Source organism: Rhizobium sp. WSM4643 (assembly GCF_025152745.1).
GTDB lineage: Bacteria > Pseudomonadota > Alphaproteobacteria > Rhizobiales > Rhizobiaceae > Rhizobium > Rhizobium leguminosarum_I.
Window position 1 is genome coordinate 3706128 of the sequence record NZ_CP104040.1, and the last position, 55259, is coordinate 3761386.

At 61.9% G+C, this 55259-nt stretch carries 58 protein-coding genes and 2 pseudogenes (2 of these 60 cut by a window edge); 36 read left to right on the forward strand and 24 right to left on the reverse strand.

Going from position 1 to position 55259, the window contains the following annotated elements; genetic code table 11:
* The 4 genes from N1937_RS18440 to N1937_RS18455 form a co-directional block, all read left to right on the forward strand.
* Window positions 1-701: the 3' portion of a Bug family tripartite tricarboxylate transporter substrate binding protein gene (locus N1937_RS18440; protein WP_222280432.1), read on the forward strand. The gene continues 292 nt to the left of window position 1, outside the view; 701 of the gene's 993 nt are visible here — the last part of the coding sequence; its start codon lies off the left edge, out of view; its stop codon occupies window positions 699-701.
* Between the two features lie 174 nt (window positions 702-875).
* Complete coding sequence (locus N1937_RS18445) at window positions 876-1064, forward strand: YegP family protein (RefSeq protein ID WP_017968150.1); 189 nt, start codon at window positions 876-878, stop codon at window positions 1062-1064.
* 275 nt (window positions 1065-1339) lie between these two features.
* Window positions 1340-1678, forward strand: coding sequence for a YciI family protein (locus tag N1937_RS18450; protein WP_017968151.1), 339 nt, complete (start codon window positions 1340-1342; stop codon window positions 1676-1678).
* A gap of 7 nt (window positions 1679-1685) precedes the next feature.
* Window positions 1686-2924 (forward strand): RNA polymerase sigma factor, encoded by a 1239-nt coding sequence (locus N1937_RS18455; RefSeq protein WP_260056700.1) that lies wholly within the window; start codon window positions 1686-1688, stop codon window positions 2922-2924.
* Window positions 2925-3034: 110 nt separating this feature from the next.
* On the opposite strand, the gene N1937_RS18460 is transcribed toward N1937_RS18455, so the two are convergent.
* The 3 genes from N1937_RS18460 to N1937_RS18470 all read right to left on the reverse strand — a co-directional run bounded on the left by N1937_RS18460 (window position 3035) and on the right by N1937_RS18470 (window position 6085).
* Window positions 3035-4066 (reverse strand): peptidoglycan -binding protein, encoded by a 1032-nt coding sequence (locus N1937_RS18460; protein ID WP_017968153.1) that lies wholly within the window; start codon window positions 4064-4066, stop codon window positions 3035-3037.
* Window positions 4067-4069: 3 nt separating this feature from the next.
* Window positions 4070-5173, reverse strand: a complete 1104-nt coding sequence (locus N1937_RS18465; RefSeq protein WP_260056701.1) for a flagellar motor protein MotA — start codon at window positions 5171-5173, stop codon at window positions 4070-4072.
* Window positions 5174-5284: 111 nt separating this feature from the next.
* A complete protein-coding gene (locus N1937_RS18470) occupies window positions 5285-6085 on the reverse strand; it encodes an inositol monophosphatase family protein (protein WP_017968155.1) in 801 nt (266 codons plus the stop codon).
* A 214-nt stretch (window positions 6086-6299) separates the two neighbouring features.
* Here N1937_RS18470 and N1937_RS18475 point away from each other — a divergent pair, with 214 nt between their 5' ends.
* Together N1937_RS18475 and N1937_RS18480 are read left to right on the forward strand one after the other, a co-directional pair.
* Entirely contained in the window at window positions 6300-6878 is a 579-nt protein-coding gene (locus tag N1937_RS18475) for a TetR/AcrR family transcriptional regulator (protein WP_260056702.1), read from the forward strand.
* Window positions 6879-6952: 74 nt separating this feature from the next.
* Window positions 6953-7693 carry a 3-oxoacyl-ACP reductase family protein gene (locus N1937_RS18480; RefSeq protein ID WP_260056703.1) on the forward strand — a complete coding sequence of 247 codons (741 nt, stop codon included), beginning with the start codon at window positions 6953-6955 and terminating at the stop codon, window positions 7691-7693.
* A gap of 60 nt (window positions 7694-7753) precedes the next feature.
* On the opposite strand, the gene N1937_RS18485 is transcribed toward N1937_RS18480, so the two are convergent.
* The 9 genes from N1937_RS18485 to N1937_RS18525 form a co-directional block, all read right to left on the reverse strand.
* A complete protein-coding gene (locus N1937_RS18485) occupies window positions 7754-8737 on the reverse strand; it encodes a calcium-binding protein (protein ID WP_260056704.1) in 984 nt (327 codons plus the stop codon).
* Between the two features lie 399 nt (window positions 8738-9136).
* Entirely contained in the window at window positions 9137-10234 is a 1098-nt protein-coding gene (locus N1937_RS18490; protein WP_064249498.1) for a protein-glutamate methylesterase/protein-glutamine glutaminase, read from the reverse strand.
* A gap of 61 nt (window positions 10235-10295) precedes the next feature.
* Window positions 10296-11150 carry a CheR family methyltransferase gene (locus tag N1937_RS18495; RefSeq protein ID WP_260056705.1) on the reverse strand — a complete coding sequence of 285 codons (855 nt, stop codon included), beginning with the start codon at window positions 11148-11150 and terminating at the stop codon, window positions 10296-10298.
* A 29-nt stretch (window positions 11151-11179) separates the two neighbouring features.
* Complete coding sequence (locus N1937_RS18500; RefSeq protein WP_260056706.1) at window positions 11180-11662, reverse strand: chemotaxis protein CheW; 483 nt, start codon at window positions 11660-11662, stop codon at window positions 11180-11182.
* Entirely contained in the window at window positions 11659-13350 is a 1692-nt protein-coding gene (locus N1937_RS18505; RefSeq protein ID WP_260056707.1) for a methyl-accepting chemotaxis protein, read from the reverse strand. Before N1937_RS18505 ends, N1937_RS18500 begins: the two co-directional genes overlap by 4 nt.
* 31 nt (window positions 13351-13381) lie before the next feature.
* A complete protein-coding gene (locus N1937_RS18510) occupies window positions 13382-13891 on the reverse strand; it encodes a chemotaxis protein CheW (RefSeq protein WP_170259786.1) in 510 nt (169 codons plus the stop codon).
* On the reverse strand, window positions 13888-15930 hold the full coding sequence (locus N1937_RS18515; protein WP_260056708.1) for a chemotaxis protein CheA: 2043 nt from the start codon (window positions 15928-15930) through the stop codon (window positions 13888-13890). Before N1937_RS18515 ends, N1937_RS18510 begins: the two co-directional genes overlap by 4 nt.
* Complete coding sequence (locus N1937_RS18520; RefSeq protein ID WP_162117005.1) at window positions 15927-16295, reverse strand: response regulator; 369 nt, start codon at window positions 16293-16295, stop codon at window positions 15927-15929. The genes N1937_RS18515 and N1937_RS18520 overlap by 4 nt, the downstream gene beginning before the upstream one ends.
* A complete protein-coding gene (locus tag N1937_RS18525; RefSeq protein WP_260056709.1) occupies window positions 16292-16621 on the reverse strand; it encodes an STAS domain-containing protein in 330 nt (109 codons plus the stop codon). The genes N1937_RS18520 and N1937_RS18525 overlap by 4 nt, the downstream gene beginning before the upstream one ends.
* A 340-nt stretch (window positions 16622-16961) precedes the next feature.
* On the opposite strand from N1937_RS18525, the gene N1937_RS18530 reads away from it, so the two are divergent.
* On the forward strand, window positions 16962-18704 hold the full coding sequence (locus tag N1937_RS18530) for a chemotaxis protein (protein ID WP_260056710.1): 1743 nt from the start codon (window positions 16962-16964) through the stop codon (window positions 18702-18704).
* A gap of 60 nt (window positions 18705-18764) precedes the next feature.
* On the opposite strand, the gene N1937_RS18535 is transcribed toward N1937_RS18530, so the two are convergent.
* Window positions 18765-19847 carry a tetratricopeptide repeat protein gene (locus N1937_RS18535; protein ID WP_162117002.1) on the reverse strand — a complete coding sequence of 361 codons (1083 nt, stop codon included), beginning with the start codon at window positions 19845-19847 and terminating at the stop codon, window positions 18765-18767.
* Window positions 19848-19857: 10 nt separating this feature from the next.
* Window positions 19858-20511, reverse strand: a complete 654-nt coding sequence (locus N1937_RS18540; RefSeq protein WP_162117001.1) for a thiamine phosphate synthase — start codon at window positions 20509-20511, stop codon at window positions 19858-19860.
* Between the two features lie 107 nt (window positions 20512-20618).
* On the opposite strand from N1937_RS18540, the gene N1937_RS18545 reads away from it, so the two are divergent.
* Entirely contained in the window at window positions 20619-21383 is a 765-nt protein-coding gene (locus N1937_RS18545) for a sulfite exporter TauE/SafE family protein (RefSeq protein ID WP_170257709.1), read from the forward strand.
* 94 nt (window positions 21384-21477) lie between these two features.
* On the forward strand, window positions 21478-21738 hold the full coding sequence (locus tag N1937_RS18550) for an ArsR/SmtB family transcription factor (protein ID WP_003542830.1): 261 nt from the start codon (window positions 21478-21480) through the stop codon (window positions 21736-21738).
* A 205-nt stretch (window positions 21739-21943) separates the two neighbouring features.
* Here the strand turns inward: N1937_RS18550 and N1937_RS18555 are convergent, their stop codons facing one another.
* A complete protein-coding gene (locus N1937_RS18555; RefSeq protein WP_003542831.1) occupies window positions 21944-22117 on the reverse strand; it encodes a YdcH family protein in 174 nt (57 codons plus the stop codon).
* A 227-nt stretch (window positions 22118-22344) separates the two neighbouring features.
* Between N1937_RS18555 and N1937_RS18560 the strand changes: the two genes are divergently transcribed.
* The 6 genes from N1937_RS18560 to N1937_RS18585 all read left to right on the forward strand — a co-directional run bounded on the left by N1937_RS18560 (window position 22345) and on the right by N1937_RS18585 (window position 26362).
* Window positions 22345-22548, forward strand: a complete 204-nt coding sequence (locus N1937_RS18560; RefSeq protein ID WP_003542832.1) for a YdcH family protein — start codon at window positions 22345-22347, stop codon at window positions 22546-22548.
* A 17-nt stretch (window positions 22549-22565) separates the two neighbouring features.
* The gene (gene purE / locus N1937_RS18565; protein WP_017968169.1) at window positions 22566-23060 is read left to right on the forward strand and encodes a 5-(carboxyamino)imidazole ribonucleotide mutase; all 495 of its coding nucleotides are present in this window, start codon (window positions 22566-22568) and stop codon (window positions 23058-23060) included.
* On the forward strand, window positions 23057-24133 hold the full coding sequence (locus N1937_RS18570) for a 5-(carboxyamino)imidazole ribonucleotide synthase (protein ID WP_260056711.1): 1077 nt from the start codon (window positions 23057-23059) through the stop codon (window positions 24131-24133). The genes purE and N1937_RS18570 overlap by 4 nt, the downstream gene beginning before the upstream one ends.
* Window positions 24134-24297: 164 nt before the next feature.
* Window positions 24298-24423, forward strand: coding sequence for a type B 50S ribosomal protein L36 (gene ykgO / locus N1937_RS18575; protein ID WP_003566454.1), 126 nt, complete (start codon window positions 24298-24300; stop codon window positions 24421-24423).
* A gap of 112 nt (window positions 24424-24535) precedes the next feature.
* Window positions 24536-25171: a tetratricopeptide repeat protein gene (locus N1937_RS18580; protein WP_222294110.1), complete on the forward strand. Its 636-nt coding sequence runs from the start codon at window positions 24536-24538 to the stop codon at window positions 25169-25171.
* Between the two features lie 114 nt (window positions 25172-25285).
* Window positions 25286-26362, forward strand: a complete 1077-nt coding sequence (locus N1937_RS18585) for an alpha/beta fold hydrolase (RefSeq protein WP_026154570.1) — start codon at window positions 25286-25288, stop codon at window positions 26360-26362.
* A gap of 50 nt (window positions 26363-26412) precedes the next feature.
* Here N1937_RS18585 and N1937_RS18590 read toward each other — a convergent pair whose 3' ends face one another.
* On the reverse strand, window positions 26413-27129 hold the full coding sequence (locus tag N1937_RS18590) for an SDR family oxidoreductase (RefSeq protein ID WP_170277116.1): 717 nt from the start codon (window positions 27127-27129) through the stop codon (window positions 26413-26415).
* A gap of 116 nt (window positions 27130-27245) precedes the next feature.
* Between N1937_RS18590 and N1937_RS18595 the strand changes: the two genes are divergently transcribed.
* From N1937_RS18595 to N1937_RS18605, 3 genes are all read left to right on the forward strand, one after another.
* Window positions 27246-28100, forward strand: a complete 855-nt coding sequence (locus tag N1937_RS18595) for a helix-turn-helix transcriptional regulator (RefSeq protein WP_170277115.1) — start codon at window positions 27246-27248, stop codon at window positions 28098-28100.
* A 75-nt stretch (window positions 28101-28175) separates the two neighbouring features.
* On the forward strand, window positions 28176-29912 hold the full coding sequence (gene ggt, locus N1937_RS18600; RefSeq protein ID WP_260056712.1) for a gamma-glutamyltransferase: 1737 nt from the start codon (window positions 28176-28178) through the stop codon (window positions 29910-29912).
* Window positions 29913-30067: 155 nt separating this feature from the next.
* Complete coding sequence (locus N1937_RS18605) at window positions 30068-31042, forward strand: threonine ammonia-lyase (protein WP_260056713.1); 975 nt, start codon at window positions 30068-30070, stop codon at window positions 31040-31042.
* Window positions 31043-31105: 63 nt separating this feature from the next.
* On the opposite strand, the gene N1937_RS18610 is transcribed toward N1937_RS18605, so the two are convergent.
* Both N1937_RS18610 and N1937_RS18615 read right to left on the reverse strand, forming a co-directional pair.
* Entirely contained in the window at window positions 31106-31918 is an 813-nt protein-coding gene (locus N1937_RS18610; RefSeq protein ID WP_260056714.1) for a phytanoyl-CoA dioxygenase family protein, read from the reverse strand.
* Between the two features lie 232 nt (window positions 31919-32150).
* Window positions 32151-33047, reverse strand: a complete 897-nt coding sequence (locus N1937_RS18615; protein ID WP_260056715.1) for a LysR substrate-binding domain-containing protein — start codon at window positions 33045-33047, stop codon at window positions 32151-32153.
* A 117-nt stretch (window positions 33048-33164) separates the two neighbouring features.
* Here N1937_RS18615 and N1937_RS18620 point away from each other — a divergent pair, with 117 nt between their 5' ends.
* The 3 genes and pseudogenes from N1937_RS18620 to N1937_RS18630 all read left to right on the forward strand — a co-directional run bounded on the left by N1937_RS18620 (window position 33165) and on the right by N1937_RS18630 (window position 34528).
* Complete coding sequence (locus tag N1937_RS18620; protein WP_017968179.1) at window positions 33165-33584, forward strand: tautomerase family protein; 420 nt, start codon at window positions 33165-33167, stop codon at window positions 33582-33584.
* The gene (locus tag N1937_RS18625; protein WP_260056716.1) at window positions 33581-33985 is read left to right on the forward strand and encodes a cupin domain-containing protein; all 405 of its coding nucleotides are present in this window, start codon (window positions 33581-33583) and stop codon (window positions 33983-33985) included. Before N1937_RS18620 ends, N1937_RS18625 begins: the two co-directional genes overlap by 4 nt.
* Window positions 33982-34528 (forward strand): annotated as a pseudogene (locus tag N1937_RS18630) (DUF4865 family protein). Before N1937_RS18625 ends, N1937_RS18630 begins: the two are co-directional and overlap by 4 nt.
* Before the next feature lie 2 nt (window positions 34529-34530).
* Here the strand turns inward: N1937_RS18630 and N1937_RS18635 are convergent.
* The 3 genes from N1937_RS18635 to N1937_RS18645 form a co-directional block, all read right to left on the reverse strand.
* On the reverse strand, window positions 34531-35166 hold the full coding sequence (locus N1937_RS18635; protein ID WP_026154534.1) for a LysE family translocator: 636 nt from the start codon (window positions 35164-35166) through the stop codon (window positions 34531-34533).
* 123 nt (window positions 35167-35289) lie between these two features.
* Window positions 35290-36729 (reverse strand): pyruvate kinase, encoded by a 1440-nt coding sequence (gene pyk, locus N1937_RS18640; protein WP_017967840.1) that lies wholly within the window; start codon window positions 36727-36729, stop codon window positions 35290-35292.
* Window positions 36729-37214: a DUF1036 domain-containing protein gene (locus N1937_RS18645; RefSeq protein WP_260056717.1), complete on the reverse strand. Its 486-nt coding sequence runs from the start codon at window positions 37212-37214 to the stop codon at window positions 36729-36731. Before N1937_RS18645 ends, pyk begins: the two co-directional genes overlap by 1 nt.
* Window positions 37215-37415: 201 nt before the next feature.
* Here N1937_RS18645 and N1937_RS18650 point away from each other — a divergent pair, with 201 nt between their 5' ends.
* From N1937_RS18650 to N1937_RS18660, 3 genes are all read left to right on the forward strand, one after another.
* Entirely contained in the window at window positions 37416-38204 is a 789-nt protein-coding gene (locus N1937_RS18650; protein WP_162116988.1) for an N-formylglutamate amidohydrolase, read from the forward strand.
* Between the two features lie 33 nt (window positions 38205-38237).
* Window positions 38238-38543, forward strand: coding sequence for a DUF1244 domain-containing protein (locus N1937_RS18655; RefSeq protein ID WP_003582233.1), 306 nt, complete (start codon window positions 38238-38240; stop codon window positions 38541-38543).
* 91 nt (window positions 38544-38634) lie between these two features.
* The gene (locus N1937_RS18660; protein WP_007631616.1) at window positions 38635-38898 is read left to right on the forward strand and encodes a DUF2312 domain-containing protein; all 264 of its coding nucleotides are present in this window, start codon (window positions 38635-38637) and stop codon (window positions 38896-38898) included.
* Between the two features lie 161 nt (window positions 38899-39059).
* Here the strand turns inward: N1937_RS18660 and N1937_RS18665 are convergent, their stop codons facing one another.
* Together N1937_RS18665 and N1937_RS18670 are read right to left on the reverse strand one after the other, a co-directional pair.
* A complete protein-coding gene (locus N1937_RS18665; RefSeq protein WP_260056718.1) occupies window positions 39060-40901 on the reverse strand; it encodes a DUF882 domain-containing protein in 1842 nt (613 codons plus the stop codon).
* 178 nt (window positions 40902-41079) lie between these two features.
* Window positions 41080-42624, reverse strand: coding sequence for a sigma-54-dependent transcriptional regulator (locus tag N1937_RS18670; RefSeq protein WP_130701470.1), 1545 nt, complete (start codon window positions 42622-42624; stop codon window positions 41080-41082).
* A gap of 311 nt (window positions 42625-42935) precedes the next feature.
* Here N1937_RS18670 and N1937_RS18675 point away from each other — a divergent pair, with 311 nt between their 5' ends.
* From N1937_RS18675 to N1937_RS18730, 12 genes and pseudogenes are all read left to right on the forward strand, one after another.
* Window positions 42936-44789 (forward strand): M3 family oligoendopeptidase, encoded by a 1854-nt coding sequence (locus N1937_RS18675; protein ID WP_260056719.1) that lies wholly within the window; start codon window positions 42936-42938, stop codon window positions 44787-44789.
* A 98-nt stretch (window positions 44790-44887) separates the two neighbouring features.
* Window positions 44888-46075: an aminodeoxychorismate synthase component I gene (locus tag N1937_RS18680; protein ID WP_407751110.1), complete on the forward strand. Its 1188-nt coding sequence runs from the start codon at window positions 44888-44890 to the stop codon at window positions 46073-46075.
* A complete protein-coding gene (locus tag N1937_RS18685) occupies window positions 46072-46701 on the forward strand; it encodes an aminotransferase class IV family protein (protein ID WP_260056721.1) in 630 nt (209 codons plus the stop codon). The genes N1937_RS18680 and N1937_RS18685 overlap by 4 nt, the downstream gene beginning before the upstream one ends.
* A gap of 2 nt (window positions 46702-46703) precedes the next feature.
* Complete coding sequence (locus N1937_RS18690; protein ID WP_222384568.1) at window positions 46704-46988, forward strand: YciI family protein; 285 nt, start codon at window positions 46704-46706, stop codon at window positions 46986-46988.
* Window positions 46989-47005: 17 nt separating this feature from the next.
* Window positions 47006-47149, forward strand: coding sequence for a hypothetical protein (locus N1937_RS18695; RefSeq protein WP_170259806.1), 144 nt, complete (start codon window positions 47006-47008; stop codon window positions 47147-47149).
* Window positions 47150-47233: 84 nt separating this feature from the next.
* Window positions 47234-48685, forward strand: a complete 1452-nt coding sequence (locus N1937_RS18700) for a homospermidine synthase (RefSeq protein WP_170259807.1) — start codon at window positions 47234-47236, stop codon at window positions 48683-48685.
* A gap of 171 nt (window positions 48686-48856) precedes the next feature.
* A complete protein-coding gene (gene omp10, locus N1937_RS18705) occupies window positions 48857-49225 on the forward strand; it encodes an outer membrane lipoprotein Omp10 (protein ID WP_017967851.1) in 369 nt (122 codons plus the stop codon).
* 27 nt (window positions 49226-49252) lie between these two features.
* A pseudogene (locus tag N1937_RS18710) lies at window positions 49253-49482 on the forward strand (hypothetical protein); the annotation flags it as partial.
* A gap of 186 nt (window positions 49483-49668) precedes the next feature.
* Window positions 49669-51651: a bifunctional metallophosphatase/5'-nucleotidase gene (locus tag N1937_RS18715; RefSeq protein WP_222294135.1), complete on the forward strand. Its 1983-nt coding sequence runs from the start codon at window positions 49669-49671 to the stop codon at window positions 51649-51651.
* Window positions 51652-51775: 124 nt separating this feature from the next.
* Window positions 51776-52810 (forward strand): ferrochelatase, encoded by a 1035-nt coding sequence (gene hemH / locus N1937_RS18720; RefSeq protein ID WP_222294137.1) that lies wholly within the window; start codon window positions 51776-51778, stop codon window positions 52808-52810.
* A 285-nt stretch (window positions 52811-53095) separates the two neighbouring features.
* Window positions 53096-54136 (forward strand): SPFH domain-containing protein, encoded by a 1041-nt coding sequence (locus tag N1937_RS18725; RefSeq protein WP_011653489.1) that lies wholly within the window; start codon window positions 53096-53098, stop codon window positions 54134-54136.
* A 3-nt stretch (window positions 54137-54139) separates the two neighbouring features.
* A complete protein-coding gene (locus N1937_RS18730) occupies window positions 54140-54595 on the forward strand; it encodes an NfeD family protein (RefSeq protein ID WP_017967853.1) in 456 nt (151 codons plus the stop codon).
* A 14-nt stretch (window positions 54596-54609) separates the two neighbouring features.
* On the opposite strand, the gene N1937_RS18735 is transcribed toward N1937_RS18730, so the two are convergent.
* Window positions 54610-55259 carry the 3' portion of a KpsF/GutQ family sugar-phosphate isomerase gene (locus N1937_RS18735; protein ID WP_162116981.1) on the reverse strand. The gene runs 346 nt beyond the window's last position, so the window shows 650 of its 996 coding nt (coding positions 347-996); its start codon lies off the right edge, out of view; it ends in the stop codon at window positions 54610-54612.

A 55259-nucleotide genomic window follows, 5' to 3' on the forward strand; every position in this document is an offset into this window, starting at 1 on the left:
TGGGCACGGTCGCGACCCACGCCCTCAATCCGCTCATCCTGAAATCGACGCCCTATGACGCCGAAAAGGATTTTGCGCCGGTCTCGCTGCTCGTCGTCGTGCCGAACGTGCTGGTCGTCAATCCGGAACTGCCGGCAAAGACCGTGCAGGAGCTGATCGCCCTGCTGAAGGCCGAGCCCGACAAATACAGCTACGCCTCATCGGGCAACGGCACGCCGTTGCATCTTTCCGGAGAACTCTTCAAATCCATGGCCGGCGTCAGCATGCAGCACATACCCTATAAGGGCGCCGGTCCGGCATTGAACGACGTCATCGGCAACCAGGTGCCAATCATGTTCGACAACTTGCCCTCCTCGTCGAGCCACATCAAGGCTGGCACCCTGCGGGCGCTGGCGGTGACCACGGCCGAGCGTGCACCCTCCTTCCCCGACGTGCCGACTGTCGCCGAGTCGGGCATTCCAGGTTACGAGACCTATACTTGGAATGCGCTTTTCGCCCCGGCCAAGACACCGAATGAGGTGGTAACGCGTCTCAACGCCTCGGCTAAGAAGGCGCTTGCCGACCCTGCCGTCGCTGAACGCATGAAAGAATTCAGTGCCACCATCGTCGGCTCGACGCCGGACGAACTGGCTGCCCATGTAAAGGCCGAACTCGCCAAATGGGGGCCGGTCGTCAAAGGCGCGAATATCCAGATGGAGTAATGTGAAAGAGCATGTACCGGCATCCCTCCTTCACTTGCGTGCAATGGAAACGGTGGCAATTGGACGCTTGGCAACCCAATTCTTATTAAGGCAGTGGAAAAGCTCGCCATTTTGATCTAGCCTCCGCTAAGCTGATGGTTGCAATTCAGCGATTTGGGATTTCGGGAGACATCTATGTATAAATTCGAAGTCTATAAGGATAAGGCCGGCGAGTTCCGGTTCCGCTTCAAGGCATCGAACGGGGAGGCCATGTTCTCGTCCGAGGGCTACAAGGCGAAGGCGTCCGCCATGAGTGCCATCGAATCCATCAAGAAGAACACGCCAAGCGCCGAGGTCGTCGACCAGACGAAGGCCGAGTCCTGAGCAGACCGGCAGCGGCGGCCTGAACGCCGCCCTGCCCTTTCGCGCCCTTGAGCAGCGCCGGCGCCCTTGAGCCCGGACGCTTGCTTCCGACTTTCTGCGCCATTTCTCTTTTTGCATATTTTTTATGAGGCCATGTCGAAACGACGGGTGGCCGCGCCTCATTGTCACGGAACGGATATCCCGAAAGCGGGGCCGCTCCGCCGGGCAGGAGGTTTCGGATGTAGAATCCGGCCGGCATGCCTGGATCAACGCAGCAACGAGATCAGGAGTTCTCCATGCAATATGCTCTCATCATTCGCGAAGCCGCCGAAGATTTCGCCCGCCGCGGCGATCCCGTCTATCGCGACGGCTGGGTCGCCTACAGCAAGGCGCTTGCTCAGGCGGGGATCATGACCGGTGGCGCCGGGCTGACCGGCCCGGAGACCGGCACGATCGTGCGCCGCAAAGGCGAGGAACACGATGTTCAGGACGGGCCTTATCCGGAAGGCAAGGAACAGCTCGGCGGTTTCTATCTGATCGATGTTCCCGATATCGATACCGCGCTCGAATGGGCGACCCGCGTCCCGATCTCTGACAAGGGTTCGGTCGAGGTGCGCCCGCGCCTGCAGATGTGAGGCGGCAATGCCGCCCGATGCCGGACGCGTTGCCGAAAAGGTGGCGCGTCAGTCCTACGGCAAGCTGATCGCCTTCCTCGCCGCCCGCTCGCGCGACGTGCCGGCGGCAGAGGATGCGTTGTCGGAAGCGCTGGCTTCGGCGCTTCGCGTCTGGCCGGAGCGCGGCGTTCCCGGCAATCCGGAAGCCTGGCTGCTGGTGGCCGCCCGCCGCAACCTCATGCAGGCGGCCCGCCACCGCACCGTCGAGGCCAATGCGCAAACGACGATATCGGTCGCCTTCGAGGAAGCGGAGGAACGCATGAACGAAGCCGGCAACGCCGTCTTTCCCGATGAGCGGCTGAAGCTGCTCTTCGCCTGCACCCATCCCGCCATCGACAGCTCCGTGCATACGGCGTTGATGTTGCAGACCGTTCTCGGCATCGAGGCAAAGACCATCGCGCGGTCCTTCGTCGTCGCACCAGAGGCAATGAGCCAGCGGCTGGTGCGCGCAAAGGCAAAGATCCGCGATGCCGGCATTCCCTTCGCCGTCCCCCCTCGCCCCGACTTGCCCGGGCGGCTCGCCGCCGTGCTTTCGGCGATCTACGCCGCCTACGGTCTCGGATGGGACGGGCTCGACGGGGAGAACGAACGCCATTCGCTGGCCGGCGAGGCGATCTGGCTCGGCCGTGCGCTCCTGGCGGTGCTGCCGGACGAACCGGAGGCGATAGGCCTCCTCTCGCTGATGCTTCACTGCCAAGCCCGCCGCAGCACCCGGCGCGACAGCAACGGCCAATATGTGCCGCTGGACGAGCAGGATACGGCCGCGTGGAACGCGATCATGATTGCCGAGGCGGATGCGCTGCTGCGCAAAGCCGGAAACTTCGACCGTTTCGGCCCCTTCCAGTGCCAGGCTGCAATCCAGTCCGTGCATGCGGCGCGCCGGTTGTCAGGAACGACTGACTGGCAGGCGTTGACGAGGCTCTACGCGGCGCTGGTGATGATGAAGCCGACGCTGGGTGCACGCGTCAGCCAGGCTGCTGTAATCGGCAGGGCCTCGAGCGCCGCTGCCGGGCTGGAGCAGCTCGACAAGCTCGATCGGCGCGACGTCGCAGCCTATCAGCCTTACTGGGCCGTGCGTGCCTATCTTCAGGCGCAAGCCGGCGACAAGGCCGCCGCGGCCGACGCCTATATGACGGCGATCGGCCTCAGCGACAGCCCCGCCGTACGCAACTTTCTCGCCGGCCGGTTAAAGGCCGTCCAGCGGTAATGGCAGCCCACTGCATAATTCCTTAAATCGGAATCGATTTGAGGAATTATGCAGTCTTTCAAAGTGTTACAGCGTCGTTTGCGCGTCTTCAAAGACGCACGGCGCTGCAATCACTTCTCGGTCAGCTTCAGCTCGATGCGGCGATTGGTAGAGCGCGCATCCGGCGTATCGCCCGGCGCGATTGGCTGGAACTCGCCGAAGCCGGCGGCAACCAGCCGGTCGGCCGGCACGCCCTGTGCGATCAGGAACTTGACGACCGAAATCGCGCGCGCCGAGGAGAGCTCCCAGTTGTCGCGATAGCGGCCCGTTCCGGCAAGCGGCACATTGTCGGTATGCCCGTCGACGCGCAACACCCAGTTGATCTCCGGCGGGATTTCCTTGGCGAGATCGAGAAGGGCGGCGGCAAGCTTGGCCATCTCGGTCTGCCCCTGCGGGTTGAGATCGGCACCACCCGAGGGAAACAGCACTTCCGACTGGAAGACGAACCGGTCGCCGACGATGCGGATATTCTCGCGATCCGAGAGGATCTCGCGCAGACGGCCGAAGAAGTCGGAACGGTAGCGGTTCAACTCCTGCACCCGTGCGGCGAGCGCTACGTTGAGGCGGCTGCCAAGATCGGCGATCTTGGTCTGCGAGACCCGGTCTTTCTCCTCCGACGCCTGAAGGGCTGCTTCGACGGCGGCAATCTGGCTGCGAAGCGCTGAGATCTGCTGGTTCAGCAGTTCGACCTGACTGAGCGCCCGTTCGCTCACCTGCTTCTGCTCGTCAAGCTCCTGCGTCATCGAGCCGATCCGCTTCTGCGCCGCATCCTGGCCGCCCGAACCGGCATTCAGCAGCGCCTGCAGCCGCGAACGGTCGCCTTCGGCACTGGCAAGCGACGCCTGCAGGTTGGCGACCGAATCCTGGAGATCCTGGTTGCTGCCCTTTTCGAGCGCGAGAAGCTGCGTCAGCTCGTTGATCTGGCTGTTGAGGCGATTGAGCACCTCATCGCGTCCGGTGATCTCGCGGCTGAGGATGAACTGCCCGACGACGAAGACCGTCAGCAGGAACATAATCGAGATGAGCAGCGTCGACAGCGCGTCGACGAAGCCCGGCCAGTAATCCACCGTGCGTTCGCGGCGCCGGTTGCGGGCGAGAGCCATGGCCTACTTGCCCTCGCTCTTTTCCGTATGGCTGGCGCGGTCGCGCATGCGCTCCCCCCTCTCGCCTCCGCGCTCCTGGACGCCGATGCGTTCGGCAAGCCGATCGAGCGTGCGACGCATCGCCTTCGCCTCGTCCTGTTGTGCCTCGATCCAGTCGCGCAGCATCTGCTGCTCGTTGCGCATGTTCTTGACCAGGCCCTGAATACCTTCGGCAAGGCTCGCCATGGCGGCGACGGAACGCTGGCTGCCGGCGCCACCCTCTTCGGCGACCTTGCGCAAATAATCGGAGAGAGCTCGCATGTCGTCCGAGGAAGCACCGGAAACGGCGTCGAGAGCCGGGGCAAGATCGGAGCCGACATCCGTGACCGAGGACAGCCAGTTTTCCAGCTCCATGTAGAAGCGGTTTTGCGCGCGGCCTGCCTGCAGGTCGAGGAAGCCGAGAATGAGCGAACCTGAAAGGCCGAGCAGCGAGGAGGAGAAGGCCTGGCCCATGCCCGAAAGCGGCGTGGAAAGCCCTTCTTTCAGCGCCGAGAGCACGTCCCCTGTGCCGTTCGAGCCGGCATCGAGCGACTGGATGACGACGCTGATCGAACCGATCGTGCCAATGAGGCCCCAGAAGGTGCCGAGCAGGCCGAGAAAGACCAAGAGGCCGATCAGGTAGCGTGAAACATCGCGCGATTCGTCGAGGCGGGTGGCAATGGAATCGAGGATCGAGCGCAGCGCCGTCGTCGACAGCGCCAATGAGGACTTGCGGCTGCCAAGCAGTGCCCGCATTGGCGCAAGCAGCCGCGGATTGCGGTTGACCTTGTCGGCACTGCCCGCGGCGCGGAACGAATTGAACCAGCGCACCTCGGGGCGAAGTGCCAGTACATGATTGAAAACAAGGATGATTCCGACCGCGAGAACGCCGACGATCAACCCGTTGAGGCCCGGATTGTGCATGAAGGCGGTCTGCGTTTGCCGGAAGAGGATGGCGGCGATAAACCCGACGATGACGAGGAAAAGCAGCATCGTCCAGAGGAAGGGCATTGGGCTCGAAAGCCTGTAGGCATAAGTGCCCGCCGTCTTTTCGGTGGAGCCGATCTCCGCCACATTCAAATTTTCCATAGGGTCGCTGCCTCCGGAGTCACTGCTGGCGGAGACTAGAGCAACATTGTGCCGAATTGAAGTATGCCGGGGCGAAAACCGTGACTTTACAACAGCCAGATTTTCGTTCGGTCACTTGGCGGGAACCGGCCGCTTGACGACTTCGATCAGCGCCTTGTGGATGATCTCGTTGCCGGCGACGATCGTGCCACTCTCCAGCATCGTTGCGCCACCGTCCCAGTCGGTGGCGAAACCGCCGGCTTCGCGGATGAGCAGGATGCCGGCTGCCATGTCCCACGGCGCAAGCTCCGCTTCCCAGAAGCCGTCGAACCGCCCGGCAGCAACATAGGCAAGATCGAGCGTCGGCGAACCCAGGCGGCGGATGCCCGCCACTTCGCCCATCACGTGGCGAAGCTCGACCAGGAACTTGCCGTGATTGCGCTTGCCGAGCGCCGGCACGCCGCAGCCGATGACGCAATCCGACAGCGCCCGGCGCGCGGCAACGCGAAGGCGCCGATCGTTGAGGAAGGCGCCGCCGCCGCGCTCGGCGGTATAGAGCTCGTCGGTCGCCGGATTGAAGATGACGGCGGCAACGATCTCGCCGTTGCGTTCGAGCGCGATCGAGACAGCGAAGGCCGGGATGCCATGCAAGAAGTTCGTCGTGCCGTCGAGCGGGTCGACGATCCAGCGATGCGCGCCGTCCGTGCCCTTGATCTCTTCGCTTTCCTCGCCGAGGAAGCCATAGGTCGGACGCGCCTTGAGCAACTCTTCCCTGACGATCTTTTCGGCCTTGCGGTCGGCGGTGGAAACGAAGTCGCCCGGTCCCTTCACGGAAACCTGCAGGTTCTGCACTTCGCCGAAATCACGCCCCAGCGACTTTCCTGCCTTGAGGGCAGCCTGAACCATGACATTGAGAAGAGCTGAACGAGCCATCGGGCATTTTCCTTGGGACTGATACGAGGTGCGCGCTGCCAGGGGCGGGAAGTGTCCCTGAACATGCATGACATGCAGCGCTGCATTGATTGGCGGCCTCAAGACCACAAAATCGCGGAAATTTCAAGGGGAGCCACGCATGGCTGCCCTGCGGCGCCGGAAACCATTAATTTTATTCTGGACAGATCAGTCCAATAAGAGTAGAAGCCTCGTCATGGCACGACACAAGGAATTCGATCGCGACACCGCCCTTCATGCCGCCATCGGCGTATTTTCCGAGCACGGCTATGAAGGCACCTCGACCGAGGAATTGCTGACGGCGATGAAGATCAGCCGGCAAAGCATGTACGACACCTTCGGCGACAAGCGCGGCCTCTATCTGGAAGCGCTGAAGCGCTACAATGTGGAGAGCATCGACAAGATCATCGCCGATCTTCGCCGCGAAGGCCGGCCGATCGAGGCGTTGGAAGGTGCTCTCGTCGCTTTCGCGTCGCGTCCCGCTGCCGAGGCGCGGCGCGGCTGCCTCGGTGTCAGCGCCGTCTGCGAATTCGGCCGCACCGATGCCGAGGTCGCAGCTCTTACCGACAGCGCCGGCCATGCGCTTCACGCGGCGATCGGGAGCCTTCTCGGGGAGGCCCGCAGGATCGGAGATCTCGCAGCAGATATCGATATCGCCGACGCCATTCCATTTCTCGGCGCTGCCCTGTCGGGCATGAAAGTCAGCGCCCGAAATGGCGCCCCACCCGCGACACTACGCAGTATCGCACGCATGGCAATCAGAAGCCTCCGCTGACGAAGGGGCAACTCCGAGCTGACTTTTTCATGGACAATTCTAGACTGATCAATCCAAAAACAAAGGAAACCAGCATGTCTCAACCCCTTTCCACCAAGATCGCCCTCGTCACCGGCGGCTCGCGCGGCATCGGTGCCGCCATCGTCCGAAGGCTCGCCGCTGACGGCGCCGCCGTCGCCTTCACCTATTCCAGCTCAGAGCACAAGGCGAAGGCAATCGTCGCCGAGTTGGAGGCTGTCGGCAGCAGGGCGCTGGCGATCCGGGCCGACAGTGCCGATGCGAAAGCTCTACAGGATGCCGTCGCGCTGACAGCCGGGACCTTTGGCGGTCTCGACATTCTCGTCAGCAACGCCGGGATTCTCATCCTCAACCCGCTCGATAACTATTCGCTCGAAGATTTCGACCGGATGTTCGCCGTTAATGTCCGCGCTGCCTTCGTCGGCATCCAGGCAGCGGCAAGACATATGAAGGAAGGCGGCCGCATCATCACCATCGGCAGCGTCACCGCCGATCGCAGCGGCTTTCCGACCTCCGCGGTCTACAGCATGACGAAGGGCGCAATCGCCTCGATGACTCGCGGCCTCGCCCGCGATCTCGGCCCACGCGGCATCACCGTCAACAACATCCAGCCCGGCCCGACGGCGACCGACATGAACCCCAATGAGGACGATCATGAGCGCCTCAAGCCGCTGATGGCGCTTGGCCGCCTGGGTGAGGACCGCGAGATCGCCGGCCTCGCCGCCTATCTCGCCAGTGCCGAGGCCGCCTTCGTCACCGGCGCCAGCCTGACGATCGACGGCGGTTATCTTGCCTGAGGAGGCAAAACAGAAACGGTGGCACCGAAACGCCGCTGTTTTCGCAAGAGATGGCGAACCTTATGGCTGGATCGAATATCGCTCGTCTTCGATACCCAGATCCGCCCAGAAGACATCACCGTGGCCGGCTGTGTTCACGATGGCTGAAAGCATCGGCCTGCCCCAGCTCTTGGAGGTCGCCGAGAGATCGAGCGTGGTCTTGTCGTCGAAAGCAAGCTGAACCTTCATGCTCTTCGACATGTCGAGTGTGAGCGAATCTTCCGATCCCTTGAACGAGATCACCATCGTATTGCCCCGATCGTCGATGACGACGTCGTCCTTGCTGTAGCCGCCGACGTTGATGGTGAAATTGTTGCGGGACAGGATCGTGTCCTGACCGTCACCCTTGCTGAAGTTGACCGTCGAGCCCTTGCCCGTCAGTCGTAGCGTGTCATCTCCCGCACCGCCCGAAACGGTGGCATAGGCGCCGGTCTGAATGAAGTCGTTGCCGTCACCCCCATCAGCCACGTCGTAGCCATAAGCCGCACCGTCAACGCTCGCGCGGGCCGAGAGAACGATCACGTCATCGCCGGCGCCAGCCGAAACTGTCGAATGCCCAAGCGCGATGATCTCGTCATTGCCGTCGCCCCCATCGATGGTTGCGTAGTCGTAGGCGTGAACCCAGTCGTTGCCGGCCCCGGCATCCAAGGTGGTGTGATCATAGCCATAGAACCAGTCGTCACCCGCACCGGCATGGACGTTGGAATACGAGTAGGTGTTGATCGTGTCGTTGCCGTCATCGCCGTAGATCGTCGCGTAGCTATGGGTGCCGATGACGTCGTCGCCGTCGCCGCCAGAAACGGTCGCATGGTAATAGGCACCGAGATTGTCGTTGCCACTCCCACCCCGGACGTTTCCGTAATTGCGTACGCCGATGGAATCATTGCCGTCGCCACCGTCGACTTCGGCATAGTCGCCGGCCTCGATGATATCGTCGCCCGCCCCGACGCTGATCTTGGCATGTGCAAGAGCGAGGATGATATCGCTGGCGTCGGTGCCGTTCATCTGCGCGCTGTCCATCAGCGCGACCATGATGTTGGAATAGGCGCTGATATTACCGCTATTGATGTTGGAAAGCAGATCCTCGAGGATCTTCCGGCGGCAGATGTAGGGGCCTGGCCGGAGGTTGATGTCGCACCGTGCCGGGACACGGGGCCATGCGTATTGCTTGCAGGCGGGACGAATACCATGCTGAACTCCCCATCTCCTCTCCGACCTTATGCGGACAAAGATGTGAACGACCGGAGCTTCATGCGCCGTCGCGATCTTTCGAACACAACTCTGAGCAGTACCGGTAAATTTCGCCTTAACGCTAAGCGCCAAAGATTACACAACTGGAAATTTTAAAATAAGAAACGGCGGCGTCCTCCAACGCCGCCTTTTTCGATCCAATTGAAACCGGCTTCAGAACTTCTGCTGCGTCATCAGCACTTCGCGAGCGATCTGATCGAGCGGCAGGATTCGGTCGACACCGCCTTTGGCGATCGCCTCCTTCGGCATGCCGAAAACAACGGAACTCGCCTCGTCCTGCGCCACTGTGTAGGCGCCGGCCTGATGCATTTCCAGCATGCCGCGCGCGCCGTCGTCGCCCATGCCGGTCATGATGATCCCCATTGCGTTCGAGCCGGCCGAGCGCGCCGCCGAGCGGAAGAGCACGTCGACCGAAGGCCGGTGGCGCGACACCAGCGGCCCGGTCTTCACACTCACATAGTAGCGTGCACCCTGGCGCTCGAGCAGCATATGTTTGTCACCGGGCGCGATCAGCACATGACCGCGCAGCACCGGATCGCCATCGACGGCTTCCTTGACCTCTACCTCACAGAGTCCGTTCAGCCGCTTGGCGAAGGCGGCGGTGAATTTCTCCGGCATATGCTGGACGATCACCATGCCAGGCGCATTGGCCGGCAGTTCCTCCAGGAACTCGCGCAGTGCTTCGGTGCCGCCGGTGGAGGCGCCGACGCAGACGACCATCTCCGTCGTCTTCGCCATGGCCCGCCCCGTCGGTGGCGGCAGCATCACATCCGCCGTCAGCTTTTTGGCCGGCCCCTCCGCCGAAGCGGAGCGGATAGTTCCGGCGGCGCGGCGGACGTTGGAAAGCCGTGCATGCGAGGCGCTCTTGACGACTTCGCGAATGCGCATCGCGTCGTCGGAAAGGCTGTCGGCGGCGCCGATCTTCGATTTCAGGATGACGTCGACGGCGCCGGCCTCCAGTGCCTGGAGCAGCGTTTCCGATCCCGCCTCCGTCAGTGACGAGCACATCACGACGGGGATCGGCCGCTGCGCCATCAGCTTGCGCAGGAAGGTGATGCCATCCATGCGCGGCATCTCCACATCGAGCGTAATGACATCCGGGATTTCTTCCTGCAGCTTCCGCGCCGCCATGAAGGGATCGGATGCGACCGCCATGATCTCGATATCGGGATCCTGCTCCAGCACATGGGTCAGCGTCTGGCGGATGCTCGCGGAATCGTCGATGATAAGGACGCGGATTTTCTTAGCCATGAATGCCCCTAATGCATGCCGTCCAGAAGTGCGCAGCGGTTTTGGGATGACGCGATGCGCTTTAGATACGCTGAAACACCGTATTCGAGACCTGTTTCAACGACAGATCGAAGCCGGTGATCGATTCGGAATGGCCGATGAACATGTAGCCGCCCGTCGCCAGGCAGGCACAGAGGCGGTTGAGCACGCCGGCCTGAGTCTGCTTATCGAAGTAGATTAGCACGTTGCGGCAGAAGATGACGTTCATCAACTCGCCGATCGGGTATTTCTCGTCCATCAGGTTCATGCGGGCAAAGCCGACCTTGCTGCGCAGTTTCGGCGTGATGCGCACCTCCCGCCGACCCGGTTGCTTGGCCGTCAGCACATATTTGCGCTGCAGGTCGCGCGGCACCGGCGCGATAAGATCTTCCGGATAGATGCCCCGGCGCGCCGTCTGCAGCACATCGGTGGAAAGGTCGGTGGCCAGCACGCTGTAGGAGACGTTATTGCGGCTTTCAGCGAATTCCGCCAACACCATCGCCATCGTATAGGGCTCGGCTCCCGTCGAGCAGGCCGAACTCCAGGTGCGGATGGTCCGAACGCCGCTGTTGGCAATTGTTGGCAGCGCGACCGTCTGCAGATAGTCGAAATGTTTGGCTTCGCGGAAGAAGTCGGTCTTGTTCGTCGTCACCACGTCGATCAGGTAGACGGTTTCCTGGTCGAGGCCGTCATGATTGAAGAGGAAGTCGCAATAATCGTCGAAGGTCGCATGGTTGGTTGCGCGAAGGCGGCGCCTCAGCCGCCCTTCAAGCATCGTCAGCTTGGTCGACGGCATCTTGATGCCGCTGTAATCGTAGATGAACCGGGCAAGCTTATCGAAATTGCGCTTGCTGATCCGGTCGCCCGGCAATTGGGTTTCCACCGCTGCCATGCTCATAGAACGCAGTACTCCGAGTTGATGCGCGGTCAGGCCGCCGATTGCAGTGCCGAGGCGTCCTCGCGCGACAGCAACCGTGCGAGATCGATGACGACGACGAAGCCGTTTTCACGACGAACGACGCCGGCGATATAGTCCGAGCGCCAACGCACGCCGATATCAGGCGCCGCCTCGATCTGCTCGCGCCGGAATGGCGTGACCTCGAAGACGCGGTCGGCAACGAGGCCAAGGGTCAGGAGCCGGCTTTCCATTGGCACGTCGAGGACGAGCACCCGCGTGTGCGGCGTCGGCACGGTCTTCGTCATGCCGAGCTTCAATCGAAGATCGATTGTCGGCACGCCCTGCCCGCGCACGTCGCGCAGGCCGAGCATATAGTCGGGACCATTCGGAATCTTGAAAGCTTCCGCATAATCGAGGATTTCCCGTACCACCTCAACCGGCACGGCGAAAATCTCCTCACTGAGGCTGAAGGTCACGAATTGCGCTTCCAGAGATGTCGTGGCCATGATCATGCGCTTTCCTTGAATTCGGCGTCCCCATCATCGGGACCGCCCATCGAGAGATCGAGAGCGAAGCCCTTCGCCCGCGCCTGCTGGCCGGCGACGCTGTTGGCGGCCGGTTTCTTGGGCGCAGGCTTGCGGGCGGCGGCGGAAGCAGGACTGCGGACCGTGACCTTGGCGGCCGGCACGCGATGCTGACGATGGCTTGCCGTATCGACCTTGAAGAAGGCGATCGACGTCTGCAGTTCTTCGGCCTGGGAGGCGAGCTCCTCGGATGTTGCCGACATCTGCTCGGAAGCACCGGCATTCTGCTGCGTCACCTTGTCGAGCTGCTGGATCGCCTCGTTGATCTGCGCAGCGCCGATATCCTGCTCGCGGCAGGCCGCACTGATCTCGGAGACCAATTCCGCCGTCTTGCGGATGTCGGGCACCAGCCGGCCGAGCATGTCGCCGGCATCGGCGGCAGCTTTGACCGTGTCGCTCGACATCGCGCTGATTTCCGCTGCGGCCGACTGACTGCGTTCGGCAAGCTTGCGCACCTCCGAGGCGACCACTGCAAATCCCTTGCCGTGTTCACCCGCGCGAGCGGCTTCAACGGCGGCGTTCAAGGCCAGCAGATCCGTCTGGCGGGCGATCTCCTGGACGATGCCGATCTTCTGGGCGATCGTGCGCATGGCGTCGACCGCACGCGTCACCGCTTCACCGCTCATCTCCGCGTCCTTGGCCGACTGGCGGGCGATCTTTTCGGTCTGGGCCGCATTGTCGGCGTTCTGCTTGATATTGGCGGCCATCTGCTCCATCGAGGCGGAAGCCTCTTCGGCCGAAGCGGCCTGTTCGGTTGCGCCCTGCGATACTTGTTCCGAACTGGCCGAAAGTTCCTGGCTGCCGGATGAGACATTGTCAGCGGCCGACAGTGCGTCGGCGACAACGCCGCGCAAGCGTTCGATCATCGTGTTGACGTTGCCGAGAAGCTCGCCGATTTCGTCGCGGCTGGTGATGTTGGCCATTTTCGTCAGATCGCCTTCCGACACTTCGCGAACCACGGTGTTGGCCCGGCTGAGGCCTTTGCTGATCGTGCTGGCGATCCAGAAAGCGGTAACGGCGGCAACCAGCAGGGCGACAGCGGCGACGGCAACCATCATTGTGCGAGTCGTCGTGTACTGTGCTTCGGCGCCGTCGTCGGCAGCCTCCATACGCTGTTTTTCAAGCGCCAAGATTTCGTTGAGCGTCGAGTCGATATCGTTGGCAGCGGCCCGCGCAGCCGTCACGGAAATGGTATTTGCGCCTTCGGCATTGCCGGCCTTCACATAGTCGCGGATCTGATCGTCAGCCGCATTGAAGGTCTTGGAAAGTTCGGCGATGCGCGCCCAGCGCGCCTTGCCTTCTTCCGTTGCCAGCGCCAGCACCTGGCCGAAGGCATCGGTAAAGTCCTTGCGGGCCTGATCGCCCTTGGCGATCGCACCCGCCGTTTCGTCGGCAGTGCGGGCGGTGAGCAGGTTCTTCTGCTGGCGGATGGCCTCGAGCTGGGCAATGTTGATTTGCTGGGCGAGGTCGAGACGGGCTGCCGGACCAGCGAGGAGATTGCCGATTGTGTCGTTCAGCGATCCAAGGCTGACGATGCCGTAGGCAGCGGTGCCCATGAGCATGAGGATGATGAAGGTGAACGCGGTCACCAATTTTGTCTTGATTGTCAATCGCATCGGTCTAACTCCAACTTGAACTCAGCCGATATCAGCTGGCGGCTCCTGCCGCATTGTGCCTCGATGAAAAAATCGCCTGCAGATTAGGGAGAATGATGAATTCTCCGCCCCTCTTCACCAGGCAGTTGATGTAGTCGGCGCGCCAGCGCATGCCGATGCTCGGCGGCGCCTCGCTCGCGGACTTTGCAAGTGTCGTCACCTCGTTCACCTTATCGGTTCTGAGGCCGACGAGCGTCTGCTCGCCCTGCAGATCGATCTCGATGACGATGATGCGGCTGTCGATCGTCGCCTCCGTTGCTTCCATCCCGAAGGCGAGACGCAGATCGGCGAGCGGAATGACCTTGCCGCGAAAGTTGATGACGCTGGCGACGAAGGGCTGGCTGCCCGGCACCGCGGTCTCGGGAAGCAGGTCCAGGATTTCCTGAACGATGACGGCTTCCAGCGCAAAGGTTTCGCCGTTGAGATCGAAGGTCAGGACCTCGACTTCCTCGGCATAGCTCCAGTGATTGTCAAATCGTTCGGCTATGGCTGTTGCACTCATCCTGCTACACGCAATTGCGCCTCCTGTTGCTGACCCGCGGCAACCAGGTGCCCGACGTCGAGAATGAGAGCGACGCTGCCGTCGCCGAGAATGGTCGCGCCCGAGAAGGTCGCAACGTTATTGTGCAGTTTCGACATCGACTTGATGACCGTCTGGTGGTCGCCGATGATCTGGTCGACGACGAGACCGACGCGCTCCGTGCCTGTGGATATGACGACGACCTTCTGGTGCACGTCGGGCTTGGTGCCGGTGCGGAAGAGATCGCGCAGGCGCAGGAACGGCACCAGGCTGTCGCGCAGCGAGATGAAGCTGCGGCCGCGCGAGCGGAGATCTTCCTCGAGCGACAGTTCGAGGCATTCCTCGACCGCCGAGAGCGGGATGACGTAGCGGCCGGAACCGACGCGCACCAGCAGCCCGTCGATGATGGCGAGCGTCAGCGGAATGCGCAGCGACACTTCCGAACCCTGTCCCGGCACGCTGACAATGTCGATCGCGCCGCGGAGCGCTTCGACCGTCTTCTTCACCACGTCCATGCCGACCCCGCGGCCGGACAGATTGGTGATCGCGGCAGCCGTCGAGAAGCCAGGGGCGAAGATCAGCTGCAGCAGCTCGGAGTCGGAAAGCGGCTGGCCGGCCTGGATGAGGCCGGAGGATTCCGCCTTGGCGCGAACCCGTTCACGATTGATGCCGCGGCCGTCGTCCTTGATCGAGATGATCACTTCGCCGCCGGCCTGGCGGGCCGAAAGCGTCACCGTGCCGGCTTCGACCTTGCCGGAGGCAAGGCGATCGCCGGGCGTTTCGAGGCCGTGATCGATCGAGTTGCGCACCAGATGTACTAGCGGATCGGCCAGACGCTCGATGACTGTTTTGTCGACTTCCGTGCTCTCGCCCTCCGTCACCAGTTCGATCACCTTGCCGGTCTCGCGGGCGAGATCATGGACGAGGCGGCGGAAACGGGAGAACAGGGTGGCGACCGGCACCATGCGCAACACCATCATCGTGTCGCGCAATTCGCCGGAGAGACGTTCGATTTCTTCCGAAACGGAGCGTAGCGCGATATCGGTGCTGGCGCTGGCGAGCTGGCTGAGGCGCGATTGGGCGATGACGAGCTCGCCGACGCGATCCATCAGCTCGTCGAGACGTTCGGCCGGAACGCGGACATTCTCGGCCGCCTTCGCCTGGCTGACGGCGGCGGGCGCCTCGCGCTTGGCCGGAACCGCCTCGACAGGACGGAATTCCGGGACGGCCGCCGGCGGAACGGGCGCCGCCGATGCCGCGGCGACAGGCGCAGGGGCTGCCTTTTCATCAGCCGGAGCAACGACTGCCGCTGTCGGCCCGTCGATCTCCTCGACACTGAGTTCCATGTCATCGAGCACGAAGATGAAGACGTCGTCGATCGCCGAACGGTCCTGCTCGCTGGTCAGCGTCACATCCCAGGAAATATGGAGATCCGTCGGAGTGAGCTCGTCGAGGGCCGGAATGGCCGAGGTATTGGCGCGCACGGTGCATTCGCCGAGATCGCGCAGCTCGTCCAGCAGACCGAGCGGGTTGGTGCCGTTGGCCATCGAATTGGCGGGCAGGCTAAAGCGGATGCGCCAGCTGTTCTTCTTCGCCGGTGCCTCGCGCACGGCTGCGGGTACTAGAACAGCGGCCGGCGCCGCTTCCTTGCCGCCGACGGCGGCCTGCAACTGCGCCAGCAGCTTATGCCCAATATTGCCATGATCGGCGTCCGGCTGGTCGACGAGGGCGCGCATATGGTCCTGAGCGGCAAGGACGGCGGCGACGAGTTCGCTGGTCGCCGAAACCTCACCCTTGCGGACGCGATCGAAGGCTGTTTCGCAATGATGGGTGAAGGCGGCGAGCGCCTCGAAGCCAAACATCGCGCCGGAGCCCTTGAGCGTGTGGAGCCCGCGGAACACGGCGTCGACAAGATCCTTGTTGTCGAGCTGGTGAGTCAGGTCGAGAAGACCGGCCTCGATCGCTTCGAGGCATTCGGCGGCCTCCGTGCGGAATACGGCGACGGGATCGAGCGTACTCATCGTCCAAGAACCTTCTTCACGATCTTCACCAGGCTTTCCGGGTCGAACGGCTTGGTCAGCCAGCCCGTCGCGCCGGCGGCCTTGGCGCGCGCCTTGAGATCGGCGTCCGATTCCGTCGTCAGGAAGATGATCGGAACGCCGGCCTGGGCCGGCAGCTTGCGCAGTTCCTCGATCATCGTCAGCCCGTCCATGACAGGCATGTTCAGATCGGTCACGATCAGATCGAAGCTGCTGCCCTTCGCCGTCGCGAGGCCCTCTGCCCCGTTGACTGCCTCGGTGACGCGATAGCCGGCATTGGTCAGCGTGACCTTGGTGGTCAGACGAATGCTGGCGGAATCGTCGACAGTCAGGATACTTGCACTCATAACGTCACCTCTTTATGCAACCAGAACTTTGCGTCTTCGCGATCGAAGGATTCGATGAAACCTGCGCGCTCAAGTACTTTCAGGACCGAGCCGCTGGCCGGCAAAGAAAGCTCGAACGTCTTTCCCTTAACCTTTGCTTGGCGACGCGAGGACTCGATGAGTTGAATGAAACTCAGATCCGCTTGTGCGCCTTCGGGAATGCTGATGATGATTGCATCGCGGTTATGAAATTCGTCGCTAAGCTTGGAATATAGTTCGGACACGTTACGAATGCTGAGCACGTCCTGTAAATTTATAGATTCGTAATATTGCTTCTGAGTATCCAATGCAGCCTCCTGGGCCAGAGAAATACTTGATGACCCTAAAAGGACTCTCACGGCAGCGTTAATGCGGGGTAAACAGCGGTTGTAGGAAACTGCCGCATAGCGAGTCCGGCGACTCCCAATTCTCATCCGGGATAAGTTGTATTTTTTTCTCAAAATTTAGAAATAAATAAAATAAAAACAATATGTTGAATCATCAAGTCGAGCGTTGGGCTTTCACCGACACGCCATCAACATCTTTCGTTAATCACAACGCTGGCGAGTCCAGCGCGTTTACCGGACGTTTCCATCCTGCCCGTAAAAATAGAGTGGAATTGCCTGGATTTTAACAAAAGGTATAAAAGTGGCACACGCTCTGGTATCGCCGAACGCTGCAGCCTACACATCAGGATGGGACATCAGCCAGACCCTGGAATCCGCCCGCGGCCAGGTCGAGGAACGTTTCCTCGAAGGCGGCACCGTGCTGCTGTCGGTTATGGATGTTCTCAACCGCTTGCTGAGCTCGCTCGAGAACGTCACCACGGCGCTCGACAATAAAGAGGCGAGCGACACCGGCGCCGATCTCCGGGCCACGGTGGCGAGCCTGACGGCGCTGCCGATCACTGAGGAAGGCCGCCAACAGGCGCTCGTCTCGCTGGCGCATACCGGTAGGGAGCTGCGCAAGCACGTCGCTGACATGCAGGAGACGATGCGTTATCTCAGAACCTTCGCAGTAACCGTGAAGATCACCGGCGCCGGCATTGCCGAATTCGCCGGCTTCGCGCAGGAGATTCTGGAGCGTATCTATTCCGGCACCGATGAGGTCAACCGTTTCGCCGCACACCTCGACAGTCTCGATAAGGAGGTCAAACTCGCCGCCTCCTTTGGCGCCAGCGTTTCCAAGGGTTACGCCGATACCGTTCCGGCCGTCGCCGGGGCCTTGCGTGATGACGCCGCCAAGATCGCCGAACACCGCAAGGATCTCGGCGTCATAGCGCGCGAGGTCGGCGCGATTGCCCGCGCCGTGCAGAGCAAGGTCGCCTCGACGCTGTCTGCCCTGCAGATCGGCGATATCACTCGCCAGCGTATCGAGCATGTACAGGCCACTTTTTCGCTGCTTGAAGATTTCTTTGCTGGCGAGGATGGCGCAAAGCTCGACGCTGGCGCGCGCCGGCGCCTCCAGAACGTCATTCACCATCTGACTGCAGCGCAGATGAGCGACATGTGTGCAAATTTTCAGCGGGATTCTGAGAACGTCGTCAAGACGATCGCGAGTTTCGACCACGATATGCGGGAGATCCTCAGGCTGCGCGATCAGATGAGCGGTGAGAGCGGCGGGGCCGGCGGTAACTTCATGCGCGCGCTGGAATCCAGCGTTTCGGCCGCCCATGAAATCGTCAAGCAGGTCGACGCGGCAAGCCGTCAGGCCGACCATGTCAGCCAATCGACGATCGGCACGGCCGCCAAGCTCTCCGAAGCGATCGGCAACATCCGCGCCGTCAAGACCGACATTCACTATATGGCTTTGAATACCAACCTGCGCTGCAGCCGCCTCGGTGAAGAAGGCAGGTCGATCAACGTCGTCACCGCCGAGCTGCGCATTTTTGCCGGCAAGCTCGACGATTCCGCCGACGCCATCGTCAATGGCCTGCCGGCGCTCGAAGCCGCGGCCGGGCGCGTCGCCCCCGCCACTGACGCCGGAGCCGGCAACCTGGGAGAGAGCCTGACATCGGCCGTCGGCAACATCCGCTCTGCAGCCAACCTGATGGAAAACGAGCTGAAGGTGCTCGCCGAGAACGGTCGCGAGGTCGCCACCAAGATCAGCCTGCTGATCGGCAAGCTCGATTTCCAGCATGACCTCGGCGAAGTCCTTGCCGGCTGCGCCGATCTGCTCGAAGGCGTCGCCGGCACCGATGTCGCCGATATTTCCGATCTCGCCGAGATGATCGCGCCGCTCGACCGCAAGATCTTCAAGCACTATACGATGGTCCAGGAGCGCAACATTCATCGCGACGTCATCCCGGCAAGCGAGGGCAGCACCCCTGCTCTCGCCGAGATGGCCAAAGTCGAAAATGACGAGGATCTTTTCGCCGACGCGCTTTTCTAAAGCACGTCGCGCAACAGGGTGTAGCGCGCTTTAGGGCAACTCCAGTAAACGGCGCGCCCGCTAACGCCGCCGGAATTTGTTGGCAGCCTCGATCGCCGCCTTCTGCTGATCCTCCTCGATGCCGAGGTAGAAATCCTCGAGCGCCGGATCGGCGAGCCCGGCCCGGCGCGACAGCACGTACCACTTCGCCGCCTCGATCGGATTGGGCGGCGTGCCGATGGCATTGATATAGAGATGGGCGAGTTTGTTCTGCGCAGCGACATTGCCGCCATTGGCGGCAAGTTTCAGCCATTCGAAACCCTTGACGTAATCCTTCGGCCCGCCGACGCCGTTGACCAGCCAGATGCCGAGATCGAGCTGGGCCGTGTCGAAGCCGGCGCGCGCCGCGCGTACCATCCACTCGCGGGCGAGCTTCTTCTTTTCCTCCGGCAGGTCTTTCAGCGTCGCATAGATCTGCGCCACGGCATATTGCGAATCGGCAATGCCCTGCTCGGCCGATTTCTCATAGAACGGCAGTGCGAGCTTCAGTCCCTTGTCGCCGGGATTGTCGGCGATGAGAAGCTGCGCCCAGTTGAATTCCGCCGAAGGATTGCCGGCCTCGGCCGCCTTGCGCATGTAGTCGTCGGCCTTGACCTTATCACGCGGCACGCCCTCGCCTTCCATCAGGATCAGTGCATATTTGAACATTGCCGCCGGATCGCCACCTTCTGCCGCCTTGCCGTACCAGAAGGCAGCATTCTTCACGTCTTTCTTGACGCCGAGGCCTTGCGACAGGATTTCGCCGATCAGTGTCTGCGCCGCCGGATCACCGAGTTGGGCGCGCGGTAGCGCCTTTTCCATTGCCGTCAGGTAATAACCGCGCTGGAAGGCGCCGTAAGCCTCGTCGATCGGCCCCTTGTAATCCTTCTCCGGCGGCAGATCGGGCAGCTTCGCGCCCATGCGGTCGAACACGCCGACGCCATCGGAGGGCCCCGCGCCCGAGGCGGAAGGCCGGTCGGTGCGGAAGGTCGAAGCCGGCGCCGTGCCCGGCTGGCTGACGACGCTGTCCGGCGCCTGCGCCAAGACGACATCCGGTCCGGCCGCAACGAGGACGGCCATGCTGGCAAGGATATATTTCAGGAAGCGGACGGGTGGGATCGGCATGAGCGCGATTTCAATCCTCAAACCGTGGCGCTTTTTCGTCAAGCAACGCATTGATCTCGGCGACGACAGACGGTGCCCGGGCGGGCTCGGCGAAGACCGCCAGCCGCAGCGCCACGAACTCCGCTCCGGTCTCGGCGACGGCGAGCGCCGAGGCCGGATCGGTGCCACCCATGACGATGCAGGGGATCTCGATCATCGAGGCCCACCATTCGCCGAGCGCAAGGTTCTTCGGATGCGCCTCCGGCTTGATGTCGCCATCGAGCTTGCCGAAGAAGATATAGTCCGGCCTGGCTTCGCCGATCTCCAACGCATGGTGCCGGTCGGCCGCGTTGCCGCCGCCGATGATCAGCTTCGGCGCATGTTTGTCGATCGCTTCCGAAAGCGCCGCTACATTGCCGGAAATGTGCAAGCCGTCGGCCTTTGCCCGGCCTGCAACACGGCTGTCGCCTGCAATCAGCGCGGCTGCTCCAGCATCCTGAATCAATGGCACCAGCTTTTCGGCATGTTTCTGGAAGCTGCCGTCGTCAAGCCCATATTGCGGCACGATCACCGAAGCGACATCGCCGCCCTTCAGCGCGTCGGCGACGACCTTTGCCTGTTCATCGGCATCGGCGATATCGGGTACGATGAGCACAAGGCGGCAGCGGTTTTCCGGTTCGGTCATGAGGTCTTTCCGTTTCCTGCGAATTCCCCTTCGAAATGAGGGACCCGCACTCGTTTTGTGTGAGTAGTTCCGTTAGACGAGGCTTGCAAGAGGAGGACGTCGAAAGCATGCCGCAGGATTTGTCATTCTACTACGCCGCCGTGCCCGCCGTTCTGCTGGTAGGCCTCGCAAAGGGCGGCATGGGCGACGCTTTGTCGCTGATCGGCTTGCCCTTCCTCGCCCTTGTCGTCTCGCCGGTCGAGGCGGCGGCGATCCTGCTGCCGATCCTGGTCTTCATGGACATGATCTCGCTCGTCATCTGGCGCAAGCATGGCGACTGGGCGACGCTGAAGATCATGCTGCCGGGCGCCGTCTTCGGCATTGCGCTGGGCTGGGCGACCTCGGCGCTGGTTCCGGGCAACATGCTGCGCATCGTCATCGGCGCGGTGACCATCCTCTTCTGCCTGCGCTATTTCTGGAACAATTTCGGCCCGGGCGCCGGCAAGGTGATCCCGCCGCGCGGCCAGCGACCGATGGCCGCCAGCCTCTGGGGGACATTTTCCGGTTACGGCAGCTTCGTTGCTCATGCCGGCGGTGCGCCCTTCCAGATCTATGCCCTGCCGCTCAAATTGCAGCCACGCGAATATACCGGCACCAGCGTGCGCTTCTTCGCGATCCTCAACGCCATCAAGCTGATCCCCTATTTCGCGCTCGGCCAGCTCGACACCCAGAATCTTGCGACCTCAGCGACGCTTCTGCCCTTTGCCCCGCTCGCCACCATTGCCGGCGCCTGGTGCGTGCGCCGCATGAAGCCACAGATCTTCTATCCCTTCATGTATGCGATGGCGCTGATCGCCGCCTTCCTGATCGTGCGTGAGGGCCTTGGCTGGTAAGAGGCCCGTCAGCGCCGCTGCTTCGCATTGCTGCAATTCGCTGCAATGCACAATTTCCTTGCTGGCGCGGCCGGTTTGACGTAGCGTTGCCGCCATGTCGAACACCGACCCTTTCTCTGCGATTGCCGATCCGAACCGGCGGTTTCTGCTGGAGGAATTGCGTCGCGCGCCACGGACGGTCAACGAGCTTGCCGAAGGCCTGCCGATCAGCCGTCCAGCTGTTTCACAGCACCTGAAGGCGCTTCTCGACAGCAATCTCGTCTCCGTGACATCGGAAGGCACCAAACGCATCTATACGGTCAACAACCGCGGCTTCGACAAGCTCAATTTATGGCTGGATCAGTTCTGGGCCTGATGCATGTTCCCATAAGATCTGGAATACGATGTGAATCATAGGAATGCGATGCGAGACGTGGCGGACCCAAAAGCGCCAGCCACGATGCCGGATGCATCGGACTGGCGCAAATATGGTGTCAAATCACCGGTTCTTGCTAATTCTTGGCGGAATGGATGGATTTACCTTGTTGCGCAAGATGATCGCCCGGCGACCCTTGGGAAGATTAGTGGACGGATGATTTAAGACGCTGAATCTCGTCCTTGATGCGCAGCTTGCGGCGCTTGCATTCGGCAAGTTCCGTATCGGAAATAGAGGGAGATGTTCTGAGCGCGTGCAACTCCTCCTCGAGAGCGACATGCTTTTTCTGGAGTGACTCAAGATGAGCTTGAACAGTCATATGACCCTTCCTTCCTCTTACCCTCCCCGGCCAACATCGTCGGGGATCAAGGTGTCAACGGCCGGACTGTGACATATTTTTGAAGGCTTGTCGAAGGCCAAAAGATGAAGACTGGATGGCAATTTCATGATCAAGACTAACTAGCCGTTACCCGTATTTGGTGATAGGAGCTTGCGGAAATCATCGCCAGATCGGACAAGGTCCAGGGACGGTAACGGGGAATGCATATGGCCGATCAGGAACAGGCGGAAATCAGGCTCATAGTGGCGCGCCTGCGTCAGGAGCACGAGGATTTCGATGCCGCGATCAACGCCATGATCCAGACCGGATGCGATGCACTGCGGATCCAGCGAATGAAAAAGAAAAAACTTGTCATCAAGGACAGGCTCTCCAAGCTGGAAGATCAGATCATTCCTGACATCATCGCCTGAAAGGGAACGCAGCAACGATGACAGACAGACCACCCGTCGCCATCATCATGGGCAGCCAGTCCGACTGGGAGACCATGAAAAACGCCGCCGACACGCTGGAGGCGCTGGAAATTCCCTATGACGCGCGCATTATTTCGGCGCACCGCACAGTGGACCGGCTGGTCAATTTCGCCAAGGGCGCACGCGCGGAGGGCTTCAAGGTCATCATCGCCGGTGCCGGCGGCGCCGCCCACCTGCCGGGCATGACCGCCGCGATGACACCGCTGCCGGTTTTCGGCGTGCCGGTCCAGTCGAAAGCCCTGTCCGGCCAGGACAGTCTTCTTTCCATCGTGCAGATGCCGGCCGGTATTCCCGTGGGCACGCTTGCCATCGGCAAGGCCGGCGCGGTCAACGCCGCGCTTCTCGCCGCTGCCGTACTTGCCCTTTCCGACGAAGAAATCGCCGACCGGCTCGACGAATGGCGCGAGCGCCAGAGTGCTGCCGTCGCCGAATACCCGATGGACAACCTATGACGGCAAGAACGATCGGCATTATCGGCGGCGGCCAGCTCGGCCGCATGCTGGCCATTGCTGCCGCGCGGTTGAATTTTCGCACGATCATCGTCGAGCCGCAGGCGGACTGCCCGGCCGCCCAGCTCGCCAACCGGCAGATTACCGCCGCCTACGACGATCCGGCGGCACTGGCCGAACTTGCTGATATTTGCGATGTCGTCACTTACGAATTCGAGAACGTGCCCGTTGCAGCCGCCGAAAGGCTCTCGGCGAATGTCTCCGTCTTTCCGCCACCGAAGGCGCTGGAAGCTGCCCAGGACCGCCTCGTCGAAAAGCTCTTTCTCAATGACTGCGGCATATCAACCGCCCGCTTCCACGCGATCGATAGCCAGGCCGATCTTGAGACGGCACTTGAGGATTTCGGCGGCCAGGGCGTGCTGAAGACCCGCCGCCTCGGTTATGACGGCAAGGGCCAGAAGGTTTTCCGCTCGGCGGCCGACAGCCCGGATGGCGCCTATGCCGCACTCGGCGGCGTACCGCTCATCCTCGAAAGCTTCATCGCGTTCGAGCGCGAGGTCTCGATCATCGCCGCGCGCGCCACCGACGGGACGGTCGTCTGCTTCGATCCCGCCGAGAATGTGCACCGCGACGGTATCCTTCACACCTCGACGGTTCCAGCCGCGATCTCTCCATCGACGGCGGACGCCGCGCGCCAATCGGCCGAAAAGATCCTTGCCGCGTTGAACTATGTCGGCGTCATCGGTATCGAATTCTTCGTGCTTGCCGATGGTGGCCTGATCGCCAACGAGATGGCGCCGCGTGTCCACAACTCAGGTCACTGGACGGAAGCGGCCTGCGTCGTCAGCCAGTTCGAGCAGCATATCCGCGCCGTCGCCGGCTTGCCGCTTGGCAGTTCTGAACGCCATTCCGAGTGTATCATGCAGAACCTGATCGGCGATGATATCCTGGCCGTTCCCGACTGGCTGCGGCGCCCCGATACGCTGGTTCATCTCTATGGCAAGACCGAGTGGCGCCCCGGCCGCAAGATGGGCCATGTCACCACCTTGACGCCGAAATCGCCGGTTTTGGCCTGAGAAAACACCCCTGTGCCTTGGGAAAAACACCTTCATGTGGTTGACACGGAAAAGGTGACGGGGTATCTGCTCCCCCACCTAAACAGCGCGCCCGATGGCGCGCTTTTGATTGTTAAAGATACGGGCGAATGTGAATTCCCCCCTAGAGATCGCGGATCAGAAAAATGAAGATCAAGAATTCGCTCAAGTCGCTCAAGGCTCGTCACCGTGACAACCGTCTGGTTCGCCGTAAGGGCCGCATCTACATCATCAACAAGCTGAACCCGCGCTTCAAGGCTCGTCAGGGCTGATTTCGCGCGTCCGGATCGCCCTGCCGCGTGAGCTGGCGCCGGCAGATATATCCGGTGGGTCGCTGCGGTGATCACGTCAAATTTGTTTGATCTTCGGCGCTGGCGGGCTAATATGTCCGCCATGCGCTTTTTTGCTTTGACATCAGCGGCGCTGCCGCTCGCCCTCATTCTCCTCACCGCCTCCTTTCCGGCCGCCGCCGCGGAAAAGCCCGCTGCCGCCGCGAAAAAGGATGTTATCGTCGAGCAGACGGATACCAACAGTTCGCCAAAGCAGCACCTCGACCAGCTCTTCAGCCAGCTGAAGCGTGAACGCGATCCCGAAAAGGCCAGCGGCATCGCCAATGAAATCCGCATGGAATGGAACGATTCCGGTAGCGCCACCGTCAATCTGCTGATGCAGTGGGCCGACAAGGCGATCGAGGAAAAGCGCAATCCCGCGGCCCTCGATTTCCTCGATGAGGCGATCGCGCTGAAGCCCGATTATGCCGAAAGCTGGAACCGCCGCGCCACGCTGAATTTCGCCATGGGCAATTATCGCAAGTCGATGTCCGACATCGAACGTGTGCTCGATCTCGAGCCGCGCCATTTCGGCGCGCTCTCAGGCATGGCGGCGATCCTCAGCAATTCCGGCAACGATCAGCTGACCTTGAAGGCTTGGGAGCGTTTCCTCGACGTCTATCCCGCCGAGCGTACTGCGCAGGAACAGGCCAACACGCTTGCGGAAAAACTCGCCGGCAACCGCACCTGATTCCTGGTCTGATATCTTGACGTCGGATCTCGCCGCGCAATTTTAGCATATGGAGGGAACGACATGGCGGTTGTCCGCCAGCAGGTCGTTCCGCAATTATCGCTCGTTGAGATCATGCTTGCAGAAGTTTCCGCTCTTCTCGCCCCGCTCGCCGCCGCCATCGGTTACTCCACTTATAAGGCGCGGCAATTCGAACACGCCTATCCGAATATCGGCGAACTGACGGATGTCGGCGGCTACCGCATGAATGCCGTCCACATCGAGCGTCCCGAAAATGCGGATCTGCCCGCCCTGGTTTTCATTCACGGCGCCAGCGGCAATTTGCTCGACCAGGTCGTTGCCTTCCGCGCCGCACTCGAAGGCCGGGCGGAAATGCTGTTCGTCGACCGCCCCGGTCATGGCTATTCCGAGCGCGGCGGCCCTGAGAACGCCGTCCCCTCTGGCCAGGCCGATGCGATCGCCAGACTGATGGAGAAGCGCGGCATCGAAAAGGCTGTTATCGTCGGCCATTCCTTCGGCGGCGCGATCACCGCCGCCTTCGGCCTGCGTCATCCTGATAAGACCGCCGGCTTGCTCTTCCTTGCGCCCGCCACCCATCCATGGCCGGGTGGCATCGACTGGTACTATCATGTGGCAACCGTGCCGATCGTCGGCTGGCTCTTCAACCACGCGATCGTCGTGCCTCTCGGTCTGAGCCGGCTGGAGCGCGGCACGCTGAATGTCTTCCGTCCCAATCCGCGCCCGGCCGACTACATCGAAAAAACCGGGCCGTCGCTGGTGCTGCGACCCAACGCTTTCCATAACAACGCCGCCGATTTCAAAAGGCTGCTCGCCTATGTGAAGGAGCAGTCGCTGCTCTATTCGCAGATCACCGCACCGACCGTCATCATAACAGGTGACAGCGACGAGATCGTCTGGGAACACTTGCACTCGCGCGGCCTTGCCCGCGATATATCAGGCTCCGAACTCATCACCGTCAGCGGCGTCGGCCACAAGCCGGATTATCTCGCAACCGATGTCGCCATCGCCGCCATGGAGAAGCTATCAGGCAAGCCGCGCGACCTGCAAGCGATCGCCCGCAGGGCCGAAGAGAGGCTTGCCGCCTCCTCACGCGATCGGACGGCCGCGGCCGTACAGTCGTTGGGGTCGACCGGGCCGCGCGTTTTTTCAGACGCGCAGAGGACGCTGTAGCACTTTGAATTGCTGCATAATTTTGTCCTCAGCATTGCAGGAAACCTGCCTCAGGCGCCGAGACGCATGCCGCCGTCGCAGGTGACGACGTGGCCGCTCATGAAGCCGTTTCCGATCAGGAAGGCAATCACCTGCGCGATATCCTCCGGCCTGCCGACACGGCCGACCGGCGTGCGGCCGGCGAAATCCGCAAAGACGCTGCCGCGCTGCTCGGGCGGCAGGAAACTCCACCACGGCGTATCGACGACCCCGGGGGAAACGCCGTTGACGCGCAGCGGCTTCAATTCGGCGGCAAGCACCGGCACCATCGCCTCGATGCCGGCATTGACGGCCGCAAGCCCAGCCGTGCCAGGCATCGCAGCCTGCGCGCTGACCGCCGAAACGAAGGTGATGCTGCCGCCCGGCTGCAGCAGCGGCAGTGCCGCCTGGGCTGCCGCTGCATGCGGAATGAGCTTGGTCTGGAAACCGGCAAGCAGGTCCGTCATGTCGAGCGTCGCAAAAGGTCCGGCGCCGTGACCGCTGCCCATCGCCAGCACGAGATGACCGAATGCGCCGATCCCGGCAAAAGCTTCCCCGAGTGTGGAAAGTTCCGCCGCATCAAGCACGAGGCTGCGCAGATCGCCATCGATCGATGCCTTCGCGGCGGCAAGCTTTTCACCGTCGCGGCCTGCAATGGTGACCGTATATCTCTGTTTCAAAAGTAATTTCGCCGTGGCGAGGCCGATGCCGGAAGAACCGCCGATGACGACCACATGCTGCAAAGACATGATGCTGCTCCTTGAATTGATCGATCCGCAGGCGTTTGAATCACCCGCAGCGCCGGCATCATGCGCGGCCTGGAAACGGCAAACAGTTCCAGTTTTATCCTGGTATCGATACTGATATGATCACCGCCATGGACCAGAGAGCCGACACATTCGAAGCCCGCCGCCGTGAATTCGCAGCCTTTCTGCGCTCTCGCCGCGAGCGGCTGACGCCGTCCGAGGTGGGCTTGCCCGAGGGATTTCGGCGGCGCACGCCAGGTCTCCGGCGCGAGGAGCTCGCCATGCTCGCCGGCGTCGGCACCACCTGGTACACCTGGCTGGAACAGGGCCGCGACATCAGGCCCTCCGCACAGGTGCTGAACGCCCTTGCCGATGCACTGCGCCTCGACGAGGCCGAACGCCGGCATCTCTTCACCCTCAACAATCGCCATGCGCCGCAGGCTGTATCGTCCGCACCCGAATGCGTCGACGAGCCGCTGCAACGCATGCTCGCCAACCTGACCCACCAACCGGCCTATGTGCTCGGCCGCCGGTGGGACGTGCTCGCCTGGAACCGCGCCGCCGACATGCTGTTCGGTGGTTACGACACGCTCGACCGCGACGAGCGCAACATCATGCATCGTCTCTTCGCCGACCCGGCGCATCGCCGGCTGCTCGTCGATTGGGAATCGGTCGCCCGCGTCTCGCTGGCAATGTTCCGGGCCGACAGCGCGCGTTATGCCGGCGATCCGGATTTCGAACGGCTGATCGCGCTGCTGAAGCAGGCAAGCGACGAATTTCGTGACTGGTGGCAGCGCCACGAGGTCATCAGCCCGCTGTCCGGCATCAAGCGCATCGACCATCCCATCAAGGGCCGCATGTCCTTCGAACATACCGGCCTAACGCTGACAAACCGGCCGGAGATGAAGCTCATCGTCTACACGCCGCTCGATGACGACGATACCAACCGGAAACTCGCCGAACTTCTCGCATAAAGCCAACCCCTTGCATTGCCTCGGGCTGCCGCAGTCCCATATGTTTTTCCATCATTGTCCATAGGAGGGGAAATCATGGGCCGCCTGCATATCTGGACGATCTCCATCATCGCAGCACTGTCGCTGAGCCTGACCTCGGCTTTCGCCGCCTCGCCTGCACCCGTCGAAGCCGAGCACGGCATGGTGGTCACCGCCCAGCATCTGGCGACCGATGTCGGCGTCGAGGTGCTGAAGAGCGGCGGCAATGCCGTCGATGCAGCGGTCGCCGTCGGTTATGCGCTGGCGGTCGTCTATCCCACGGCCGGCAACCTCGGCGGCGGCGGCTTCATGACCATTCGCCTGAAGGACGGCACCAAGACCTTTCTCGATTTTCGCGAACGCGCGCCGCTTGCCGCGACAAAAACCATGTATCTCGATGCCAAGGGCGATGTCGTGCCACGCGCCAGCCTCGACGGCTATCTCGCCGTCGGCGTGCCGGGCTCCGTGATGGGCTTCGAGACCGCACGCGAGAAATACGGCACCAAACCGCGCGAGGAGCTGATCGCACCGGCGCTCCGCTTCGCCAAGGAGGGCTTCACGCTGGAACAGGGCGATGCCGCAAGCTTTGCCGGCAGCGCCAAGCGCCTCGCCAAGGATGAGGCGGCAGCGAAAATCTTCCTGAAACCGGATGGCAAACCCTATGCATCGGGCGAAAAACTCCAGCAGCCGGACCTTGCTGCAGTCCTGACAGCCATCTCCGAAAAAGGTCCCGACGCCTTCTACAAAGCCGCGCCCGCCGAAGCGATCGTCAAGACGAGCCAAGCCAAGGGCGGCATCCTCGCCAAGGAGGATTTCGAACAATATGCCGTGCGCGAGTTGAAGCCGATCGAGTGCAATTACCGCGGCTACGACATCATCTCCTCGCCGCCGCCTTCTTCCGGCGGCGTCATCATCTGCGAGATCCTCAACGTTCTCGAAGGCTATCCGCTCTCCTATCTCGGCTATAACTCGGCCGAAACGGTGCACATCATGGTCGAGGCGATGCGCTATGCTTATGTCGACCGCAATGCGGCGCTCGGCGATCCCGATTTCGTCGAGAACCCGGTCGAGAAACTGCTCGATAAGAAATATGCCTCGGAAATTGCCGCCAAGATCGATCCCTACAAGGCCGGCACCTCGGCGAATCTGAAACCGCTCGGCGGCAAGGAAAGCACCGAGACGACGCATTATTCGATCATCGACGACGCGGGCAATGCGGTCGCCGTCACCTATACGCTGAACGGCTCCTTCGGCGCCGGCGTGGTGGCACCCGGCACCGGTGTCCTGCTCAACAACGAGATGGACGATTTCACCTCCAAGCCCGGCGTGCCCAACCTCTACGGACTGGTGCAGGGCGAGGCCAATGCCATTGTCCCGAAGAAGACGCCGCTCTCCTCGATGAGCCCGACGATCGTCACCCGGGACGGCAAGCCCTTCATGGTGATCGGCAGCCCCGGCGGCTCGCGCATCATCACCATCACGCTGGAAGCAATCCTCAATGTCGTCGATTTCGGCATGGACATCAGCCAGGCGGTCAACGCCCCGCGTCTCCACCACCAATGGCAGCCCGACAAGGTCTTTCTCGAGCCTTATGCACTTTCGCCGGATACGGAAAAGACCCTCGCCGCGATGGGCTACAGCTTCGATGGCGGCAATGACGCGCCGCAATGGGGCCAGGCCGCCGGCATCCTCGTCGGCGGCAAAAGCCTTGCTGCCATCAAAAAAGGCGGCGGCGCCCGCTACAACGGCGCCATGGACAGCCGCGCAGCGGAAGGTTCGGCAAGCGGCTACTGACGCCTCGGGATCGCCTGATCAAACAGTCGGCAGAAGCGCCGCACGGCTTAAGAAGCAGCGGTGGTACCATTCATGTCACCGTGACAAAGTCGCCGTTCACAATTGGCTTGCCTCGCCCTATGCATGGGCGAACCCGCAAGCAGAAAGATTCCCGAATGGCCAGCATTGAAATGATTGTCGCAGCCCGCGCCCGTCTGCGCGGTCATATCACGCGTACGCCGCTTCTCTCCTCGCCTTTCCTCAATGAGATCGCCGGCCGGCGCCTGTTCGTGAAGGCGGAATGTCTGCAGCATTCCGGCTCGTTCAAGTTTCGCGGCGGCTGGTCGGCCGTCTCCGGCCTCGATCCGGCCGTGCGCTCGAAAGGCGTTATCGCCTTCTCCTCCGGCAACCACGCCCAGGGTGTTGCGCTTGCGGCCAAGCTGCACAATGTCCCCTCTGTCATCATCATGCCGAGCGATGCGCCGAAGCTGAAGATCGCCAACACCCGCGCCTTCGGCGCCGAAGTGGTGCTTTACGACCGCGTCACCGAGGATCGCGACGAGATCGGCGCGAGACTTTCGGCCGAGCGTGGGCTGACGCTGATCAAGCCCTTTGACGAACCGCTTGTCATTGCCGGTCAGGGCACGACCGGTCTTGAAATCTCCGAGCAGGCTGGAGAGGAAGGCGTGACATCAGCCGAAGTCCTGGTTCCCTGCGGCGGCGGCGGATTGACCTCCGGCATCGCGCTCGCCCTTGAAGCCAGTTCTCCCGGCTTTCGCGTCCGTCCCTGCGAGCCCAGGGATTTCGACGACACCACCCGCTCGTTGGCCTCCGGCAAGATCGAACGCAACGCGGCGGTATCGGGCTCGATCTGCGATGCGATCGTTACGCCGCAGCCGGGCAACATCACCTTCCCGATCCTCAAGCGCCTCGCCGGCGCCGGCATTGTTGTTACCGACGAGGAGGCGCTGCGCGCCATGGCACTCGCCTTCTCGCGGTTGAAGATCGTCGTCGAGCCCGGCGGCGCGGTGGCACTTGCCGCCGCCCTCTTCCATGGCGATGCTCTGGAAAGCGACACGGTCATCGCCGTCACCTCCGGCGGCAATGTCGATGCCGATATCTTCGCCATGGCTCTGGAACGGTTCGGCTGAGACGTCACGCCGGCGCGTCTTCGTGAGGCATCCGGCTCATCGAGCCGGATGCCGGATCAGCGATCAGATAGAGTGATCGTGAAGCGCCCGGCGGATTGCGATCTCGACCGGCGAATAGGCGCCGTCCTGCCGTTCAAGCCGAAGAGGTTCGGAAGGCACAAGGCCGGGCTGCGCCATAAAACGAGGCTCCTGGCCGCGATGCATCTGCGCCGCATGGATGAGGAATGGATGGCATAGATAGACTGTGCCCGCCTGCCCTGTTGCCAACGCCAGCGGCCGCTCTTCCCCGACATGCTCCAGCCAGAGATGCGCCATTCCCGCTTCGCCCGCCGGCGCCAGAAGGCGAGCGATATCCTTGTGCGAACCGACACGGATACGGGTCGGCGCATCTTCCTCCCCGACATCCGAGAACAGGAAGAGCATCAGCAACGCCCGCCCGCGCGAGTTGATATTCACCCGCCAGGCGGAAAAGTCCCGCTGCTCATCCGGATCGGAATCCTCGCCGGGAAAGCTCAGATCGACATGCCAACCGGCATCGCCGGGATCATCGGGATGGGGAAAGCGGACAGGGAAACTGCCAAGTCCATTGCGCGGCTCCCAGCGCCCTTTGCCGACGAGTTGGTCGAAGGCCGAATGCAATACCGGCGTGTTGACGGCTTTCTCGAACGGCCCGCCGCCATAACCGGCAAGCCGCACGACCGGCCGCGTCCACGTGTTTGGATCATCCGCAGCGAAGGGAATGTCACGCCACATGATGGCACGGGCTTCCCTGGCCAATTCGCGGGGAAAGGCGCCGTCGACCCTGGTGAAGCCGTCTTCGATGAATTGCTCGATCTGCGCGGCACGCGGCGCTATCGGATAAACATCTGATGTCATGATATATCTCTCTCTATCGCCAATCCTGCCGGCTCTGTCCTTGGCCAGACGCAGGGTCATTACGGTCCACGGCAACGGGCCAGCCGCAAAGGCTGGTTAGCGACCGCATCTTCTGATGCCCGAAGGCAGAGCCTTAGAGGCTCAAGAAGAAGGCCGTAGCGATATTGAGAGTGATCATCTTCATAGCGGCCGAAAGCTACAGCCACGCGTCCGAACGGTCAATGCTGGGATGTCATGCCACCACCCCATGCAACGCGCCATGCACCGACTGAAGCACGAGTTCGGCAAGCCGCGCCGCAGCCGGCTGCGGTTCGGCTTCCGCCCGATGCAGAACCAGACCGAGCTTCGGCAAATCAGGCAGGCCGATTGTCCCCGGCGCCAGCGGCCGGACCTTCGCCGGCAGGCCGATCGGCGTGCGGATGGTGAGGCCGAGGCCCGCCGCCGTCGCGGCCCAGAGACCGCCGAGACTGGGACTGACGAAGGCGAGCCGCCAGGAGATGCCCGCCTCATCAAGTGCCTTGGTCGCCGCGCTGCGCAGCAGACACGGCGCCTCCAACGAAGCGAGCGGCATCGGCTCGCCGCTTGCCGCTTGCCAGCCCGGCTGTCCCTCGGCAGGTCCGATCCAGCGCATCGGCACTTCGCCGATCCGCTCGCAATGCGCCGTCAGCGTGCCATCGCTCCAGGCAAGCGCCAGATCGAGCTTGCCCGATGTGACGCGCTGAAGCAGCTCGGCATTTCGCACCACCCGCGCTTCGATTCGGACCTTCGGGTGCGCACGCGCAAAGCGACCGAGCACATCCGGCAGCAGGGTCTCGCCAAAGTCCTCCTGCAGGCCGAGCCGCACCCAGCCTTCCAGCTCGACGTTGTTGACGGCGGCAGCCGCCTCGTCGTTGAGTTCCAGCAGCCGCCTGGCATAACCGAGCATCGTCTCGCCGGCATCGGTCAGCGCCAGCCCGCGACCCGCCTTGCGGAAGATCGGCGTGCCCGCCTGCTCCTCCAGCTTCTTCAGCTGCGCACTCACTGCCGAGGTCGAACGCCCGAGCCGCTCGGCCGCCTTGGCGAAATTGCCAAGCTCCATGCCGGTCGAAAAGGTTCGAAGCACATCGAGATCGAAGATTGTCCGTCGCATGAGATAATCCCATTTTTCAGGATCATTAATCCATAAAATTCTGATTTTCAGCATCATCGTGCCGTGCGATGCTTCTGCTGTCAAGGCCGACGGACGGCCTGAATCATGGAGATCCCGATGCCCTTCGTTCGCATTTCCCTTCGCAAAGGCAAGTCGGCGGACTACCTCGCGGCGCTGGCCGACAACATTCAGCGCGCCCTGGTCGAGACCTTCGACGTGCCCGAAAACGACCGTTTCCAGACCATCCACCAGCATGACGAGAACGAACTGATCTTCGATCGCAGCTATCTCGCCGGCCCGCGCTCCGACGATTTCGTCTACATCTCGATCACGATCGGCAGGCCTCGCACCGGCGAGATGAAGGCAGCACTCTATCGGCGGCTTGCCGATCTCCTGGCGCAATCGCCGGGCCTCCGGCCCGAGGACGTGATGATCGTCATCAGCACCAGCGCACCGGAAGACTGGTCCTTCGGTAATGGTATTGCCCAGATGACCGACCCAGACTGGCGGCTTCGTCTGGCTGGAGCCCGGCAATGAGCGCTTCGAACCCGAAGACCATGACCATCAGGCGCCCCGGCAGGGCAGTCCGCTCGCCTGAGGGCGCCGCAACTTCGCCTTTCTGGGTCGAGATGCTGCTCGAAGGCAGCGCCGATGGCGAGAACACCGCCATGCGCGCCATGCTCGATCCCGGCACCATCACCCGCTGGCACACGCATCCAAGAGGCCAGCTACTTTATGTGCTTTCGGGCCATGGGCTGGCGCAGAACGAGGGCGGCCCCATCGAAGCATTGCGTGCCGGCGATGCCGTCTGGTTTGCGCCCGGCGAGCGTCACTGGCATGGCGCCACCGATGACAGCCCCTTCAGCTATATCAGCGTCCAGCCGACGGAAAACGGCAGCGTCGTCGAATGGCTGCAACCGGTGGAGGCACAGTCATGATCACCATGCAGTACAGCTTCACCCTGCCTGCCGATTACGACATGTCGATCATCGACCGCCGCATCCGCGACAAGGGTCCACTGCTCGACGGCTTTCCCAATCTCGGCTTCAAAGCCTATCTCAGCGCCCGCAAGGGGGAGTTCGGCAGCCACGACAATCTCTATGCGCCCTTCTATCTCTGGCAGACGCCGCAAGGGGCAAGCGACTTCCTCTGCGGCCCGGGCTTCGAAACGCTGACCGACGCCTTCGGCTGGCCACAGGTGAGAACCTGGATCGTCTGGCAGGCAGAAATCTCGCCTGATATCGCCCCGGCCAGGTTCGCCACACGCGATATTCTGCAAACAGAGGCCTACACGCCGCTCGCCGACATTCGCCGAAAGCGCGGCGACCAAAGCAGACCTGGCGACAGGTGGCGCGCTCGCCTCCATTTCCGGCTTCGAACCGACGAGCTGGACGCGGGTACGCTTCAGGCTATGGCGAGAGATTCCCAAGATCGGCGAGCACACCCAGACCTATCGCGTCGGCCACCTATCCCTGCCCTGAACTCAGACGGTTGCCCGGCGATAGAAGGCCAACGAGCCGGCAAGCGCCAGCAGCGCGCCACCGCAGGCTCGCTCCAGCCACATGGCGCCTGAGGTTTTCAGGAAACGCACCGCCTGCGAGCCGAAGAAGGCATAGCCGAACATGATGAGGAAATCGAGCGCGGCAAAGACAAGGGCGAGCAGCATATATTGCGTCGCCTGCGGCAGGATCGGGTCGATGAACTGGGGCAGGAAAGCCGAGAAGAACAGATAACCCTTCGGATTGGTCGCCGCGACCATGAAGCTCTTCAGTCCGATCGAGAAGGGCGATGTCGCGCCCGCAGGCGCGCCGGACTTCAACGCCGCATCGATCGTGCCCTTCGAACGCAGCAGCATGATACCGAGAAAAGCGAGATAGGCGGCACCTGCCCATTTCAGCATCGAGAACCAGAATTCCGATGCGGCGAGCAGCGCGCCAAGCCCGATCGCGACGGCGCCGATCAGCACGAAATCGGACAGCACCGCGCCGATCATGCCGGCAACTGCGCGGCGCAGGCCATGCCGCGAACCGTTGGTCAGCGCCAGCAGCACTGTCGGCCCCGGTGTCGCGATACCAACAAAGGAAACGGCTGCAAAAGCCAGAAGCGTGACGTAATCCATGACGATCCTCCCGATCCAGAGATCGAAACTTGCATGCGCCATTGCCGTTGGCAATGCCGGCCCATCAACGAAAAAAGCCCGCCGCCTTCTCAGGCAGCGGGCGTTCGGATGCATGCGATCCGATCAGATGCCGCTCTGGCCGTCGGAACCGATATAGGCGATGCGGATCATGTTGGTGGCGCCGGGCGTGCCGAGCGGCACGCCGGCCGAGATGATGATGCGGTCGCCCGGCTTGCCGAAACCTTCGTCGGCGACGATACGGCAGGCGCGGTTGACCATGTCGTCGAGATCGGTCGCGTCATGGGTGACGACGCAGTGCAGGCCCCAGACGACGGCAAGACGGCGTGCCGTCTTGATGATCGGCGACAGCGCCAGGATCGGCACTTGCGGACGCTCGCGCGAGGCGCGAAGGCCTGTCGTGCCCGACGAAGTGTAACAGACGATCGCCGACAGCTTCAGCGTTTCGGCGATCTGACGGGCGGCCAGCGAGATCGCATCGGCACCGGTCGCTTCCGGCTGGGCACGCTGGGCATAGATGATTCCGGGATAATGCGGCTCGCGCTCGATGGCAGTGGCAATCGACGCCATCGTCGTGACAGCTTCGACCGGATAGTCGCCCGAGGCCGATTCGGCCGAGAGCATGACGGCATCCGCACCTTCGAAAACGGCGGTCGCGACGTCGGAAACTTCGGCGCGTGTCGGCACCGGCGCCGAGATCATCGATTCCAGCATCTGCGTGGCAACGACCACTGGCTTGCCCGAACGGCGGCAGGCGCGGATCAGCTGCTTCTGGATGCCGGGAACCGATTCGAGCGGCATTTCGACGCCGAGATCGCCGCGGGCGACCATCAATGCGTCTGACAGTTCGATGATTTCCTCGATGCGCTCGAGAGCCTGCGGCTTTTCGATCTTCGACATCAGGCCGACGCGGCCGCGGGCGATCTTGCGCACTTCGGCGAGGTCGTCGGGACGCTGGACGAAGGAAAGCGCCACCCAGTCGACATCGTCGGTGGCAAGCACTGCGTCGAGATCGGCGCGGTCCTTGTCCGTCAGCGCGCCGACGCCGAGCAGCGTGTCGGGAAGGCTGACGCCCTTGCGGTCGGAGATGCGCGTGCCCGAAATAACAGTCGTGACGATGCTCTTGCCGTCGCATTTTTCTGCGCGCAGGGCGAGCTTGCCGTCATCGATCAGCAGGCGGTGGCCAGGCTGCACCGATTCCAGGATCTCGGGGTGCGGCAGGTAGACGCGGCTCTGGTCGCCGAGCGCTTCGTTGTTGTCGAGCGTGAACGTTTGGCCGGGCTTCAGGTCCACCTTGCCGTCGACGAACTTGCCGACACGCAGTTTCGGTCCCTGCAGGTCGGCGAGAATGCCGATCGGCCGGCCGGAGCGCGCTTCGACCGAGCGGATGCGCTGGATCAGCGTACGCATCATGTCGTGGCTCGCATGGCTCATATTGATGCGGAAGACATCGGCACCGGCCTGGTGCAGCTTCTCGATCATCGATTCCTCGGAGGAGGCTGGCCCGAGGGTGGCGAGGATTTTAACTTTGCGATTACGCTTCATCAATTCTGGCTTTCTTGCGTCCCTGGGGTGTCGGAGAGTTGAACCATCCAGCTACCCTGGCGGCCCGTATCATATTCCTTGAATCCCATCTTCTGGTAACCGCGGGCATAACAATCCTGCACACCCGTGATCTTGAATTCGTTTTCCGCCACGCACATCTGCACGTCACCCGTCCATCGTCCTCCCCGGGCGGCGTCCTCTGCGTAGAGGTAATAATAGCGCGACGGCAATTCTCCCTCGATCAACGTGGCGCAGGTCGTTGCCGGCACCTGCCACCAGCCCTCCGTTACCCAGCCATCCTTGGCCCGGTATCCGATCGCGACGCCGACGAGATTCTGTGTTCCGTTGCAGACGCGAAAATCGGCGCGCGCGGCATCTGCGATGAAAAACGGCATGGCGGCTGCAAGAGCGAACAGAGCGAGACGGACCAGCGGCCCGGACCGCGTGAGGAAACTTGGCGCGGCTTGGATCAACACGGCTCCCAAATAGCTCCACGGTTATTCGTATCCGTGTCTTCTTGCGCCGCCGTCAAGCGAAAGTCAACGCAATGCTAATCGATTATATTTCCTTTCATAACCACCCGTCGAGGGTCCGGCTCAACCTCTCGCCGCCTGCCGCGCTTGAACCCGCCGCAGGCGCATGCGATCACTGCGCCCAACGGCGCAATGACGAATGGCAATTCCTTCATGGATGACTTCCAATCTTTCGAGATCCTATCCGGCAAACATGACAAAGGCATGGTGATCCTCGCAGATCACGCGATGAACCGCCTTCCCGCGCGATATGGCCGGCTGGGACTTCCCGACGCGGCCTTCGCTCGACATATCGCCTATGACATCGGCATCGAGGGCCTGACGCGGCAGCTTTCGGCAAGGCTCGGCGTTCCCGCCGTGCTTGGCGGCTTTTCGCGCCTGCTGATCGACCCCAATCGCGGCGAAGACGATCCGACGCTGATCATGAAGATCTCCGACGGCGCCGTCATATCAGGCAATCATCCGATCACGCCGCAGGAATGGGACCACCGCATCGAAACCTTCCATCGCCCCTATCACCATGCCGTGGCCACAACGATCGACAGCGTGGCGAATGCCACTGGCAGGGCGCCACTGGTGCTGTCGCTGCACTCCTTCACGCCGGCTTGGAAGGGCATTCCCCGTTCCTGGCACGCTGCCGTCCTCTGGGACAGCGACCATCGCGCTGTTGGCCCGCTGCTTGACATGCTGCGCGCCGATCCCGATCTCGCCGTTGGCGACAACGAACCCTATGACGGCGCGCTGAAGGGCGATACCATGTACCGCCATTGCATGATTACAGGCATTCCGCATGCGCTGCTCGAGGTGCGCCAGGATCTGATCGGAGACGAGACCGGCATATCGGCATGGGCCGAACGCCTGGCGCCGATCTTTGCGGCGATGAATGCCGAACCCGCCTTGCACGAATACGACGTTCACCTGTCACGCACCGGCCCCTATTGAACGAAAGGCCCCATTTAACGAAATGGAAGCGAGATGACCGCGCTCAGCAAGGAACAACAGACCGAATTCGAAGCTGCCGCCTTTCGCCGCCTCGTCGCACATCTTCGCGAACGCAGCGACGTTCAGAACATCGACCTGATGAATCTGGCCGGCTTCTGCCGCAACTGCCTGTCGAACTGGTATCGCGAAGCCGCCGAGGCCGAGGGTGTCCCGGTGACCAGGGACGAATCGCGCGAGATGGTCTATGGCATGCCCTATGAGGACTGGAAGAATCTTCACCAGAACGAGGCCTCGCCTGTGCAAAAGGCTGCTTTTGAACTGAACAACCCACACAAATAGCTTGGCTGGCCGCGAACGGGCTTGACCGTGACGCCGCTTCGCGGCAGTCACTGGCATCCAAAATCGATCACCGAAAAACCAGGAGAACACGATGTCTGATGCTCACGGCGTCGCCCGCGATCAGCTTCGCGCTTTCATCGAGCGCATTGAACGGCTGGAAGAAGAAAAGAAGACCATCGCCGACGATATCAAGGACGTCTATGGCGAAGCCAAGGGAACGGGCTTCGATACCAAGATCCTGAAGAAGGTCGTGGCGCTGCGCAAGAAGGACGAGCAGGAGCGCATGGAAGAGGAAGCAATCCTCGACACCTACCTGCTTGCGCTCGGCATGATCGAATCGCCGCCGGAAGGCTGATCCGTCCACACCGCCCGATATCAACAAGCCGCCGGGCCGCTCCGGCGGCTTTTCGTTGGCGGAGAACGCGCCGGGTTAAACAGCGGCCTTACCTGTCGAAGCGGCCAAAGAAAAACCGCCGGATCGCTCCGGCGGTTTTCGATATTGCGTGATCGGCAGGCTCAGTTCGTGTTGAACTTGCGCACTTCCATGAAGTTCACAGCCGTGCCGCTGAAGCGGGCCGGGTCGACCGAAGCGGTCTTGACGTTGAAGCCCTCGGCATAGACGGCGGTCGGCTGGGCGCGCATCGTCTGGCTAACGAACCGCGGCGCCTTGACCTGCCTGGAGGCCATTTCCAGGCGGGCATTGGTGAGCGCCCATTGCGAGATCATCTTTTCCGTCAGCTTCGGCTCGGTGCGCACCGTCGTGCGGCTGGCATCCGCTGCGGCGGCTTCCTTCTGCGTCGGGCGACCACCCTTGGCAGGAAGGCCCTGCGCCACGGCGCTTTCGTCGGCCGGTTCGTCGAAACTATCGCCAAAGCTTGCCGATTTGGTCATCGGTGCCAATGCCGCGAGTTCGAGCGGCGGCTTTGCGGCAGGCGCCTTTTGCGTCATCGCGGCGTTGATCGCCTGCTCAACCGTCTGCGGCGGAGCCTTCGACGCGATCTGGCTTTCCCCATCGTTCCGCTGCTGGTCGAGTGCGTCGGCCACGGCAGGAGACAGCGCGTCCTGATCGGCTTCGTCGGCTTCTGCCTCCGGATCGGCCTCGGCCGCAGCAAGAAGGTTCTCGGCAACGGCAGGGCGTTCGATCGGCGTCGGAACCGGCAGCCCATTTGCGCCCGTCAGCATGGGATCGGTCGACGCGACCTCGGCGTCACCAGGCGCACGGCGCTGGCCGAGAAGCGAGGGAACCGGAATGCTGTAGGCGCTGAGGTCGGCGAACTGCTGCGGCTGGGCCTGATCGACCGGAAGGGCCGTAAGAGCCTGCTGTGCGGCATTACCCGAAGGCGGCGCTACGAGCGCGCTCGCGACTTCGCTGCCGGCGGGCTGGTTGCTGAACGCCGGGCGAACCTGCGGCACCGGCGCGTTCAGATCGGCGACTTCGGTCTGCTGCGGCTCGACAGGAGCAGGCTCGGCCTTCGGCGGCGTCGCCTTGGCAACGGCAACAGGGGTGGAATCGTCCGTCTCGTCTTCCTGCTCGTCGGCCCCGCCGCCAAAGAGCGCGGCAAACAGCGTCTTGTGCTTCGGCGCCGATTCGGAAGCGCTGGCGATCTGGATCTGCGTCCCGCTGACGCGGCGCTTATAATCGGCCATCGCCTGCTGGTAGCCCGGCAGCGGCTTGCCGTCGGCCGGAATATGGATGGTATTGCCGTTCGGGAAGAGCCGAACCAGCTCGTCGCGGCTCATGCGCGGCCAGGCGCGAACGCCGCCGACATCCATGTGCACGAAGGGCGAGCCCGACTTCGGATAGAAGCCGACGCCGCCGACCTGCATCTTCATGCCGATGCCGCGCAGCGTCGCCAGCTTGACGTCGGGAATGAAGAAGTCCATCGCCTTGCCGAGCATATGCTGGCTCTTTTCGGCGACGCCGGAATTGCGCGAGCGGCCACGCAGCATCTCGTTGGTTCCCGGCGAACGGAAACCGCAGACGACATTGATGTAGTCCCTCGAACCGCTCTGGCGATAGACTTCCCAGATCAGGTCGAACAGCCGCGGGTCCATTTTCGTCGGCTGGTTCTTGCGCCAATCGCGCAGGAAGCGATTCAGCTGCTCCAGACCCTTGGGGTCGAACTTGCCATTGCGCTTGTAGGTGATGACGGCTTTTTCGCCGGTATGAATGAAATAGAGCTTGAGGCTGCGGGTGTCGCCCGCTGCCTGCGAAGGCGTACTAACGAATACCGGTGAGGAAACCGCGAGTGCAAGAAGGGCGGCCGCAACCGTCCTTATTGCCTTTCCGCAGATGTCGGCGCACAACAAGCGCCAGCTCAAGCGCGAAGGCTTGGAATTCCCATTCAGATTCGGCAACTCGATCCCCGTCAGACAGACAATGTCCCGTACTGCCTCAGATGACTGTCAAATGCGGTCACACGATGGCAAAAATGCCACACATGATCAACCTTTTCTTTACATAGTGAACGCGCCACTAACAAGTGGTTTATGACTAGTAACAAAACGTGGTTGCCTTAATCTTAACGAAAAGCGCTTAAGCCGCATCTTTCTGGGGATTGTCAGGGTCTATGCCGTAATCCTTGAGCTTGCGATAAAGTGTGGATCGGCCGATGCCGAGCTTGCGCGCGACTTGACTCATCTGTCCGCGATAGAATTTGAGCGCGAATCGGATGAGTTCCTCCTCGACATCGGCAAGCCTGCGCACGTCTCCGGCGGGATTGACGCTGGCAATCGCGTTTTCCGGGGCCTCGGACAGGCGGTGGTGCACCTCTCCCGACATCGACGCCCTGAAATCCTCGCCATAGCCATCGTCGGGATCGAGGCCGGTATTGTCGGCAACGAGCGCCAGGTGATCCACCACATCGTATTCAGGAAGTTGGGCAGCGATCTGCGGGAAATCCGCCTCGGTCAGCTCCGGCCCTTCGGCCAGAACGACCGCACGGAAGATGGCGTTTTCAAGCTGGCGGATATTGCCCGGCCAGTCATAGGCGGTCAGCAACGCCAGCGCGCCGGCATTCACCGTCATGCGGCGACCACTCTTCTGCTCGCTGGAGAAGCGCTCGGCAAAGACGCGCACCAGATTGGGAATGTCTTCTTTGCGTTTGCGCAGCGCCGGAATGGTGATCGGGAAGACGTTGAGGCGATAATAGAGATCCTCGCGGAAATGGCCGTTCTTGACCTCCTCGATCAGATCCTTGTTGGTCGCCGAAATCAGTCGGACATTGACCTTGTGTGCGGTACGTGCACCGACGGTCTCGATCTCGCCCTGCTGCACGGCACGCAAGAGCTTCACTTGCACCTCGAGCGGCAGGTCGCCGATCTCGTCGAGGAAGATGGTGCCGCCATCGGCTTCCATGAATTTGCCGATATGGCGCTCGGTCGCGCCGGTAAACGCGCCCTTCTCGTGACCGAAGAGAATGCTCTCGACCAGATTATGCGGGATCGCCCCGCAATTGACGGTGACGAAGGGCTTGTTCGAGCGGTCGCCGCCGGATTGGATGGCGCGCGCCACCAGCTCCTTGCCGACGCCGGATTCGCCTTCGAGCACGACGGGAATGTTGGACTGAGCCGCCCGCTGGGCGAGATCGATGACGCGGAGCATCGCCGGGCTTGCCGAAACGATATCGTCGAAGCCGACCGACCCTGAGCGCGACCGCCGTCCGGCTCGCGCCTTGACTTCGCGCTGGTCGAGCTTCATCGCGTTCGAGATCGAAGTGGCGATGCGTTCGGGCGAGACCGGCTTGACGACGAAATCAAAGGCGCCGGCGCGCATTGCCTGCACCACCGTTTCAATCCCGCCCTGCCCCGTCTGCACAATGACCGGGATCTGCGTGCCGAATTCGTGAAGCGCATCGAGGAATTCGAGGCCGGTCATCTCCGGCATCATCAGGTCGAGGACGATGACGTTGAAAAGGCCGCTGTCGCGTTTGACCATTTCCAGGCCGATGCGGCCATTTTCCGCCTGGTGCACGACATGGCCGTGACGCTCGATTGCATTCTTGAGCAGGCGGCGCTGCACGGGGTCATCTTCGACCACGAGGATTTGCCCTGCTCCCTTGAGCTCATTGTAACCGGTCATTGTCGCCTCACTTCATGCGAAACCATAAAGCGCACTCTGACAGGAAGGCTTGAACATCCAGTTTTGAGAAACAATTGCATTTTAACGATTGGAACGGGTCATTTTCGTGCCGAAGCGACGCCTTTCATGCGCCGAAAACCCCTTGATGCGAGGCCTTCGCACGCTTACAGCGCCGCGCGTCTTTTCAGACGCGCAAAGGACGCTGTAACACTTTCAATCCTCGCATCGTGCTTTCCGAAAATCGATTCCGATTTTCGGGCCGATGCGGTAGACAATCAGACCTGTTATGGAAGTGGAGAGGAATTGCGCCCATGAAAATCAAGCTCCCGCACGCCGGCCCTCTTTTATCTCCAGCAGTGCCAGCTGGGGCCGCCGACCCGGCGCTCGGCGATCTGCCGGTCTGGAAGCTGCAGGATCTTTATCCCTCCGCTACCTCCACCGCCTTCGTCGCCGACATGGAAAAAGCCGGCAAGGCGGCAATCGCCTTTGAAGAAAAGTGGAAGGGCAAACTCACGGAGGCGGCAGCGAAGACGGGCCCTGAGGGCATCGGCGCGGCGCTGAAGGAATATGAGGCGTTGGACGACATCGTCGGCCGCCTCGGCTCCTTTGCCGGCCTCACCTATTTCTCCGACACCACCAACCCGACAAACGGCAAGCTCTACGGCGACGTGCAGGCTAAGATCACCGAATTTTCCGGCCATCTCCTGTTCTTTGCGCTGGAACTGAATCGCATCGACGACACGGTGATCGACGCCTGCATGGTGAATGATCCCGCCGCCGGGCACTATCGCCCTTGGCTGCTCGACCTCAGGAAGGACAAGCCCTACCAGCTCGACGACAGACTGGAACAGCTCTTCCTCGAAAAGTCGATGACATCGGCCGCTGCCTTCAACCGCCTCTTCGACGAAACCATGGCGGAACTTCGCTACGACATCGATGGCGAGAAAGTGCCGCTCGAAGTGGCGCTGAACAGGCTGCAGGAAAAAGATCCTGACGTGCGCCGCAAGGCAGCCATGGCGCTCGCCGAAACCTTCAAAGCGAATATCCGCACCTTCACGCTGATCACCAACACCCTTGCCAAGGACAAGGAGATCGCCGACCGCTGGCGCGGCTTCGAGGACATCGCCGACAGCCGCCACCTGGCAAACCGTGTCGAGCGCGAGGTCGTCGATGCGCTGGCCGCGGCCGTCCGCGAAGCCTATCCCCGCCTTTCGCATCGCTATTACAAGATGAAGGCGAAATGGCTCGGCATGGAGCAGATGAATTTCTGGGACCGCAACGCGCCGCTTCCGGAAACCTCCAGCGCCATCATCTCCTGGCCGGAGGCGAAGGATACGGTGCTGTCGGCCTATGGTAATTTTGCCCCTGAGTTGGCGGATATCGCCAGGCGCTTTTTCGACGAACAGTGGATCGATGCCCCGGTTCGTCCCGGCAAGGCGCCCGGCGCCTTCGCCCATCCGACGGTTCCCTCGGCCCATCCCTATGTGCTCGTCAATTATATGGGCAAGCCGCGCGATGTGATGACGCTTGCCCATGAACTCGGCCACGGCGTGCATCAGGTTCTCGCCGGCGCGCAAGGGGCGCTGATGTGCCAGACGCCGCTGACGCTTGCCGAAACCGCTTCCGTCTTCGGCGAGATGCTGACCTTCCGCGCGCTTTTACAAAAGACCACCGACAAACGCGAGCGCAAGGCGATGCTCGCCCAGAAGGTCGAGGACATGATCAACACGGTCGTGCGCCAGATCGCCTTTTACGAATTCGAGCGCAAGCTGCACACCGCCCGCAAATCAGGAGAGCTCACAGCTGACGACATCGGCGAACTCTGGCTCTCCGTCCAGTCGGAAAGCCTCGGGCCGGCGATCAGCATTTCGGAAGGATACGAGACCTACTGGGCCTATATCCCCCACTTCATCCACTCGCCCTTCTATGTCTACGCCTATGCCTTCGGCGATTGCCTGGTGAATTCGCTTTATGCCGTCTACCAGAAAGCCGAGAAAGGCTTCCAGGAGAAGTATTTCGAACTGCTGAGGGCCGGCGGCACCAAGCACCACTCGGAACTCCTGAAGCCTTTCGGCCTCGACGCCACCGACCCGTCGTTCTGGAGCCAGGGCCTGTCGATGATCGAAGGGCTGATCGACGAGTTGGAAGCGTTGGATAGGGGCTGAGAGCCTCTTCTCCAAAGGCGGAAGGGCCGCAACGGGTCACTTCTGCCCTTGGGGGAGAAGCGGGAAAATGCTTCACGCTCCCAATCAGATTTTGAGCAATGAGGAACAGAACAAACCGAAAGCGTGGCGTGGCTGACCAACCCTACATCCTCTTCCGCGACGACACGACCGGACAGGTGATGCTTTTCGCCGAGCCGGCAGAGATCATCGTTGCCAGGACGCGCGCCGAGTTCTTTGCAGGCCTTGCCCGGATGGAAGAGGCCAAGGCCGCAGGCAAATGGCTTGCCGGCTACATGGCCTATGAGGCCGGATACCTCTTCGAGGAAAAACTCGCTCCCTTCGCCGGGGAACATCGCGACACCCCGCTCATCTGTTTCGGCGTCTTCGACGCTCCGCAGGCCGATTCGCATCCGCTTGCCCAGCCAAAACAGCGCCTCGAAAACGAGGAATTCCTCACCGCTCCGAAAGCCGCCTGGGATTTCCCATTATATAAGGAGCGCTTCGATCGCCTCCACCAGCACCTGCGGCTCGGCGACGCCTATCAGGCCAACCTCACCATGCCGATCGAAGCCCGCTGGAACGGCGATCCCCGTGCTGCCTTCTGGTCGCTGATCGAACGCCAGCCGGTCAAATACGGCGCGCTGGTCGATCTTCGCGGCCCGGTCATCCTGTCGCGGTCGCCGGAACTGTTCTTCCGCACCGATGAGCAGGGCTGGATCGAGACCCATCCGATGAAGGGCACGGCAAAACGCGGCAGGACTGCCGCCGAGGACGCCGAGATCATCGAGGCGATGCGCAGCGATATCAAGACGCAGGCGGAAAACCGCATGATCGTCGATCTCCTGCGTAACGATATCTCCCGCATCACCGAGGTCGGCACGCTCGATGTCCCGAAGCTCTTCGACATCGAGACCTATCCGACCGTCCACCAGATGGTGAGCCATGTGCAGGCGAGGCTCCGCCCCGATCTTTCGATCCGCGACATCTTTGCCGCGCTCTTCCCCTGCGGTTCGATCACCGGCGCGCCGAAGATACGGGCAATGGAAATCCTCCATGCGCTCGAGGATGTCCCGCGCGACGCCTATTGCGGCGCGATCGGCATGATCTCGCCGACCGGCGCCCTGCGTTTTTCCGTCGCCATCCGCACGATTACGCTTTTTGAGGGCGGCGGGGCCGTCTTTAACGTCGGCGGCGGCATCGTCTTTGATTCCACAGCCGAGGCCGAATATGAGGAATGCCTGCTCAAGGCCCGCTTCGCCATCGGCGACCAATGGATTGCGCGATGATCGATTTTTCGCTGATCGAGACGCTGCGCTGGCAGCCCGGCGAGGGCTTCATCCGGCTGCGGCTGCATCTTGCCCGGCTTTCCCGCTCCGCCCGTCGCCTTGGCTTCCCGCAACCGATCGCGGCGGCGGCCAAGCTCGACGAAGCGGTTGCAGGTGCTGCCGGTCCGCTGCGCATCCGCCTCACCCTCGACGCGCAAGGCCGCATCGAGGTGACGAGCGCCGCTTTCGTTCCGTCGGCACCGGACACGGTCTGGACCGTCCGTTTCGCCGAGACTCGCCTCGATTCCGCCGACACGCTGCTCCGCGTTAAGACCACGCGCCGTGCCGTCTACGAGGCCGCACGGGCCGAATACAGGTCTGATGAGGCCGATGAAGTCATCCTTTTGAACGAACGCGATGAAGTCTGCGAGGGCACCATCACCTCGATCTTCCTGGACGATGGAACCGGCATTCTGCGCACCCCGCCGATCTCCTGCGGCCTGCTTGCCGGCGTGCTGCGCACCGAATTGATCTGCAGCCGCAAGGCCCGTGTCGGCCGCATCACGCTTGCCGATCTCGATGCCGGCACGTTTTATATCGGCAACTCGCTGCGCGGCCTGATTCGCGCAAACCTCATCAGGAACTGACGATGTTCATCCTCTCCCTCACCTATGTGAAACCCAACGACGAAGCCGACAGGCACATGGAGCCGCACATGGCCTGGGTGAAGGAGGGTTATGCCAAGGGCTGGTTTCTGGCGTCCGGCCGGAAGGTGCCGCGCACCGGCGGCGTCATCCTCGCGATCGGCGATCGCACCGCGATTGAGGCCTATGTCGCCGCCGATCCCTTCACCCTCAATGGCGTTGCCGAATACAAAATCACCGAGCTTGCCGTCACGACGGCGGTCGAAGGACTGGAAATCCTGAAGGGCTGATTTTAGAGGAGCCGATCATGGATGATCTCGCAGCCCATCTGAAAGAGCTCGAATCCACGCGGGCTGCCGATCCCCAGGACAGCTTCGCCGGCCTCTATTGCCGCTCGATATCTGGCCTTTCCCCGTCAACGCTCTTTATTGTGACGCCGTTTTATGATTAGAGCCGGTCACCTCGCACTTTCTGCGGCAATTTCAAATTAATTCTTCGGGCTGAACGCCTTCGTCGCCTTCCACAGGAGAAAAGAATGACGGAACAAAACTATCCGGTATATGCCGAAATTACCGGTCCGATCGTGATGATCGGCTTTGGCTCCATCGGTCGCGGCACCCTGCCCCTGATCGAGCGCCATTTCAAATTCGACAAGAGCCGGATGGTCGTCATCGATCCGCGGGATGAGCCCTCCGACATGGAGATCCTGAAGAAGCACGGCGTTCGCCACATCCAGGAATATGTCACCAAGGACAACTACAAGGAACTGCTGAAGCCGCTGCTGACGGAAGGCGAAGGCCAGGGCTTCTGCGTCAACCTCTCGGTCGACACCTCCTCGCTCGACATCATCAAGCTCTGCCGCAAACTCGACGTTCCCTATATCGACACCGTCGTCGAACCCTGGCTCGGCTTCTATTTCGACAAGAGCATGAGCAATGCCGACCGCACCAACTATGCGCTACGCGAAACCATGCGCAAGGAAAAGGCGAAGAACCCCGGCGGCGCTACCGCCGTCTCCACTTGCGGCGCCAATCCGGGCATGGTCTCCTGGTTGGTCAAGCAGGCGCTCGTCAACCTCGCCAACGATACCGGCCTCAAATTCGAGGAACCGGGCCAGCACGATCGCGAAGGCTGGGCAAAGCTCATGAAGAAGCTCGGCGTCAAGGGCGTCCACATTGCCGAGCGCGACACCCAGCGCACCAAGCATCCGAAGCCGCTCAACGTCTTCTGGAACACCTGGTCCGTCGAAGGCTTCATCTCCGAAGGCCTGCAGCCGGCCGAACTCGGCTGGGGCACGCATGAAGAATGGATGCCGAAGAACGCCAAGAAACACAAGAAGGGCAACAAGGCGGCGATCTACCTGGAACAGCCGGGCGCCAACACCCGCGTGCGCACCTGGTGCCCGACGCCCGGCCCGCAATATGGCTTCCTCGTCACCCACAACGAGTCGATCTCGATCGCCGATTTCTTCACCGTTCGCGACAAGGACGGCGAAGTGACCTTCCGCCCGACCTGCCACTATGCCTACCATCCGGCCAACGACGCCGTGCTCTCTCTGCATGAAATGTTCGGCAATGGCGGCACCTCGCAGCCGGTCCATCACGTTCTCGACGAGGATGAGTTGGAGGACGGCATCGATGAACTCGGCGTCCTGCTCTACGGCCACGAGAAGAATGCCTATTGGTATGGCTCGCGCCTGTCGCTGGAAGAAACCCGCCGTATCGCGCCCTATCAGAACGCCACCGGCCTGCAGGTGACATCAGCCGTACTCGCCGGCATGGTCTGGGCGCTGGAAAACCCGAATGCCGGAATCGTCGAAGCCGACGAGATCGATTACAAACGCTGCCTCGAAGTGCAGATGCCCTATCTCGGCCCGGTCGAGGGCCACTACACCGACTGGACCCCGCTCGACGGCCGTCCGGGCCTCTTCCCCGAGGATATCGACACCAAGGATCCGTGGCAGTTCAGGAACGTTCTGGTTCGCTGAGGACGCCTGCACGGCTTTGACAATGCCCGCCGCAAGGCGGGCATTTTTGTAACGCCGGCTGTCTAAATGCCGCACGCCACCCCACCAAGGCTTGCCTTCATGCCGGGCGCGCGGCATGTTTTGCCCGAACTTGGCGGCTGTCCGCCGCGCCGATTCGCCGGGAGAAGCCTTATGAAAATCAGAACTGGTCTCGTTCTTGTCGGTGCAGCGGCCGCTCTAGCCGCCTGCGTTTCATCAGAGCCGCGTCGCCTGCCGATTGCAACCGCGCCCGCCGCCACTGGTGTCGAAGGCAACTGGAGCGATCCGAATGGCATCGTTTCGACCTTCCAGGGCGGTACTTTCACCACCCGCACGACCGACAGCAACCAGCTTCTTGCCTCGGGCACCTATATCAACACCTCACCGACCCTGGTGGAGATCAACATGACCTCGCTGGTGCGCAAGACGCAGTCCAAGGTCAATTGCGCCCTCGTCAACCCGAGCCAGCTCAATTGCACCTCCGATTCCGGCGCACAGTTCACGCTCTCCCGCCGCGGCTGAAAGATGAGGCAATAGGCTAAGCACAGCATACGGGCCTTCGCCTCATACCTCGTCCTGCTGCTCGCCATGCCGCTTGCCGCATTTGCGGTCGTTTCGCCGGCCAACGAATATCCTGCCCAGGGCATCGCCGCTCCCGATTGCGACGGGTCGGCCGGCGCTTTCATCGCCTCGTCTCCCTTCTCTGCTTGACCATCGCGCTCGCCACGGTCCCGAATATTGCAGAGGCCGTGCACGAACTCTACCGAAACGCCGCGAATGCCGGGGATAAGCAACCCGGCTTTTTTGCCCTGCCCCCTTGGAAAGCGCCTCGCCTGGCCCAGCTTTCTCTTGCGGTCGTGCATCGTCTGATGGAACATCCGCAGGCCGGGAAACCGCCCCGGCGCACGATGAAAGGGATCAGCGAGGGATCAGGGGGATCTTTCGCCTCAATCAGGAGAATAGCGATGACGAAGTCTTTCAGCTTCGGTCTTTTGACCGCGTCCATGCTGGCGCTGAGCACGGGCGCCGCCTTTGCGGATTACGAACTCAATATTCTTCATATCAACGATTTCCACTCGCGCATCGAATCGATCAACAAGTTCGACTCCACCTGCTCGGCCGAAGAGGAAGGCAAGAAGGAATGCTTCGGGGGTGCTGGCCGCCTGAAGACCGCGATCGATCAGCGCCGCCAGGCGCTATCCGGCAAGAACGTCCTCCTCTTGAATGCCGGCGACAATTTCCAGGGCTCGCTCTTCTACACGACCTACAAGGGAGCAGCCGAAGCCGAGTTCCTGAACCTGATGAAGTTCGACGCCATGACCGTCGGCAATCATGAGTTCGACGACAGCGAGGATGGGCTTGCGACCTTCCTCGACAAGGTGCAGTTCCCTGTCGTGACGGCGAATGTCAAGGCGACAGCCGCCTCCAAGCTCGGCGACCGCATCAAGCCCTCGCTGGTGCTCGATGTCGCCGGCCAGAAGATCGGTATCGTCGGCGCCGTCACCAATGACACGCCAGAGCTTTCCTCCCCCGGCCCGAACGTCACGATCGCCGATGACGTCCAGAGCATTACCGCGGCCGTTCAGGATCTGAAGGGCCAGGGCGTCAACAAGATCATCGCGCTGACCCATGTCGGTTACCCCCGGGATCTCGCCCTGATCGCCAAGATCCCGGATGTCGATGTCGTCGTCGGCGGCCATTCCCATAGCCTGCTCTCCAACACTGACCCCAAGGCCGAAGGCCCCTATCCGACCATGGTCGACAATCCCGGCGGCTATAAAGTGCCGGTCGTCCAGGCTGCCTCCTACAGCAAGTATCTCGGCGATCTCGTCGTCAATTTCGACGATAGCGGCGTCGTGAAGGATGCCAAGGGCGATCCGATCCTGATCGATTCCACCTTCACGCCTGATCCTGCTGTCCTTGCTCGTGTCGCCGAACTGGCAAAGCCGATCGAAGACCTGCGCAAGAAGGTGATCGGCTCCTCCGAAAGCCCGATCGAAGGCGACCGCAAGGTCTGCCGCGTCAAGGAATGCTCGATGGGCAATCTGGTGGCCGACGCCATGCTCGATCGCACCAGGAACCAGGGTGTCACCATCGCCGTCCAGAACGGCGGCGGCCTGCGTGCGTCGATCGACGGCGGCGAAATCACCCAGGGCGAGGTCATCACCGTCCTGCCTTTCCAGAACACGCTCGCTACGTTTGAGACGACTGGCGCAGATGTCGTCAAAGCGCTCGAAAATGGTGTCAGCCAGATCGACCAGGGCGCCGGGCGCTTCCCTCAGGTCGCCGGCCTGAAGTTCTCCTTCGACCAGTCGAAGCCTGTCGGCAGCCGCGTCGGCGATGTCCAGGCGAAGGAGGGCGACAATTTCGCTCCAATCGATCCCGCCAAGACCTACAAAGTCGCCACCAACAACTTCATGCGATCAGGCGGCGACGGCTATTCGATCTTCAAGGACGGCAAGAACGCCTATGATTACGGTCCGGACCTTGCCGACGTGACCGCCGAATATGTCGCCGCGCATTCGCCCTACAAGCCCTACACGGATGGCCGCGTCACCGAACTGGCGCAGGCAGCGCCTGCTCCCTCCGCTTCCGAGCCGGCGCCTGCCGCACCGGCTGCTCCGGCCCCCTCTGCCGAACCCAGCCCCGCGCCCGCTGCTCCTGCTCCATCCACCGAGCCGGCTCCTGCACCTGCTGCCCCGGCACCGGCTGCCCCGGCACCAGCAACACCGGCGCCCACTACTGAACCAGCGCCGGGACCGGCAGCCTCCGCACCCGCCGCAGCGACGCCGTCCACCCACGTCATCGCCGCGGGCGACACCTTCTGGGATCTCGCCGTGACCTTCTATGGCGACGGCACGATGTGGCGGAAGCTTTCGGATGCCAATGGCAAGCCGAACCCGCATCACTTGACGGTTGGCAAGGAGATCGAGGTCCCCGCCAAGTAAGACGATTTGTCCCGATGCCACTGGCCGGTCCGGGGTTTCCCGGGCCGGTTTTTCTTTCTATAGGGTGAACCACGATCTCGGGGCTGCGTATGAGCTGACGGGACAAAAGAGCTTTGGGGCCAGAATGACAGCAGATATTTCACTCCGCCCGGCGGACCATCCGGCCGTCAAGTCAGGCAAGATCGGTGTCCTGCTGGTCAATCTCGGCACGCCTGATGGCACAGACTATACCTCGATGCGCCGCTATCTCAGGGAATTCCTGACCGATCGCCGCGTCATCGAATGGTCGCCCTGGAAGTGGTATCCGATCCTGTTCGGCATCGTGCTCAACACCCGCCCGCAGAAGGTCGGCAAGGCCTATCAGCTGATCTGGAACAAGGAGAGGAACGAAAGTTATCTGCGCACCTATACTCGCAACCAGTCGCAGCTGATGGCCGAGCGCTTGAAGGATCTTGATAGCGTCAAGGTCGACTGGGCCATGCGTTATGGCACGCCGTCGATCGCCTCGCGCATCGACGCGCTGAAAGAAGAGGGCTGCGACCGGATCGTGCTCTTCCCGCTCTATCCGCAATATGCGGCGGCGACGACCGCCACCGTCAACGACAAGGCCTTCCAGAAACTGCTCTCGATGCGCTGGCAGCCGGCGCTGCGCACCGTTCCCGCCTATCATGACGATGAGACCTATATCGAGGCGCTCGCCGCGTCGGTCGAAAGGCATCTTTCGACCCTCGACTGGAAGCCCGAGATGCTGCTTGCCTCCTTCCACGGCATACCGATATCCTATTTCAAGCAAGGCGATCCCTACTACTGCCAATGCCAGAAGACCGGTCGGCTGCTGCGCGAGCGGCTCGGGCTCACCAAGGAAAACTTCATGGTCACCTTCCAGTCCCGCTTCGGGCCGGAGGAATGGTTGCAGCCCTACACCGACAAGACGGTGGAGAAGCTCGCCAGGGACGGCGTCAAGCGCATCGCCGTCATCAATCCCGGCTTCGTCTCCGACTGTCTGGAAACGCTGGAGGAGATTGCCGAACAGGCCGCCCACTCCTTCCACGAGAATGGCGGCGAGAAGTTCGCGCATATTCCCTGCCTCAACGACGGCGAGGACGGAATGAACGTGCTGGAAAAGGTCGTCCGCCGCGAATTGCAGGGCTGGGTCTGAGGGCGTCCCTCAGAAAGCGGCATCCGACGAGGAGCTAAAGCATGTCGCGCAAAAGTGTGAGGCGGTTTTGCGATAACGACATGTGTATAAACAAAGACTTAAAGCGCGGGAGCGAATCTGAAAGATCGCGACGCGCTTTAGCGACAGCCCAATGACTTAGACGAAACGGAACCTCCTTTTCGCTTGGAGGCCAGCCGGTTGTGCCATCATTTCTTCTTCGCAAAGAACGTGCTAACTCACCACATGAGTTGGGCAGGCGCGCATGCGCCGATAGGAGGAATTTTCATGCTGTTCGGCGGCTTCGACATCGTCGTGATCGTGCTGGTCATCTTCGTCATCCTGGTGCTCTTTGCCGGGATCAAGACCGTGCCGCAGGGCTACCGCTATACGATCGAGCGCTTCGGGCGTTATACCCGCACGCTGGAGCCAGGCCTCAACCTCATCACCCCCTTCATCGAGCGCGTCGGCGCCAAATTGAACGTGATGGAGCAGGTGCTGAACGTGCCGACCCAGGAGGTGATCACCAAGGACAACGCCTCGGTTTCGGCCGATGCCGTCTCCTTCTATCAGGTGCTGAACGCCGCCCAAGCTGCCTATCAGGTCTCCAACCTCGAAAACGCCATCCTCAATCTGACCATGACCAACATCCGCTCGGTCATGGGTTCGATGGATCTCGACGAACTGCTCTCCAACCGCGATGCGATCAACGACCGGCTGCTGCGCGTCGTCGACGAGGCCGTGCATCCCTGGGGCATCAAGGTCACCCGCGTCGAGATCAAAGACATCCAACCGCCGCGCGACCTCGTCGATGCGATGGCCCGCCAGATGAAGGCCGAGCGCGAGAAGCGCGCCCAGGTGCTGGAGGCCGAAGGCTCGCGCAATGCGCAGATCCTCAGGGCCGAAGGCGCCAAGCAATCCGCCATCCTGCAGGCCGAAGGCCAGCGCGAAGCCGCCTTCCGCAACGCTGAAGCCCGTGAACGTCTGGCCGAGGCCGAAGCCAAGGCGACGAAGATGGTCTCCGAGGCGATCGCCGCCGGCGACATTCAGGCGATCAATTATTTCGTCGCCCAGAAATATACCGAGGCGCTCACCTCGATCGGTTCGGCGCCCAATTCCAAGATCGTGATGATGCCGATGGAAGCCTCTTCCATCCTGAGCTCGCTCGGTGGCATCGGCGCCATTGCCCGCGAAGTCTTCGGCGACGCCGGCAACAGCCCGTCAACGCCGCTGCCGGTACCGCCGCGTCCGCGTCCCGCACCGGCGCGCTCGACGCCGCCGATCAATCCGTCGACCCCCAATCCTTTCAACCCCGAGCAGGAGCGATAAGCCATGCTGGCGAAGATCGTCGCCGAACTCGGTCCGTGGAGCTGGTGGGTCGCAGGCCTCGTGCTGCTCGCCGCGGAATTGATTGTTCCCGGCTTCTTCCTGGTCTGGATCGGACTTGCTGCCTTGATCGTCGGTGCACTGTCGCTGCTCTTCTGGGACAGCGCCTTCTGGGTCTGGGAGTTGCAGGCAATCCTTTTTGCGCTTCTCGCCGTTGCCACGACCTTCGCCGGCCGCCGGCTGACGCTACGCAATGCGACGACCGACGAGCCCTTCCTCAATCAGCGCGGTGCGAGCCTCGTCGGCCGCACGGCGACGCTGCACGAACCGATCCGCGAAGGCCGCGGCCGCATTCGTCTCGACGATACGCTATGGCAGGTGATGGGACCCGACTTGCCCGCCGGAACGCAAGTGAAGGTAGTTTCGAGCAACGGCCGCGACCTGACGGTCGAGCCCGTCTGATCAAACGAGCCTAATCAGGCGACGCCGATCCGCAGCAGGTCGTGGAAATGCACCAGCCCGACCGGCCGGCAGTCGTCGTCGATGACGATCAGCGCGCCGATGTGATGCTGGTTAAGCAGCGCCAGGGCTGTGGTCGCCAGCACCGTCTGCTTCACCGTCTTCGGCGTCTTCGTCATGATGTCATCGACGGCAAGCTCTGAAAGATTGCGTGTCAGATTGCGCGCCATGTCGCCTTCGGTGACGATGCCGCAGAGCCGCCCATCCTCGTCCAGCACGCCGACGCAGCCGAAATGCTTGCGCGACAGCACCGTGATCGCCTCCGGCATCGGTGTGCCCTTGGCAACGAGCGGCAGCCGCTCGCCGGTATGCATGATGTCGGCGACATGCATCAGGCTCGCCCCCAGCTTGCCGCCGGGATGGAAGACGTGGAAATCCGTGGCGGTAAAGCCGCGCGCCTCCAGCAGCGCCACCGCCAACGCGTCGCCGATGGCAAGCTGCATCAGCGTCGAGGTGGTCGGCGCCAGCCCATTGGGGCAGGCCTCCTGCTCGTTCGGCATCAGAAGGACGATATCGGCGGCGGCCGCGAGCGAGGACCCTTCGCTGCAGGTGATCGCGATAAGCGGAATGGAGAAGCGCCGCGTGAAGGAAATGATGCTCTTGAGTT

Bases quoted from the DNA above. Each gene is read 5' to 3' on its own strand.
- N1937_RS18555 (WP_003542831.1), bottom strand. From the start codon at position 22,117: ATGACTGTTCAAGCTCATCTTGAGTCACTCCAGAAAAAGCATGTCGCT.
- N1937_RS18495 (WP_260056705.1), bottom strand. From the start codon at position 11,150: ATGAGCATGGCAGCGGTGGAAACCCAATTGCCGGGCGACCGGATCAGC.
- N1937_RS18540 (WP_162117001.1), bottom strand. From the start codon at position 20,511: ATGACCGAACCGGAAAACCGCTGCCGCCTTGTGCTCATCGTACCCGAT.
- N1937_RS18700 (WP_170259807.1), top strand. From the start codon at position 47,234: ATGACGGAACAAAACTATCCGGTATATGCCGAAATTACCGGTCCGATC.
- N1937_RS18545 (WP_170257709.1), top strand. From the start codon at position 20,619: ATGCCGCAGGATTTGTCATTCTACTACGCCGCCGTGCCCGCCGTTCTG.
- N1937_RS18520 (WP_162117005.1), bottom strand. From the start codon at position 16,295: ATGAGTGCAAGTATCCTGACTGTCGACGATTCCGCCAGCATTCGTCTG.
- N1937_RS18615 (WP_260056715.1), bottom strand. From the start codon at position 33,047: ATGCGACGGACAATCTTCGATCTCGATGTGCTTCGAACCTTTTCGACC.
- N1937_RS18560 (WP_003542832.1), top strand. From the start codon at position 22,345: ATGGCCGATCAGGAACAGGCGGAAATCAGGCTCATAGTGGCGCGCCTG.
- N1937_RS18510 (WP_170259786.1), bottom strand. From the start codon at position 13,891: ATGAGTGCAACAGCCATAGCCGAACGATTTGACAATCACTGGAGCTAT.
- ggt (WP_260056712.1), top strand. From the start codon at position 28,176: ATGGGCCGCCTGCATATCTGGACGATCTCCATCATCGCAGCACTGTCG.
- ykgO (WP_003566454.1), top strand. From the start codon at position 24,298: ATGAAGATCAAGAATTCGCTCAAGTCGCTCAAGGCTCGTCACCGTGAC.
- N1937_RS18695 (WP_170259806.1), top strand. From the start codon at position 47,006: ATGGATGATCTCGCAGCCCATCTGAAAGAGCTCGAATCCACGCGGGCT.
- N1937_RS18450 (WP_017968151.1), top strand. From the start codon at position 1,340: ATGCAATATGCTCTCATCATTCGCGAAGCCGCCGAAGATTTCGCCCGC.
- N1937_RS18515 (WP_260056708.1), bottom strand. From the start codon at position 15,930: ATGAGTACGCTCGATCCCGTCGCCGTATTCCGCACGGAGGCCGCCGAA.
- pyk (WP_017967840.1), bottom strand. From the start codon at position 36,729: ATGAAGCGTAATCGCAAAGTTAAAATCCTCGCCACCCTCGGGCCAGCC.
- N1937_RS18490 (WP_064249498.1), bottom strand. From the start codon at position 10,234: ATGGCTAAGAAAATCCGCGTCCTTATCATCGACGATTCCGCGAGCATC.
- N1937_RS18635 (WP_026154534.1), bottom strand. From the start codon at position 35,166: ATGGATTACGTCACGCTTCTGGCTTTTGCAGCCGTTTCCTTTGTTGGT.
- N1937_RS18550 (WP_003542830.1), top strand. From the start codon at position 21,478: ATGTCGAACACCGACCCTTTCTCTGCGATTGCCGATCCGAACCGGCGG.
- N1937_RS18715 (WP_222294135.1), top strand. From the start codon at position 49,669: ATGACGAAGTCTTTCAGCTTCGGTCTTTTGACCGCGTCCATGCTGGCG.
- N1937_RS18655 (WP_003582233.1), top strand. From the start codon at position 38,238: ATGACCGCGCTCAGCAAGGAACAACAGACCGAATTCGAAGCTGCCGCC.
- N1937_RS18570 (WP_260056711.1), top strand. From the start codon at position 23,057: ATGACGGCAAGAACGATCGGCATTATCGGCGGCGGCCAGCTCGGCCGC.
- N1937_RS18675 (WP_260056719.1), top strand. From the start codon at position 42,936: ATGAAAATCAAGCTCCCGCACGCCGGCCCTCTTTTATCTCCAGCAGTG.
- N1937_RS18445 (WP_017968150.1), top strand. From the start codon at position 876: ATGTATAAATTCGAAGTCTATAAGGATAAGGCCGGCGAGTTCCGGTTC.
- N1937_RS18585 (WP_026154570.1), top strand. From the start codon at position 25,286: ATGCTTGCAGAAGTTTCCGCTCTTCTCGCCCCGCTCGCCGCCGCCATC.
- N1937_RS18590 (WP_170277116.1), bottom strand. From the start codon at position 27,129: ATGTCTTTGCAGCATGTGGTCGTCATCGGCGGTTCTTCCGGCATCGGC.
- N1937_RS18465 (WP_260056701.1), bottom strand. From the start codon at position 5,173: ATGGAAAATTTGAATGTGGCGGAGATCGGCTCCACCGAAAAGACGGCG.
- omp10 (WP_017967851.1), top strand. From the start codon at position 48,857: ATGAAAATCAGAACTGGTCTCGTTCTTGTCGGTGCAGCGGCCGCTCTA.
- N1937_RS18595 (WP_170277115.1), top strand. From the start codon at position 27,246: ATGATCACCGCCATGGACCAGAGAGCCGACACATTCGAAGCCCGCCGC.
- N1937_RS18455 (WP_260056700.1), top strand. From the start codon at position 1,686: ATGCCGCCCGATGCCGGACGCGTTGCCGAAAAGGTGGCGCGTCAGTCC.
- N1937_RS18685 (WP_260056721.1), top strand. From the start codon at position 46,072: ATGATCGATTTTTCGCTGATCGAGACGCTGCGCTGGCAGCCCGGCGAG.
- N1937_RS18580 (WP_222294110.1), top strand. From the start codon at position 24,536: ATGTCCGCCATGCGCTTTTTTGCTTTGACATCAGCGGCGCTGCCGCTC.
- N1937_RS18605 (WP_260056713.1), top strand. From the start codon at position 30,068: ATGGCCAGCATTGAAATGATTGTCGCAGCCCGCGCCCGTCTGCGCGGT.
- N1937_RS18650 (WP_162116988.1), top strand. From the start codon at position 37,416: ATGGATGACTTCCAATCTTTCGAGATCCTATCCGGCAAACATGACAAA.
- N1937_RS18535 (WP_162117002.1), bottom strand. From the start codon at position 19,847: ATGCCGATCCCACCCGTCCGCTTCCTGAAATATATCCTTGCCAGCATG.
- N1937_RS18690 (WP_222384568.1), top strand. From the start codon at position 46,704: ATGTTCATCCTCTCCCTCACCTATGTGAAACCCAACGACGAAGCCGAC.
- N1937_RS18460 (WP_017968153.1), bottom strand. From the start codon at position 4,066: ATGGCTCTCGCCCGCAACCGGCGCCGCGAACGCACGGTGGATTACTGG.
- N1937_RS18730 (WP_017967853.1), top strand. From the start codon at position 54,140: ATGCTGGCGAAGATCGTCGCCGAACTCGGTCCGTGGAGCTGGTGGGTC.
- N1937_RS18660 (WP_007631616.1), top strand. From the start codon at position 38,635: ATGTCTGATGCTCACGGCGTCGCCCGCGATCAGCTTCGCGCTTTCATC.
- N1937_RS18500 (WP_260056706.1), bottom strand. From the start codon at position 11,662: ATGATCATGGCCACGACATCTCTGGAAGCGCAATTCGTGACCTTCAGC.
- N1937_RS18505 (WP_260056707.1), bottom strand. From the start codon at position 13,350: ATGCGATTGACAATCAAGACAAAATTGGTGACCGCGTTCACCTTCATC.
- N1937_RS18485 (WP_260056704.1), bottom strand. From the start codon at position 8,737: ATGAACGGCACCGACGCCAGCGATATCATCCTCGCTCTTGCACATGCC.
- N1937_RS18475 (WP_260056702.1), top strand. From the start codon at position 6,300: ATGGCACGACACAAGGAATTCGATCGCGACACCGCCCTTCATGCCGCC.
- N1937_RS18480 (WP_260056703.1), top strand. From the start codon at position 6,953: ATGTCTCAACCCCTTTCCACCAAGATCGCCCTCGTCACCGGCGGCTCG.
- N1937_RS18610 (WP_260056714.1), bottom strand. From the start codon at position 31,918: ATGACATCAGATGTTTATCCGATAGCGCCGCGTGCCGCGCAGATCGAG.
- purE (WP_017968169.1), top strand. From the start codon at position 22,566: ATGACAGACAGACCACCCGTCGCCATCATCATGGGCAGCCAGTCCGAC.
- N1937_RS18620 (WP_017968179.1), top strand. From the start codon at position 33,165: ATGCCCTTCGTTCGCATTTCCCTTCGCAAAGGCAAGTCGGCGGACTAC.
- N1937_RS18680 (WP_407751110.1), top strand. From the start codon at position 44,888: ATGAGGAACAGAACAAACCGAAAGCGTGGCGTGGCTGACCAACCCTAC.
- N1937_RS18625 (WP_260056716.1), top strand. From the start codon at position 33,581: ATGAGCGCTTCGAACCCGAAGACCATGACCATCAGGCGCCCCGGCAGG.
- N1937_RS18725 (WP_011653489.1), top strand. From the start codon at position 53,096: ATGCTGTTCGGCGGCTTCGACATCGTCGTGATCGTGCTGGTCATCTTC.
- N1937_RS18670 (WP_130701470.1), bottom strand. From the start codon at position 42,624: ATGACCGGTTACAATGAGCTCAAGGGAGCAGGGCAAATCCTCGTGGTC.
- hemH (WP_222294137.1), top strand. From the start codon at position 51,776: ATGACAGCAGATATTTCACTCCGCCCGGCGGACCATCCGGCCGTCAAG.
- N1937_RS18470 (WP_017968155.1), bottom strand. From the start codon at position 6,085: ATGGCTCGTTCAGCTCTTCTCAATGTCATGGTTCAGGCTGCCCTCAAG.